The 49,329-nt window shown below is 70.1% G+C and carries 46 protein-coding genes; 14 read left to right on the forward strand and 32 right to left on the reverse strand.

Translation table 11 applies throughout. The features are described from left to right. Positions 1-116: 116 nt before the first annotated feature. The 11 genes from lgt to hisI form a co-directional block, all read right to left on the reverse strand. Positions 117-1,097 carry a prolipoprotein diacylglyceryl transferase gene (gene lgt, locus ACFVYE_RS01520; RefSeq protein ID WP_383976463.1) on the reverse strand — a complete coding sequence of 327 codons (981 nt, stop codon included), beginning with the start codon at positions 1,095-1,097 and terminating at the stop codon, positions 117-119. Between the two features lie 98 nt (positions 1,098-1,195). Next, positions 1,196-2,023, reverse strand: coding sequence for a DsbA family protein (locus tag ACFVYE_RS01525; protein WP_383976465.1), 828 nt, complete (start codon positions 2,021-2,023; stop codon positions 1,196-1,198). A gap of 75 nt (positions 2,024-2,098) precedes the next feature. After that, positions 2,099-2,911 (reverse strand): tryptophan synthase subunit alpha, encoded by an 813-nt coding sequence (gene trpA, locus ACFVYE_RS01530; protein WP_093895626.1) that lies wholly within the window; start codon positions 2,909-2,911, stop codon positions 2,099-2,101. Continuing rightward, positions 2,908-4,188 (reverse strand): tryptophan synthase subunit beta, encoded by a 1,281-nt coding sequence (trpB, locus tag ACFVYE_RS01535; protein ID WP_383976467.1) that lies wholly within the window; start codon positions 4,186-4,188, stop codon positions 2,908-2,910. Before trpB ends, trpA begins: the two co-directional genes overlap by 4 nt. A 135-nt stretch (positions 4,189-4,323) precedes the next feature. Beyond that, positions 4,324-4,485 carry a tryptophan biosynthesis modulator TrpM gene (trpM, locus tag ACFVYE_RS01540; RefSeq protein WP_383976485.1) on the reverse strand — a complete coding sequence of 54 codons (162 nt, stop codon included), beginning with the start codon at positions 4,483-4,485 and terminating at the stop codon, positions 4,324-4,326. 62 nt (positions 4,486-4,547) lie between these two features. Next, entirely contained in the window at positions 4,548-5,357 is an 810-nt protein-coding gene (trpC, locus tag ACFVYE_RS01545) for an indole-3-glycerol phosphate synthase TrpC (RefSeq protein WP_383976469.1), read from the reverse strand. A gap of 115 nt (positions 5,358-5,472) precedes the next feature. Further along, positions 5,473-6,012: a DUF2752 domain-containing protein gene (locus ACFVYE_RS01550; protein ID WP_389603551.1), complete on the reverse strand. Its 540-nt coding sequence runs from the start codon at positions 6,010-6,012 to the stop codon at positions 5,473-5,475. A 78-nt stretch (positions 6,013-6,090) separates the two neighbouring features. After that, a complete protein-coding gene (locus ACFVYE_RS01555; RefSeq protein WP_383976472.1) occupies positions 6,091-6,339 on the reverse strand; it encodes an HGxxPAAW family protein in 249 nt (82 codons plus the stop codon). A 127-nt stretch (positions 6,340-6,466) separates the two neighbouring features. Further along, entirely contained in the window at positions 6,467-7,126 is a 660-nt protein-coding gene (locus ACFVYE_RS01560) for a TIGR02234 family membrane protein (protein ID WP_383976474.1), read from the reverse strand. Positions 7,127-7,140: 14 nt separating this feature from the next. Next, positions 7,141-8,634, reverse strand: a complete 1,494-nt coding sequence (locus tag ACFVYE_RS01565; RefSeq protein WP_383976476.1) for an anthranilate synthase component I — start codon at positions 8,632-8,634, stop codon at positions 7,141-7,143. Positions 8,635-8,645: 11 nt separating this feature from the next. Beyond that, the gene (hisI, locus tag ACFVYE_RS01570; RefSeq protein ID WP_093894911.1) at positions 8,646-9,029 is read right to left on the reverse strand and encodes a phosphoribosyl-AMP cyclohydrolase; all 384 of its coding nucleotides are present in this window, start codon (positions 9,027-9,029) and stop codon (positions 8,646-8,648) included. A gap of 84 nt (positions 9,030-9,113) precedes the next feature. Here hisI and ACFVYE_RS01575 point away from each other — a divergent pair, with 84 nt between their 5' ends. After that, positions 9,114-9,746, forward strand: a complete 633-nt coding sequence (locus ACFVYE_RS01575; protein WP_383976479.1) for a TIGR03085 family metal-binding protein — start codon at positions 9,114-9,116, stop codon at positions 9,744-9,746. Positions 9,747-9,770: 24 nt separating this feature from the next. Here the strand turns inward: ACFVYE_RS01575 and ACFVYE_RS01580 are convergent, their stop codons facing one another. From ACFVYE_RS01580 to hisD, 10 genes are all read right to left on the reverse strand, one after another. Then, positions 9,771-11,009: an MFS transporter gene (locus ACFVYE_RS01580; RefSeq protein ID WP_389603555.1), complete on the reverse strand. Its 1,239-nt coding sequence runs from the start codon at positions 11,007-11,009 to the stop codon at positions 9,771-9,773. Positions 11,010-11,035: 26 nt separating this feature from the next. Next, positions 11,036-11,623: an ArsR/SmtB family transcription factor gene (locus ACFVYE_RS01585; RefSeq protein ID WP_383976483.1), complete on the reverse strand. Its 588-nt coding sequence runs from the start codon at positions 11,621-11,623 to the stop codon at positions 11,036-11,038. A gap of 168 nt (positions 11,624-11,791) precedes the next feature. Further along, positions 11,792-12,547: an imidazole glycerol phosphate synthase subunit HisF gene (gene hisF / locus ACFVYE_RS01590; RefSeq protein WP_383968619.1), complete on the reverse strand. Its 756-nt coding sequence runs from the start codon at positions 12,545-12,547 to the stop codon at positions 11,792-11,794. Further along, complete coding sequence (locus ACFVYE_RS01595) at positions 12,544-12,942, reverse strand: RidA family protein (RefSeq protein ID WP_093894915.1); 399 nt, start codon at positions 12,940-12,942, stop codon at positions 12,544-12,546. Before ACFVYE_RS01595 ends, hisF begins: the two co-directional genes overlap by 4 nt. After that, positions 12,939-13,664 (reverse strand): bifunctional 1-(5-phosphoribosyl)-5-((5-phosphoribosylamino)methylideneamino)imidazole-4-carboxamide isomerase/phosphoribosylanthranilate isomerase PriA, encoded by a 726-nt coding sequence (gene priA / locus ACFVYE_RS01600; RefSeq protein ID WP_093894916.1) that lies wholly within the window; start codon positions 13,662-13,664, stop codon positions 12,939-12,941. Before priA ends, ACFVYE_RS01595 begins: the two co-directional genes overlap by 4 nt. Further along, positions 13,664-14,320: an imidazole glycerol phosphate synthase subunit HisH gene (hisH, locus tag ACFVYE_RS01605; protein WP_383968695.1), complete on the reverse strand. Its 657-nt coding sequence runs from the start codon at positions 14,318-14,320 to the stop codon at positions 13,664-13,666. The genes priA and hisH overlap by 1 nt, the downstream gene beginning before the upstream one ends. Positions 14,321-14,351: 31 nt before the next feature. Next, the gene (locus ACFVYE_RS01610; RefSeq protein ID WP_176740053.1) at positions 14,352-14,519 is read right to left on the reverse strand and encodes a hypothetical protein; all 168 of its coding nucleotides are present in this window, start codon (positions 14,517-14,519) and stop codon (positions 14,352-14,354) included. After that, positions 14,516-15,118, reverse strand: a complete 603-nt coding sequence (hisB, locus tag ACFVYE_RS01615; protein WP_093894918.1) for an imidazoleglycerol-phosphate dehydratase HisB — start codon at positions 15,116-15,118, stop codon at positions 14,516-14,518. The genes ACFVYE_RS01610 and hisB overlap by 4 nt, the downstream gene beginning before the upstream one ends. After that, complete coding sequence (locus tag ACFVYE_RS01620) at positions 15,115-16,242, reverse strand: histidinol-phosphate transaminase (RefSeq protein ID WP_383968627.1); 1,128 nt, start codon at positions 16,240-16,242, stop codon at positions 15,115-15,117. Before ACFVYE_RS01620 ends, hisB begins: the two co-directional genes overlap by 4 nt. After that, positions 16,239-17,561: a histidinol dehydrogenase gene (gene hisD / locus ACFVYE_RS01625; protein ID WP_383968630.1), complete on the reverse strand. Its 1,323-nt coding sequence runs from the start codon at positions 17,559-17,561 to the stop codon at positions 16,239-16,241. The genes ACFVYE_RS01620 and hisD overlap by 4 nt, the downstream gene beginning before the upstream one ends. 138 nt (positions 17,562-17,699) lie before the next feature. On the opposite strand from hisD, the gene ACFVYE_RS01630 reads away from it, so the two are divergent. The 4 genes from ACFVYE_RS01630 (at position 17,700) to ybaK (ending at position 21,892) form a co-directional block, all read left to right on the forward strand. Beyond that, the gene (locus ACFVYE_RS01630) at positions 17,700-19,301 is read left to right on the forward strand and encodes an oxidoreductase (RefSeq protein WP_383968633.1); all 1,602 of its coding nucleotides are present in this window, start codon (positions 17,700-17,702) and stop codon (positions 19,299-19,301) included. Positions 19,302-19,569: 268 nt separating this feature from the next. Continuing rightward, positions 19,570-20,607, forward strand: a complete 1,038-nt coding sequence (locus ACFVYE_RS01635) for a hypothetical protein (RefSeq protein ID WP_383968636.1) — start codon at positions 19,570-19,572, stop codon at positions 20,605-20,607. 5 nt (positions 20,608-20,612) lie between these two features. Continuing rightward, positions 20,613-21,356 (forward strand): LON peptidase substrate-binding domain-containing protein, encoded by a 744-nt coding sequence (locus tag ACFVYE_RS01640; RefSeq protein WP_383968639.1) that lies wholly within the window; start codon positions 20,613-20,615, stop codon positions 21,354-21,356. A 32-nt stretch (positions 21,357-21,388) separates the two neighbouring features. Then, positions 21,389-21,892: a Cys-tRNA(Pro) deacylase gene (gene ybaK, locus ACFVYE_RS01645; RefSeq protein WP_383968642.1), complete on the forward strand. Its 504-nt coding sequence runs from the start codon at positions 21,389-21,391 to the stop codon at positions 21,890-21,892. Between the two features lie 142 nt (positions 21,893-22,034). Here the strand turns inward: ybaK and ACFVYE_RS01650 are convergent, their stop codons facing one another. From ACFVYE_RS01650 to ACFVYE_RS01665, 4 genes are all read right to left on the reverse strand, one after another. Beyond that, positions 22,035-22,772, reverse strand: a complete 738-nt coding sequence (locus ACFVYE_RS01650) for an ABC transporter permease (RefSeq protein WP_383968645.1) — start codon at positions 22,770-22,772, stop codon at positions 22,035-22,037. Between the two features lie 34 nt (positions 22,773-22,806). Next, the gene (locus ACFVYE_RS01655; protein ID WP_383968698.1) at positions 22,807-23,535 is read right to left on the reverse strand and encodes an ABC transporter permease; all 729 of its coding nucleotides are present in this window, start codon (positions 23,533-23,535) and stop codon (positions 22,807-22,809) included. A gap of 187 nt (positions 23,536-23,722) precedes the next feature. Continuing rightward, complete coding sequence (locus tag ACFVYE_RS01660; RefSeq protein ID WP_383968701.1) at positions 23,723-24,697, reverse strand: ABC transporter ATP-binding protein; 975 nt, start codon at positions 24,695-24,697, stop codon at positions 23,723-23,725. A 154-nt stretch (positions 24,698-24,851) separates the two neighbouring features. Next, positions 24,852-26,123 carry an NYN domain-containing protein gene (locus ACFVYE_RS01665; protein ID WP_383968648.1) on the reverse strand — a complete coding sequence of 424 codons (1,272 nt, stop codon included), beginning with the start codon at positions 26,121-26,123 and terminating at the stop codon, positions 24,852-24,854. A 224-nt stretch (positions 26,124-26,347) separates the two neighbouring features. Between ACFVYE_RS01665 and ACFVYE_RS01670 the strand changes: the two genes are divergently transcribed. Next, positions 26,348-26,530, forward strand: a complete 183-nt coding sequence (locus tag ACFVYE_RS01670; protein ID WP_383968652.1) for a hypothetical protein — start codon at positions 26,348-26,350, stop codon at positions 26,528-26,530. Between the two features lie 92 nt (positions 26,531-26,622). Here ACFVYE_RS01670 and dnaE read toward each other — a convergent pair whose 3' ends face one another. Beyond that, positions 26,623-30,162: a DNA polymerase III subunit alpha gene (dnaE, locus tag ACFVYE_RS01675; RefSeq protein WP_383968655.1), complete on the reverse strand. Its 3,540-nt coding sequence runs from the start codon at positions 30,160-30,162 to the stop codon at positions 26,623-26,625. 180 nt (positions 30,163-30,342) lie between these two features. Between dnaE and ACFVYE_RS01680 the strand changes: the two genes are divergently transcribed. The 5 genes from ACFVYE_RS01680 (at position 30,343) to ACFVYE_RS01700 (ending at position 36,365) form a co-directional block, all read left to right on the forward strand. Beyond that, a complete protein-coding gene (locus tag ACFVYE_RS01680) occupies positions 30,343-31,668 on the forward strand; it encodes a DUF2252 domain-containing protein (RefSeq protein ID WP_383968658.1) in 1,326 nt (441 codons plus the stop codon). Between the two features lie 65 nt (positions 31,669-31,733). Beyond that, entirely contained in the window at positions 31,734-32,456 is a 723-nt protein-coding gene (locus ACFVYE_RS01685; RefSeq protein WP_383968661.1) for a hypothetical protein, read from the forward strand. Between the two features lie 48 nt (positions 32,457-32,504). After that, entirely contained in the window at positions 32,505-33,323 is an 819-nt protein-coding gene (locus tag ACFVYE_RS01690) for a DsbA family protein (protein WP_383968664.1), read from the forward strand. 92 nt (positions 33,324-33,415) lie between these two features. Further along, positions 33,416-35,077: an alkaline phosphatase D family protein gene (locus ACFVYE_RS01695; protein ID WP_389603563.1), complete on the forward strand. Its 1,662-nt coding sequence runs from the start codon at positions 33,416-33,418 to the stop codon at positions 35,075-35,077. Positions 35,078-35,363: 286 nt separating this feature from the next. Then, positions 35,364-36,365: a zinc metalloprotease gene (locus tag ACFVYE_RS01700; RefSeq protein ID WP_389603565.1), complete on the forward strand. Its 1,002-nt coding sequence runs from the start codon at positions 35,364-35,366 to the stop codon at positions 36,363-36,365. A 51-nt stretch (positions 36,366-36,416) separates the two neighbouring features. Here the strand turns inward: ACFVYE_RS01700 and ACFVYE_RS01705 are convergent, their stop codons facing one another. Next, positions 36,417-36,986 (reverse strand): dienelactone hydrolase family protein, encoded by a 570-nt coding sequence (locus ACFVYE_RS01705; protein WP_383968673.1) that lies wholly within the window; start codon positions 36,984-36,986, stop codon positions 36,417-36,419. Between the two features lie 46 nt (positions 36,987-37,032). Here ACFVYE_RS01705 and ACFVYE_RS01710 point away from each other — a divergent pair, with 46 nt between their 5' ends. Further along, complete coding sequence (locus ACFVYE_RS01710; RefSeq protein WP_389603720.1) at positions 37,033-38,157, forward strand: mechanosensitive ion channel family protein; 1,125 nt, start codon at positions 37,033-37,035, stop codon at positions 38,155-38,157. An 18-nt stretch (positions 38,158-38,175) separates the two neighbouring features. On the opposite strand, the gene ACFVYE_RS01715 is transcribed toward ACFVYE_RS01710, so the two are convergent. Further along, positions 38,176-39,762, reverse strand: a complete 1,587-nt coding sequence (locus ACFVYE_RS01715) for a Na+/H+ antiporter (RefSeq protein ID WP_389603567.1) — start codon at positions 39,760-39,762, stop codon at positions 38,176-38,178. Between the two features lie 241 nt (positions 39,763-40,003). Between ACFVYE_RS01715 and ACFVYE_RS01720 the strand changes: the two genes are divergently transcribed. Continuing rightward, positions 40,004-42,316 carry a hypothetical protein gene (locus ACFVYE_RS01720; RefSeq protein WP_389603569.1) on the forward strand — a complete coding sequence of 771 codons (2,313 nt, stop codon included), beginning with the start codon at positions 40,004-40,006 and terminating at the stop codon, positions 42,314-42,316. Between the two features lie 67 nt (positions 42,317-42,383). Here the strand turns inward: ACFVYE_RS01720 and ACFVYE_RS01725 are convergent, their stop codons facing one another. From ACFVYE_RS01725 to ACFVYE_RS01740, 4 genes are read right to left on the reverse strand one after another with little or no spacing between them, the layout of a single operon-like run. Next, a complete protein-coding gene (locus ACFVYE_RS01725; RefSeq protein ID WP_383968682.1) occupies positions 42,384-42,860 on the reverse strand; it encodes a GNAT family N-acetyltransferase in 477 nt (158 codons plus the stop codon). Next, a complete protein-coding gene (locus tag ACFVYE_RS01730; protein WP_383968684.1) occupies positions 42,857-43,798 on the reverse strand; it encodes an RluA family pseudouridine synthase in 942 nt (313 codons plus the stop codon). The genes ACFVYE_RS01725 and ACFVYE_RS01730 overlap by 4 nt, the downstream gene beginning before the upstream one ends. 23 nt (positions 43,799-43,821) lie before the next feature. Continuing rightward, on the reverse strand, positions 43,822-44,412 hold the full coding sequence (gene lspA, locus ACFVYE_RS01735; RefSeq protein WP_383968687.1) for a signal peptidase II: 591 nt from the start codon (positions 44,410-44,412) through the stop codon (positions 43,822-43,824). Between the two features lie 58 nt (positions 44,413-44,470). After that, a complete protein-coding gene (locus tag ACFVYE_RS01740) occupies positions 44,471-45,316 on the reverse strand; it encodes a TraR/DksA family transcriptional regulator (RefSeq protein ID WP_383968690.1) in 846 nt (281 codons plus the stop codon). Between the two features lie 541 nt (positions 45,317-45,857). On the opposite strand from ACFVYE_RS01740, the gene ileS reads away from it, so the two are divergent. Then, the gene (gene ileS, locus ACFVYE_RS01745) at positions 45,858-49,007 is read left to right on the forward strand and encodes an isoleucine--tRNA ligase (RefSeq protein WP_389603572.1); all 3,150 of its coding nucleotides are present in this window, start codon (positions 45,858-45,860) and stop codon (positions 49,005-49,007) included. The last annotated feature ends 322 nt before the right edge of the window (positions 49,008-49,329 follow it).

Genomic DNA, 49,329 nt, shown 5'->3' on the forward strand with positions numbered 1-49,329 from the left:
CCCAGGCCCTTGCGGTGGTGGTGTTTAGCGAGGACACCCACCCGGCCGCCGGCCGGCTAAATGCGTGGGGGCCCCCACCCGGACGGTTCGGGGCCCCACCTGCAAGCGCACACGGCTCAGCCGTTCTTCGCCGCCTCCGCGGTGCCGTTCTTCTCCGGCGCCTCCGCGGCAATGTCCTCGGCGTGCCCGGCGCCACCGTCCGCGTCCGCATCGGGCGAGGCGGCACCGTCCGCGTCACCCGCGACGTCACCGCCCTCCGCGCCCTCGCCGCCTTCGGCATCCACCGCGTTCGGTTCCACGATCTCCTCGCGCCCCGGCCGTACCTTCGCCGAGATCACGATGTACGTCACCGCCAGCACGAACACGATCAACGCGGTCCACACATTCAGGCGCAGGCCCAGGATGTGGTGGGCCTCGTCGACCCGCATGTACTCGATCCAGCCCCGCCCCGCGCAGTACGCCGCGACGTACAGCGCGAACGCCCGCCCGTGTCCGAGCTTGAAGCGGCGGTCCGCCCAGATCACCAGCAGGGCGACGCCGATGCACCACAGCGACTCATACAGGAACGTCGGGTGGTACGTACCGGCGACCCGGTTGGGGCCCTCGCTGATCTTCAGCGCCCACGGCACGTCGGTCTGCTTGCCGTACAGCTCCTGGTTGAACCAGTTGCCCCAGCGGCCGATCGCCTGGGCGAAGGCGATACCGGGGGCGAGCGCGTCGGCCCAGGCGGGCAGTGGGATCCCGCGGCGGCGGCAGCCGATCCAGGCACCGACGGCGCCGAGCGCGATCGCACCCCAGATGCCGAGGCCGCCCTGCCAGATCTTGAAGGCGTCGACCCAGTTCTCACCGTCGCTGAAGTACAGCTGATAGTCGGTGATGACGTGGTAGAGCCGGCCGCCGACAAGGCCGAAGGGCACGGCCCAGACGGCGATGTCGGCAACGGTGCCGGATCTGCCGCCCCGGGCGATCCAGCGCTTGTTGCCGAACCAGACGGCGACGAAGACACCGATGATGATGCAGAACGCGTAGCCGCGGAGCGGGATCGGGCCGAGCTCGATCACGCCGGTCGACGGGCTGGGAATGTAGGCAAGGTCCATGGCAGGGTCGACGCTACCTTGCCGGGTGGGGCGTACGGCAACCCACCCGACAACGTCTGGGTAACGGGCAGTCATCTGTTCTCCCTGTCGGACACCGCTCAGGAGCCCGATGGTGCCGGGGTGACCTTGCCCGGCTTCTTGCCCTTGTTGGCCTCGGCGACCCACTTCTTCAGGTTGGCCGCGGTGATCGGTTCGTTCCCCTTCTTCGGGAAGATCGACTTGCCGTTGAGCAGCGCGGTCGGCGTGCCCTGGAATCCGCCCTTCAGGAACGCCGTATTGGACTTCTCGACCCAGCTGTCGTGCTTGCCGTCCTCCACACAGCTGCGGAAGGTGGCGGTGTCGAGCCCCGGGACCTTCCCGGAGAGCTCGATCAGCTTGTCGTTGTTGCCGAAGCCGTCCTGGGCCTCCGGCGGCTGGTTGCGGTAGAGGATGTCGTGGTAGGCGGAGAACTTGCCGGCGTTCTGCGCGCAGGCCGCGGCGTTGGCCGCCCGCAGCGAGCCGCTGCCGCCGAGATTGCCGTCGATGATCGTGGCGAGGTGGTACTCGACCTTGATCTGTCCGGTGCTCTCCAGCTGGTGGATGGTGTCCCGGAACGCGTTCTCGAACTGGGCGCAGACCGGGCAGCGGAAGTCTTCCCAGATGGTGAGCGTGGACGGGGCGTTGTCCGCGCCGACCTGGATGGCCAGGCCGTCCTTGCCGGTCGCACCGGACGGCGCGACGGCGGGGCCCGCCGTCTTGCTCTTGCTGCCGTTGTCGCCTGTGTTCGCGGCGATCACGCCGACGACGGCGGCCAGCGCCAGCACACCCACCAGGCCACCGCCGACGATCAGCATGCGCCTGCGGCGCTCGCGCGCCTTCTGACGCTCCCGCTGCTGGACGAGCCGGTCTCGCGCGGCCCTTTTTCCCTGTTCGTTCTTCTCGCTCACACCCGCAGCAACGACCCGGGGAGGCACGTGCGTGCCTCCCCGGGTCCAGGTCCACCCATTCGGATTACACCCGATTCAGCGCTTTCGAACGCCTTCGGCGAGTTCGCCCGCCAGGGAGCGGACCGCGGCCAGGCCCGCCTCCTCGTCGGGGGCGTCGAGCATGCCCTTGACGAAGGCCGAGCCGACGATCACCCCGTCGGCGAAGCCCGCGACCTCGGCGGCCTGTCGGGCGTTGGAGACGCCGAGTCCGACGCAGACCGGGAGGGACGTGGTGGCGCGGGTGCGCGCGACCAGGTCCTGGGCCTGCTCGCCGACGGACTCGCGGGTGCCCGTGACACCCATCAGCGAGGCCGCGTACACGAAGCCGGAGCCGACCGCGGTGATGGTGGCGAGACGCTCGTCCTTGCTGCTCGGCGCGACGACGAAGACGGTCGCGAGACCGTGCTTGTCAGCGTGTTCGCGCCACAGTTCGGACTCCTGGACCGGCAGGTCGGGCAGGATGCACCCGGCGCCGCCCGCCTCGGCGAGCTCGGCCGTGAAGCGCTCGACGCCGTACCGGTCGATCGGGTTCCAGTACGTCATGACGAGGATCGGGACACCGGTCGCCTCGTACGCCTCGCGGACCGTACGCATCACGTCGGCGATCTTCACACCGCCGCGCAGGGCGATGTCGTCGGCGGTCTGGATGACCGGGCCGTCGAGCACCGGGTCGCTGTGCGGCAGCCCCACCTCGACGATGTCCGCACCGCCCGCCACGACCGCCTTCACGGCGGCGATCGCGCCGTCGACGGTCGGGAAGCCGGCCGGGAGGTACGCAATGAGCGCGGCCCTGTTCTCCGCCTTCGCCTGTGCGAGGGACGAACTCAACAACTCCACATTGCCGCTCACTTGGTGACCTCCTCTTCCCCGTCGGCCACGTCGGCCTCGACGACCCCGTCGGTCGCGTCGTACAGCCCGAAGTAGCGGGCTGCCGTGTCCATGTCCTTGTCGCCGCGGCCGGACAGATTGACCACGAGCAGTCCGTCCTTGCCGAGCTCCTTCCCGACCTCCAGGGCTCCGGCCAGCGCGTGGGCGCTCTCGATGGCCGGAATGATCCCTTCGGTACGGGAGAGGAGGCGCAGCGACTGCATGGCGGCGTCGTCGGTGACCGCGCGGTACTCGCCGCGGCCGATGTCCTTGAGGTACGCGTGCTCCGGGCCGATGCCCGGGTAGTCGAGGCCGGCCGAGATGGAGTACGGCTCGGTGATCTGGCCCTCGTCGTCCTGGAGGACGTAACTGCGCGAGCCGTGCAGGATGCCGGGCTCGCCCGCGGTCAGGGTCGCCGCGTGCTCGCCGGTCTCCACACCGTGTCCGGCGGGCTCGCAGCCGATCAGCCGGACGTGCGCGTCCGGGATGAAGGCGTGGAAGAGCCCGATGGCGTTGGAGCCGCCGCCGACACAGGCGATGGCGGCGTCCGGCAGTCGGCCGGTCCGCTCCAGGATCTGGCGGCGGGCCTCGACGCCGATGACACGGTGGAAGTCGCGGACCATGACGGGGAAGGGGTGCGGTCCGGCGACGGTGCCGAAGAGGTAGTGCGTGTGGTCCACATTGGCGACCCAGTCGCGGAACGCCTCGTTGATGGCGTCCTTCAGGGTCCTGGAGCCCGACCTCACCGCGATGACCTCGGCGCCGAGCATCCGCATCCGCGCCACGTTCAGCGCCTGCCGCTCGGTGTCGATCTCACCCATGTAAATGGTGCATTCGAGGCCGAAGAGCGCGCAGGCGGTCGCGGTGGCGACGCCGTGCTGGCCGGCGCCGGTCTCGGCGATGACCCGGGTCTTGCCCATGCGCTTGGTGAGCAGCGCCTGCCCCAGCACGTTGTTGATCTTGTGCGAGCCGGTGTGGTTCAGGTCCTCGCGCTTGAGGAAGATCCGGGCGCCGCCCGCGTGCTCGGCGAAGCGCGGGACCTCGGTCAGCGCGCTGGGGCGGCCGGTGTAGTTGATCATGAGCTCGTTGAGCTCGGCGGCGAAGGCCGGGTCGGCCTTCGCCTTGTCGTACTCGACGGCGACCTCGTCCACGGCGGCGACGAGCGCCTCCGGGATGAACTTGCCGCCGAACGCACCGAAGTACCCCTCGGCGCTGGGGATCAGACCCTCCGGGTCCGGGATGAAGAAGTCAGATGACATCCGACGTGCTCCTCGACATTGCAATGGGTGGGTTCACCGTATGCGCCGTGAGCGGAGCGCCGCCGTGACCGGGAGCGGTCGGGCGGTGCGGTCGTGCGTACGACAGGAGTGGTGCGGTACGTCGGCCGGGGCTCGCTACAGCGCGGACCCCGTGCGCCATCGCATGCCGTTGACCTGGCCGGGCTCGTCGCCGATCACATACCGCACACGCCGGCCGTGCACGCGCCGGGCGGGGGCGCGGCAGCCGCGGGGGCGGCAGCCGCGCGCCAGCGCCGCGTGCGGGATCCGGGCCGTCATTCCGGCGGGGCGCAGGCCCGGCCGGATACGGGGCGCGGAACGGTCGGCGGACACGGTTGCGGTCAGCTCCGTCCGTGCCGGAGCGCCGGGTGGGCGCCGGCGGCGACCAGGTCGGCGACGGCGGCCCGCGGGTCGCGGCCGGTGACCAGGGATTCGCCCACGAGCACCGCGTCGGCGCCCGCGTTGGCGTACGCGATCAGGTCGTGCGGGCCGCGGACGCCGGACTCGGCGACCTTGACGATGTGGTCCGGGATCTCGGGGGCGACGCGCTCGAAGGTGGAGCGGTCGACCTTGAGGTCCTTCAGGTTGCGCGCGTTGACACCGATGATCTTCGCTCCGGCGTCCACGGCTCGTTCCGCCTCCTCCTCGTCGTGCGCCTCGACCAGCGGCGTCAGGCCGATGGACTCGGCGCGCTCGATCAGGGAGACCAGGGCCTCCTGGTCGAGGGCGGCGACGATCAGCAGAGCGAGGTCGGCGCCGTAGGCGCGGGCCTCCCAGAGCTGGTACGAGGTGACGATGAAGTCCTTGCGCAGGACCGGGATGTCGACCTTGGCGCGGACGGCCTCCAGGTCGGCGAGGGAACCGCCGAAGCGGCGCTCCTCGGTGAGGACCGAGATGACGGACGCGCCGCCCGCCTCGTAGTCCGCGGCGAGCGCGGCCGGGTCGGCGATTGCGGCAAGTGCCCCCTTGGAGGGGCTTGAGCGCTTGACCTCGCAGATGACGGTCACACCTTCGCCGCGCAGGGCGGCGACTCCGTCCTTGGCCGCAGGAGCGCGCGCCGCGCGTTCCTTCAGCTCGTCGAGGCTGACACGCGCCTGCCGCTCTGCGAGGTCGGCGCGTACGCCATCGATGATCTCGTCGAGCACACTCACGCGAGCGGCCCCCTTCCGGGACGGTGATGAGGGAACAGGATCAGCCATGTCAATGCTATCCGCAGGAGGCCGAAGGGCCCGAATCCAGTCGCCGAATGTCCCACTACCTGGGCATTCAGGGCGCCAGCACCGATCCGAACGGCAGATTCCGGACGACCGAGAAGATCAGCAGCACGGCCCCGATCCCCCACCAGACGACGGGCTTCGCGGCGATGCTCATGGGCCTGCCCCGCCAGGCGCGGGCCATCCAGACCACCCAGAGGACGGCGAAGATCCCATAGCCGACGACGGCGAGCGCATTGGAGCCGAGGGCAGCGGCGATGTCGCCGTGCGCGACGGCGTGCGCACTGCGCAGCCCACCGCAGCCCGGGCAGTACAGGCCGGTGAACCGGAGCAGTGGGCAGACCGGGTAGTGGCCCGGCTGATTGGGGTCGACGGCACCGACGTAGCCGAACGCCCCGATGACGGCGGCCATGACTCCTGCCGGGGTGGCGAGCCGCCGGACACGCGAGACGGGGACGGGGGCCGGAGGGAGGACCGGCGGGGACGGCTGCTGGTCGGACATCAGCGGATGTCCGGACATCGGCGGGTGGCAGGGGGCGGGCCGGGAGCCCGGCGCCGACGGTGCGGCGGCTGGAGTAGGCGATGCGTCCACCCGGTGATTGTCCCCGCTGATGCGGAAAGGCGCAGCCCGGGCCGGGCTGCGCCTCGCATTCGTACGGTGGTGCGTGCGTCAGGAGATCTGGGCCTGCGCGGCACGAGCCCTGGCCTGGGCCATCTCCGCCGACTCCTTCGGCATGCCGAGGCCCGCGGCCTTCATCGCGAGGCCGACGATCCCGCCGAGGAAGATGACGGCGATACCGGCCCAGAAGCCGATCGGGTTGGCCGCGACCATGAAGACGCCTGCGACGCAGAAGCCGATGAAGGAGATGATGACACCGGTCCAGGCGGCCGGGGTGTGTCCGTGGCTGCTGCCCGCCATGAGTTGCTCCTTGTTGGTGATGCGCTGTTGGTATCGCTGTACGCAAAGCTGGTGCCGCTGTCGGTGCCGCTGTGCAGAAAGCTCAGCTTCATTGTCCCGTACGTGCGGGTACGCCGTGAGCTGGGGGTCATGCCTCGCGCGTCGGGTCCTCGCCGCGGTCCAGGGCCTTCCACAGGTCCTCGGGCCGGTCCGGGTCCGGGGCGGTGCGGGCGGCCTTGCGGGGGCGGGGGGTGCCGTCCCGTTCGTACCGTCCCGACATGGTGGGCCAGAGCTTGCCGTAGCGCAGGGCGAGCAGCCCGGCGAGCAGGATCAGCAGGCCGCCGGCTGCGGTGACGTAGGGCCACGCGGTGTGGCTGAGGGCCTCGATGGTCGCCGAGGCGTCGCCGGTGGTCTGCGCGGCCTTCTCGTCGAGCGCCGAGCTGTCGGAGGCGCCGAGGTAGGCGCTCAGTCCGGCACCGAGGCCGCTGAGGGCGAGGAGCCCGGCGACGATCAGCCGCGCGCCGCTGCGGACGGCGAAGACGGCGACGAGGGCGGCCAGGCCGACTATGGCGAGGGCCGCCGGAAGACCGGTGACGTCCTGGCCGTCGGCGGTCAGCGGCAGGGAGCCGCCACCGACGGCCGCCCGGCCCTCGGCCCACGTCTGGCCGGAGGCGAGCAGGACGACGGTGGCGCCGGCCGCCCCGAGGAGCAGGCCGGCGGCCAGGCTGCGGCGGCTTCCCGCGACGTCGGACGCGGTGGCGGCTCGGGCACGGGGCTGGGGTACGGAGACAGCACTCACGTACTCCACTATCCCTTACCGCCTCATGCTCCGTGGAGCCGGTTGGCCGTATGCACCGCGCGGAGCACCGCGGCGGCCTTGTTGCGGCACTCGGTGTCCTCGGCGACCGGGTCGGAGTCGGCGACGACACCTGCTCCGGCCTGGACATACGCGGTGCCGTCGCGGAGCAGGGCGGTCCGGATCGCGATGGCGGTGTCGGAGTCCCCGGCGAAGTCGAGGTAGCCGACGCAGCCTCCGTACAGTCCGCGGCGGGTCGGTTCGAGCTCCTCGATGATCTGCATCGCGCGGGGCTTGGGAGCGCCGGAGAGGGTGCCCGCGGGGAAGCACGCGGTGAGGACGTCGAAGGCGGTGCGGCCCTCGGCGACGCGGCCGGTGACGGTGGAGACGATGTGCATCACGTGCGAGTACCGCTCGATCGACATGAAGTCGACGACCTCGACGCTGCCGGGTTCGCAGACCCGCCCCAGGTCGTTGCGGCCGAGGTCGACGAGCATCAGATGCTCGGCGCGTTCCTTCGGGTCGGCGAGGAGTTCGTCGGCGAGCGCCTGGTCCTCCTGCGGGGTGGCGCCGCGGTGCCTGGTACCGGCGATCGGGTGGACCATGGCGCGTCCGTCCTCGACCTTGACGAGGGCTTCCGGGCTGGAGCCCGCGACGTCGAAGCCGTCGAAGCGGAAGAGGTACATGTACGGCGACGGGTTGGTGGCGCGCAGCACCCGGTAGACGTCCAACGCGCTTGCCGTGCACGGGGTTTCGAAGCGCTGGGAGGGGACGACCTGGAAGGCCTCGCCGGCCCTGATGCGCTCCTTCACGTCCTCGACGGCGTCCTGGTACGCCTTGCCGCCCCACAGCGCGGTGTACGGGGGGAGCTCGGACGGCGGAAGGGCGGCGGGGGCGTTCTCGACGGGGCGCGAGAGGTCCTGCTCCATGGCGTCGAGACGGGCGACGGCGTCCGCGTACGCCTCGTCGACGCCGGTCGCGAGGTCGTTGTGGTTGATCGCGTTGGCGATCAGGAGGACGCTGCCGTCCCAGTGGTCGAGTACCGCCAGGTCCGAGGTGAGCAGCATGGTCAGCTCGGGAACGTGGAGGTCGTCCTCGACGCTGTCGCCGATCTTCTCCAGGCGGCGCACGATGTCGTAACCCAGGTAGCCGACCATGCCGCCGGTGAACGGGGGCAGCCCGTCGTCGACGACCAGGTCGTGCGGGGTGTGCAGGGTCTCGATGGTGGCGCGCAGGGCCTCCAGCGGGTCGCCGTCGCCGGGGACACCGACGGGCGGGGTGCCCAGCCAGTGGGCCTGTCCGTCGCGTGCGGTGAGGGTGGCGGCGCTGCGTACCCCGATGAAGGAGTAGCGCGACCAGGTGCGGCCGTTCTCCGCGGATTCGAGGAGGAAGGTGCCGGTGCGCTCGCCCGCGAGTTTGCGGTAGAGCCCGACCGGGGTGTCGCCGTCCGCGAGGAGCCGGCGGCTGACAGGGATGACGCGCCGGTCGACGGCCAGCTTGCGGAAGGTATCGAGATCCATGACGGCTGACCCTACTGAGCGAGCGGGAGGACGTCTGCGTCGAAGCAGGTGCGGTCGCCGGTGTGGCAGGCGGCACCCGTCTGGTCGACCTTGACGAGGACGGTGTCGGCGTCGCAGTCGAGGGCGACGGACTTGACCTGCTGGATGTGGCCCGAGGTGTCGCCCTTGACCCAGTACTCCTGACGGCTGCGGGACCAGTAGGTGCAGCGGCCGGTGGTGAGGGTGCGGTGCAGGGCCTCGTCGTCCATCCAGCCGAGCATCAGCACCTCACCGGTGTCGTACTGCTGGGCGATGGCCGGGACGAGGCCGTCGGCACCGCGCTTGAGGCGGGCGGCGATGGCCGGGTCGAGGTTGCCGGACGGCGGCGGAGTGCTGGGCGTGGGCGCGCTGGTCATGCGCCCATTGTGCCGTGGCCGCGGGGTCGGTTCTGTGCGGCGTCCACTGGGCGGACCGCCTGCGGCGGTCGTACGCTGGCGAACATGTCGACCCATGCGAAGCGCGAACGACTTCTGCTCGCCGACCTGTTGGAGGCGGCGGGACCGGAAGCCCCGACCCTGTGCCACGGCTGGACGACCCGGGACCTGGCCGCCCATGTGGTGGTCCGCGAGCGCCGGCCGGACGCGGCGGGCGGGGTGGTGCTGGGCGTTCTGAAGAACCGCCTCGAACGGGTGCAGGCGGAGTACGCGGCGAAGCCGTACGAGGAGCTGATCCAGCTGATCCGTACCGGACCGCCGAGGATGTCCCCGTTCGGTCTGAAGCAGATCGACGAGGCCGCCAACACCGTCGAGTTCTACGTCCACGCCGAGGACGTGCGCCGGGCCCAGCCGGACTGGTCCCGGCGGGAGCTGGACCCGGTCTTCGCCGATGTGCTGTGGTCGCGCGCCGAGAAGACGGCCCGGCTGCTGGGCCGCAAATCCCCGGTGGGGCTGGTGCTGCGCCGCCCGGACGGCCAGACGGCGGTGGCGCACAAGGGCACCCCGGTGGTGACGGTCACCGGCGAGCCGGGCGACCTGTTGCTCTTCGTGTTCGGCCGGCAGGACGCGGCGACGGTGGACCTCGATGGCGACAAGGAGGCGGTGGCCCGGCTGCACACGGCAGAGCTGGGGATGTAGGACCGACCGGCAGCGGGGGCGGCGTCAGCGCGGGAGTTCCGCGCGGCGCAGCCGGGTGAAGGCCAGACCGGCCGTCGCCCCCGCCGCGCACACCGCAGCACTGGTGACGAAGACCGGGCCTGTTCCCCAGGTGGCGACGGCGGCTCCCGTGACCGGGTAGCTGAGCGGTGCGATCGCATGGGTGAAGAACGTCGAGACCGAGGTGACCCGGCCCAGATAGGCGGGGTCGGTGACGGTCTGGGTCAGGGCGCCGCACAGGGAGCCGCCGAGTCCGGCGAAGAGCCCGATGCAGACGGCGACGGCGATGGCGAGGCCCACCGAGGGGACGTGGGCCAGGGCCGCTATGGCGACTGCGCCGATCAGCACGGTCAGGCACATCACGAGCCCGGCCCGTGGAACCCGGCCGCGCACGGCGAGCAGCAGGGCCGACGCGCCGGCGCCGATGCCGAACGCGGCAACGATCCAGCCCATGCCGGACGCCCCCCAGCCGCGCTCACGGACGAGCAGGATCAGTCCGAGGTTGAGCGGCCCCGCGAAGCCCAGTTCGCTGAGGGCGACGGTGAGCATCAGCGGTCCGAGCACCGGGTGACGGCGGATATGACGCAGCCCGTCGGTCAGATCGTGCCAGGCGGTGCCGGAGGGTTCGGCGGTCTCCTGGGCGGCTAACGGTCTGATCCGCAGGGACAGGAGCAGCGGCAGCGATACGGCGAAGAGCACCCCGGCCGCGGCGAACGCGAGCCTCGGGCCGCCGACGGCCACCGCGACGCCACCGAGCGGGGCGCCGACGACATTGGCGGCGCGGGAGGCGAGTCCGCGCAGCCCCTGGACGCGGGCCAGCTGTCCGGCGGCGGTGATCCGGGGCGGCAGGGCGCCGACAGCGGGCAGGAAGAGGGCGTCGACCACGCCGAAGACGAGCGCGACGACGATCAGCATCCACACGGCGGGCGAGGTGAGCAGCAGCGTGCCCGCCAGGCCCAGCACGACCAGGCAGCGGGCGGTGTCGCTGCCGATGACGACGCGGCGCGGACCGATCCGGTCGGCGAGCACTCCCCCGCCGAGCATCAGCAGGGCCCTGGGTATGGAGCCGACGGCGAGGACGAGTCCGGTCTGGGAGGCGCTGCCGGTGCGGGCGGCGGCCCAGGCGAGCGCCATGTAGTAGACGCTGTCGCCGATCATCGACGCGGCGTAGGCGCCGAGCCAGCGCAGGACGTTGCCGTCGCGGTGGGCGGGGCGTTCGGGAGCTTTCGTGGCCGTGACGGTCATGAGGGTCGTCCTCTCGGGGCGCCGGTTCAGATGCGGAACGGGAATCCGTACAGGTGCATGGCGACGTTCTCGCGCCCCTCCGTGTCGCCCGCCTCGTCGCGGGCACGGCCGAGCTCCTCGTACCGGTCGATCAGCTCGTGCACCTCGCGGCTGAGCGCGGTGAGCTCCTCGGCGGTGAGCCGGGCCAGGTACTCGGAGCCGGAGGAGGCGCTGCGCCACTCCGGCGGCCAGCTCTGGGCCGAGTCGATGTAGCGGCGGTACAGCTCGACGTGCTGGTCGAACGAGAGCCGGCCGACAGCGGCATGCGTAGCGACCTTCTCGGGCGCGTCGCTGAAGTCCTCTTCGTGAAAGCTCAACCCCTTCGAGGCGGGCTGCCACCAGCGCTCGCGGCCGTCCTTGCCCTGCTGCTCGGCCTCCTCGATCAGACCGTGGTCGGCGAGCTTGCGCAGGTGGTAACTGACCAGCGAGACCTGCTCGTCGACCTGCTCGGCGAGCTGGGAGGCGGTGGCCTTACGGGTGATGTAGAGCGCCCGGTAGAGCTTCATCCGCAGCGGGTGCCCGAACGCCTTCAGGGTCTCCAGATCCGAGATCCGGCGCGATTCATTGCTTGCCATGCCCCCACCGTAGACAGGAAAGAAAACTTGCGCAATCTTTGTTGCGCAATAAAAGTTGCGGAATATCGAAGCACTCCCGCTGCCGCGACGGAGACGGGACGGTCCTCAGAACGCCGATCGCCGGACGAGCCAAGAATCGGCTCGTCCGGCGATCGATGAGTGCCGCGGTCAGCGGACCGGGTGTCCGGCCTCCCTGAGCGCGCCCTTGACCTCGGAGATCCGCAGGTCGCCGAAGTGGAAGACGGACGCGGCGAGCACCGCGTCCGCGCCCGCCGCAATGGCCGGCGCGAAGTCCGCGAGCCGGCCCGCGCCGCCGGAAGCGATGACGGGGACGGTCACGTGCTCCCGTACCGCCGCGATCATCTCGGTGTCGTAGCCGTCCTTGGTGCCGTCCGCGTCCATCGAGTTGAGCAGGATCTCGCCCGCGCCCAGCTCGGCGGCCCGGTGCGCCCATTCGACGGCGTCCATGCCGGTGCCCTTGCGGCCGCCGTGCGTGGTGACCTCGAAGGTGCCCGCGGGCGTGCGCCGGGCGTCCACGGAGAGCACCAGGACCTGGCGGCCGAAGCGCTCGGCGATCTCCCGGATGAGATCCGGGCGGGCGATGGCCGCGGTGTTGACGCCGACCTTGTCCGCACCGGCCCGCAGCAGCTTGTCGACATCGTCGGCGGTGCGGACGCCGCCGCCGACCGTGAGCGGGATGAAGACCTGCTCGGCGGTGCGGCGCACCACGTCGTAGGTGGTCTCCCGGTCGCCGCTGGACGCGGTGATGTCCAGGAAGGTCAGCTCGTCGGCACCCTCGGCGTCGTACAGCTTCGCCATCTCGACCGGGTCGCCCGCGTCGCGCAGATTCTGGAAGTTGACGCCCTTGACGACCCGGCCGTTGTCGACGTCCAGGCACGGAATGACGCGTACCGCGAGGGTCATCGCGCACCTGCCCGGTATGCCTCGACCTCGACCTCGACGACCAGGCTCGGGTCCACGAAACCGGACACGATGATCATCGACGCGGCGGGGCGGACGTCGTCGAAGAGCTCCTTGTGGGCGCGGCCGACCTCGTCCACGTCCCGGGCGTGCGTGATGTACATCCGGGTGCGGACGACGTCCTCGCGGCCCAGACCGAGCTGCTTCAGGGCGTCGAAGGCGACCTTGAAGGAGGTGACGGTCTGCTCGTACGGGCCGCCCGCGGAGATCTGCCCGTTCTCCACCGACGTGCAACCGGCTACCAGGACGAGGCCGTTCGGCAGCTCGACCGCGCGGGAGTAGCCGAACTTGTCCTCCCAGGGGGCTCCTGAGGAGATGCGGTTGACGGAGTCGGTCATCCGGAGACCACCTGCAGTGCTTCTTCGAGGGTGAACGCCTTCGCGTACAGTGCCTTGCCGACGATCGCGCCCTCGACGCCGTCCGGGACGAGCGAGGAAATGGCCCGCAGGTCGTCCAGCGAGGAGACACCGCCGGAGGCGACGACGGGCTTGTCCGTGGCGGCGCAGACGTTCTTCAGGAGCTCCAGGTTGGGGCCCTGGAGCGTACCGTCCTTGGCGATGTCGGTGACGACGTAGCGGGCGCAGCCCTCGGAGTCGAGACGGGCGAGCGTCTCGTAGAGGTCGCCGCCGTCGCGGGTCCAGCCGCGGCCGCGCAGTGTCGTGCCTCGGACGTCGAGGCCGACGGCGATCTTGTCACCGTGTTCGGCGATGACCTTGGCGACCCACTGAGGGGTCTCCAGGGCGGCGGTGCCGAGGTTGACCCGGGTGCAGCCGGTGGCGAGGGCCGCGGCGAGCGAGGCGTCGTCGCGGATGCCGCCGGAGAGCTCGACCTTGATGTCCATGGAGCGGGCGACCTCGGCGATCTGCGCCCGGTTGTCACCGGTGCCGAACGCGGCGTCCAGGTCGACCAGATGCAGCCATTCGGCGCCCGCCTGCTGCCAGGCGAGGGCGGCCTGCAGAGGGTCACCGTAGGAGGTCTCGGAGCCGGACTCGCCGTGGACGAGGCGGACGGCCTGGCCGTCGCGGACGTCGACGGCAGGGAGGAGTTCAAGCTTCGGCATTACAGCGTCTCAATCCAGTTGGTCAGCAGCTGGGCGCCGGCATCGCCGGACTTCTCGGGGTGGAACTGGGTGGCCCACAGGGCGCCGTTCTCCACGGCCGCGACGAACGGCTCGCCATGGGTGGCCCAGGTGACCCGGGGCGCGCGGATCTTGGCGTTGGTGACCTCCAGGCTCCAGTCGTGCACGGCGTAGGAGTGCACGAAGTAGAACCGGGCCTCGGGGTCGAGACCTGCGAAGAGCTGGGAGTCCTCGGGGGACCGCACGGTGTTCCAGCCCATGTGCGGGACGATCGGGGCCTTCAGCGGGGCGACGGTGCCGGGCCATTCGTCCAGCCCCTCCGTCTCCACACCGTGCTCGATGCCGCGCTCGAAGAGGATCTGCATACCGACGCAGATGCCCATGACGGGGCGGCCGCCGGAGAGCCTGCGGCCGATGATCCATTCACCGCGGGCCTTCTTCAGCCCCTCCATGCAGGCGGAGAACGCACCGACGCCGGGCACCAGCAGCCCGTCGGCGTTCATCGCCTTCTCGTAGTCGCGGGTGATCTCGACATCCGCGCCGACATGGGCGAGGGCCCGCTCGGCGGACCGGACATTGCCGAAGCCGTAGTCGAAGACGACGACCTTCTTCTTGCCGCTCTTCTGCTTGTCGCTCACAAGCTTCTTCTCGTCGCTCACAAGTCGTACCTCAGTCCCAGAGTCCCTGGATCCGCATGACGCCTGCGACCAGGCACATCACGGATGCGAGCCCGAGCAGAACTATGACTCCCTTGGGCATCTTCTGCTTCGAGAAGGAGTAGACCCCGCCGGCCAGGAACAGGCCGACCAGGATCAGGATGGTGTTGAGGCCGGTCACAGCGCGCCCTTCGTGGAGGGAAGAATTCCGGCAGCGCGCGGATCGTGCTCACTGGCGTAGCGCAGGGCCCGGGCGAGCGCCTTGAACTGGCACTCCACGATGTGGTGGGCATTGCGCCCGTACGGCACGTGGACGTGCAGGGCGATCTGCGCCTGGGCGACGAAGGACTCCAGTATGTGCCGGGTCATCGTCGTGTCGTACTCGCCGATCATGGGCGCCATGTTCTCGGGCTCGGTGTGCACGAGGTACGGGCGTCCGGACAGGTCGACGGTGACCTGGGCCAGCGACTCGTCCAGCGGGACGGTGCAGTTGCCGAAACGGTAGATGCCGACCTTGTCACCGAGGGCCTGCTTGAACGCGGCACCCAGGGCGAGGGCGGTGTCCTCGATGGTGTGGTGCGAGTCGATGTGCAGGTCGCCGTCGGTCTTGACCGTGAGGTCGAAGAGTCCGTGCCGGCCGAGCTGGTCGAGCATGTGGTCGTAGAAGCCGACCCCGGTCGACACCTCGACCTTGCCGGTGCCGTCGAGGTTGATCTCGACGAGTACCGAGGTTTCCTTGGTGGTGCGTTCGACTCTTCCTACGCGGGCCGCGCGAGTCATGCGTCGTGCTCCTTCTTGAGTTCGCGTACCGCATCGAGGAACGCGTCGTTCTCTGCCGGGGTGCCCGCGGAGACCCGCAGCCATCCCGGTACGCCGTTGTCCCGGACCAGGACGCCCCGGTCGAGGATCTGCTGCCAGGCGGTGTGGCTGTCGGCGAAGCGGCCGAACTGGACGAAGTTGGCGTCCGAGTCGGTGACGTCGTAGCCGAGAGCGCGCAGCCGGGTGACGATCCGGTCGCGCTCGCTCTTGAGCTGCGCGACGTATCCGAGCAGCGTATCCGTGTGCTCCAGGGCGGCGAGCGCGGTGGCCTGGGTGACGGAGGACAGGTGGTACGGCAGTCGCACCAGCTGGACCGCGTCGACGACGGCCGGGTCGGCGGCGAGGTAGCCGAGGCGCAGTCCGGCGGCGCCGAACGCCTTCGACATGGTGCGCGAGAGCACCATGTTCGGCCGGCCCTCGATCAGCGGGAGCAGCGAGGCATGGTGGCTGAACTCGCCGTACGCCTCGTCGACGACGACCATCGACGGCTTGGCCGCCTGGGCCGCCTCGTACAGCGCGAGTACGGTCTCGGCGTCGACGGCGGTGCCGGTGGGGTTGTTGGGCGAGGTGATGAAGACGACGTCGGGCCGGTGCTCGGCGATGGTCTTCCGGGCGGCCTCGATGTCGATGGTGAAGTCCTCGTTGCGCGGTCCGGAGATCCAGCCGGTGCCGGTGGAGCGGGCGATGAGGGCGTGCATGGAGTACGAGGGCTCGAAGCCGATCGCGGTGCGCCCCGGACCGCCGAAGGTCTGCAGCAATTGCTGGAGCACTTCGTTGGAGCCGTTGGCCGCCCAGACGTTGGCGAGGCCGACCTCGTGCCCGGCGGTGCGGCTGAGATAGCGGGCCAGCTCCGTACGGAGCTCGACGGCATCCCGGTCGGGGTAGCGGTTGAGGTTGCGGGCGGCCTCGCGGACGCGCTCGGCGATCCGGTCGACGAGCGCCTCGGGCAGCGGGTACGGGTTCTCGTTGGTGTTCAGCCGCACGGGTACGTCGAGCTGCGGCGCCCCGTACGGGGACTTGCCGCGCAGTTCGTCGCGGATCGGGAGCTCGTCCCAGGCGTTGCGGGTGGTGTTGCTGTGCGTCACTGCTGCGGAACCTTCCAGCCGAACCTGGCCTTGAGCGCGGCGCCGTGGGCGGGGAGGTCCTCCGCCTCGGCGAGGGTCACGACATGGTGCGTGACCTCGGCGAGCGCGTCGCGCGTGTAGTCGACGATGTGGATGCCGCGCAGGAAGGACTGCACGGACAGGCCCGAGGAGTGGCAGGCGCAGCCGCCGGTCGGCAGGACGTGGTTGGAGCCGGCGCAGTAGTCGCCGAGCGAGACCGGGGCCCACGGGCCGACGAAGATCGCCCCGGCGTTGCGGACCCGGCCGGCGAGCGCGGCGGCGTCGGCGGTCTGGATCTCCAGGTGCTCGGCGGCGTACGCGTCGACGACCTTGAGGCCGTCCTCCAGGTCGTTGACCAGGACGATCGCGGACTGGCGGCCGGCCAGTGCGGGCTCGATCCGGTCGGTGATGTGCTTCGTCGCGGCGACCTGCGGCTTCAGCTCGGCCTCGGTGGCTGCGGCCAGTTCCTCGGAGTCGGTGACGAGGACGGCGGCGGCCATCGGGTCGTGTTCGGCCTGGCTGATCAGGTCGGCGGCGACGTGCACCGGGTCGGCGGTGGAGTCGGCGAGGATCGCGATCTCGGTGGGTCCGGCCTCGGCGTCGATGCCGATGCGGCCCTTGAGGAGGCGCTTGGCGGCGGCGACATAGATGTTGCCGGGGCCGGTGACGAGGTTCACCGGAAGACATTCGGCCGTTCCGTACGCGAACATCGCGATGGCCTGGGCACCGCCGGCCGCGTACACCTCGTCGACGCCGAGCAGGGCGCAGGCGGCGAGGATCGTCGGGTGCGGCAGACCGTCGAAGTCCTTCTGCGGCGGGGATGCCACGGCGACGCCCTCGACCCCCGCCTCCTGGGCCGGTACGACGTTCATGACGACGGAGGACGGGTAGACGGAGCGCCCGCCCGGCACGTACAGACCGACGCGCTCGACGGGCACCCACTTCTCGGTGACCGTGCCGCCGGGGACGACCTGAGTGGTGTGCGTGGTGCGGCGCTGCTCGCGGTGGACGAGGCGGGCGCGGCGGATCGACTCCTCGAGGGCGGCCCGTACGGCGGGGTCGAGCCGCTCCAGAGCCTCGGCGATCGCCGCGGCCGGAACGCGGATCGAGTCGATCCGTACGCCGTCGAATTTCTCCCCCCACTCGATCACTGCCGCCGAGCCACGATGGCGTACGTCCTCGCAGATGGGCCGCACCGTCTCCAGGGCGGCTTCCACGTCGAACTCGGCACGGGGCAGCAGGTCGCGCAGGGCTCCACCCTCAGGGAGGGCGTTGCCGCGCAGATCGATTCGAGAGATCACACCGCAATTCTCGCAGACCGCCTCCGGCGTCCGGTCGCCCGTATCACTGGCTGATACATGTCCCGGCTGTCACTGCTGACCAATAGCGTTCACGTCGTCACACAGAGGGAAGAACAGCTCCGAGCGGAAGGGGCACCCGTGACCGAACCGCACGACGGCGATTTTCCGGACGGTCTCAGCGCGGCCGAACTGGGCATGTGGCAGGCCTTCCGGAACGGCAGTACCTACGATCTGCGCGCCCGCGACCCGGCGCGGGACGATCCGTTCGCGCCGCGCACCTGGGGACCGGAGCGCAGTGTGGACGGGCGCGTCGTCGCCCGGCTGCTGCTGTCCGGGCCGCCGCCACGGCCCGGCCGGGTCGCCGCGCTGAAGCTCCGGGGTGTACGGATCACCGGGACGCTGGATCTCGCGGGCGGGCGCGTCGCGCCGTATGTCGAGCTGACCGGCTGCCGCTTCGAGAGCGAGGTGGTGCTGCCCGAATGCCATTTCACGACGTTGCGGATGGTCGGCTGCGCGATGCCGCGGCTGGAGGCGGCCCGGCTGCGCACCGAGGGCGATCTGCATCTGCCCCGCTGCCGCATCAAGCGCGGGATCCGGCTCACCGACGCACAGATCGGCACCGATCTGCTGATCAACCAGATCGAGATCGGCCCCGACCGCAATGGGCGAGCCCTGGCCGGTGACGGGCTGGCGGTCGCCCAGGACCTGCAGGCGGAGATGGTCGAGGCGCGCGGCGAGCTGAGCCTGCGCGGGGCGAAGGTCGGCGGTTCGCTGAGTCTGCGCGGCAGCCGGCTGCGGGGCAGGGAGGGGCGGCGCGCACTGAACGCCCCTCAGCTGACCGTGGAGCGGACGCTGTACATGAGCGAGGCGTGGGTGAGCATCGACACCGGGAACCAGGGCACCACTCCCCCGTACGGCATCGTCATGGCGCCGACCCCGGCGCGCGGTACGCGTTCGCAGATCTTCGAGTGCCGCGGCGGGGTGCGCCTGGACGACGGACGGTTCGGCGACGCGGTCGATCTGCACAAGGCACGGTTCGTACTGGCCAGGCACGAGGAGCTGTCGCTGCGCCGGATCGTCACCCCGGAGCTGCGTTTCAACGCGGAACGGCCGGAGGAGGGCCGGGTCGTGCTGAACGGCGCGAAGGTCGTCACGCTGATCGATGTGTCGACCAGCTGGCCGGGGCCCGGCGGTCTGGCGATGGGCGGTTTCGTGTACGAGAACCTCGTCCCGTACGGGCACTTCCCGCTCTCCCGGCGCCTGGAGTGGGTGGCGGCGGCGACCCCGGAGTACGTACCGGAGCCGTACGAACGCCTCGCCACGGTGCTGCGCAACTGCGGGGAGGACGCGGACGCCCGCGAGGTGCTGCTGGCCAAGCAGCGGCGGCGCCGCGAGACGCTGCCCCCCGCCGCGAAGCTCTGGGGCTTCCTGCAGGACTGGACGGTGGCGTACGGCTACCGGCCGGGGCGGGCCGCGGTGTGGATGGCGGTGCTCTGGGCGGCGGGTGCGCTGGCCTTCTCCCAGCACGTCCCGGCGGCGATCAAACAGGATGAGCATCCGCAGTGGAATCCGGCGCTGTACGCGCTCGATCTGCTGGTGCCGGTCATCAATCTCGGCCAGGACGGCTACTGGCGGATGGAGGGCGTCTGGCAGTGGGCGGCGGCCGTGCTCGTCCTGCTGGGTTGGATACTGGCCACTACGGTCGCGGCGGGCGCCTCACGGCTGCTGCGCCGGGGCTGACCGGAATCCGGCCACGGCCGGCCGGACGACCGACCGTCCGACCGGCCGAAGCCCTTCTGCGCAGTGGCCGTCGTGGTGACCGGAGGCCGTGGTCGAACGATCTGCCGAGCCACGGCCGAAGTGTCGAAGACCGATGGCCGGATCAGTGGAAACAAGCCAGATTCCCCGCTTTCCTTTACCTTTTATTGACCCGGCTCGATACAACCCATCCACTCGGCACCAAAGCTTCACAGCACCCCCCTGGCGCCGTCCCGACCAGCGCTTTTCAATGGTCTGCACCATGTCATTCCTTCGCGCTCTGCTCCGTACCGCGCGCACGATCCGGCACTCCCCCCAAGGGCCCGCCGGACTGCCCGCGGACGACGCGGTGCTGCTCGACGCCCCCGACGAACGGCTCTCGCCGGCGCTTGTCGCCGCCGCCCTCGGGGAGTACGAACCGGCCGCGAAACTCCTCGCCACCACCCGGGACGGCGCCGAGTGGGAGAACCGGGACCGCTACCTCGGCCGGCTCGTCACGTTCGCCCGCAACCGCGACGGATGGCTGACCGACTGGCTCGCCGCCGCACCGCACGACCCGGACGCGCTGCTCGTCAAGGCCGAGCTGGCGGTCCGCCGGGCCTGGGAGTCGCCCGTCCGGGCAGAACAGCTGCGCGAGGTGGGACCGCTGATCACCGCGGCGGCCGAGAGCGACCCCCGCGACCCGGTGCCGTGGCGGCTCGCGCTCGACCATGCGCGCGGCACCCATGCCACGCACACCATGTTCGAGGCGCTGTGGGAGCAGGCGATCCAGCGCTCGTCGCACCACTACGGCTGCCATGTCGCGGCGCTGCGGTACCTCTCCGCCGCCTGGTACGGCTCGCACCGCGAGTGCTTCGACTTCGCCGAGCGGGCCGCCGAGGACTCACTGCCCAGCTCGCTGGTGCAGGCGCTGCCGCTGCGGGCCGCCTTCGCCCTGCTGATCGAGGGGCCGGATGTACGGACCACCTCGGTGCAGGAGGAACGGATCGACGCGGCAGCGGATCTGGCGATCACGCTGTCCGCCTCGTTCGCGCCCGGCGATCCCTGGCCCGCAGGGGTCCGCAACCTGCTGGCATTCGTGCTGGTCGCGCGGGGCCGCTGGGGCGAGGCGCTGGAACAGTTCCGGCAGATCGGACTCCATGCGACGTCGTTCCCGTGGTCGTCGGTCTCCGACGATCCGCTCGGCCGGTTCCTCGACACGAGGGACGAGGCGCGGCTCCGGGTGGCCTGCGCGACGCCCTTGCCGGGCCGGGCCGACCGCGGTCGGCCCCGCGGCCATTACGCTTGACCGTTGTGACCACCGCTCGCCTGCCTCTGTTCCCGCTGAACGCGGTGCTGTTTCCCGGCCTCGTGCTGCCGCTGAACGTCTTCGAAGAGCGTTATCGCGCCATGATGCGCGAGCTGCTGAAGACCGACGACGACGAACCCCGCCGCTTCGCGGTGGTCGCGATCCGCGACGGCCGCGAGGTCGCCCCGACGGCCGCCGGAATGCCGGAGGCGGTGAGCACCCCCGCCGAGCGCGGTCCCGCGGACGGTTTCGGCCCCGACCCGATCCAGACCTTCCACCGGGTCGGCTGCATCGCCGACGCGGCGAAGATCCGGGAACGGCCGGACGGCAGCTTCGAGGTCCTCGCGACCGGCACCACCCGGGTCAAGCTGCTCTCCGTCGACGCGAGCGGCCCCTATCTGACGGCCGAACTCGAAGAGCTGGACGAGGAACCCGGCGAGGAGGCCGGCGCACTCGCGGAGGGCGTCCTGCGGGCCTTCCGCAACTACCAGAAGCGACTGGCCGGGGCGAGCGAACGCTCCCTGACGACGGGTGCGGACCTGCCCGACGACCCCTCCGTCGTCTCCTACCTCGTCGCGGCGGCGGCCGTATTCGACATCCCGTGCAAGCAGCGGCTGCTCCAGGCACCCGACACCGCGACCCGGCTGCGCGAGGAACTGACGCTGCTGCGCTCCGAGACCGCCGTCATCCGGCATCTGCCGTCCCTGCCCGCGGTGGACCTGACGCGTGCCCCGACCCACCCCAACTGACTGACGACCGACCGACCCGAGGACCCTCCCCCGTGGCGAAGAAGCCGAAGAAGCAGCAGCAGTCCGGCGGCACCCCGGCAACGGTCGCACTGACCGCGGCGGGCACGGCGTTCACCGTCCGCTCCTACGACCACGACCCGGCTTCGGCCTCCTACGGCGAGGAGGCGGCCGAGGCGCTGGGCGTCTCCCCCGACCGGGTCTTCAAGACCCTGGTCGCGGACGTCGACGGCACACTCACCGTGGCGGTCGTCCCGGTGGCCGGCTCCCTGGACCTCAAGGCCCTGGCCTCCGCGGTGGGCGGCAAACGAGCCGCGATGGCCGACCCGGCAGCCGCAGAACGCACCACCGGCTACGTACGGGGCGGCATCTCCCCCCTGGGCCAGCGGAAGCGGCTGCGTACCGTGCTGGACGCGTCGGCGCAGTCCCACGAAACAATCTGCGTCTCGGCGGGCCGCCGCGGCCTGGAGGTCGAACTCTCCCCCGCGGATCTGGCGTCCCTCACGGGGGCGGTGTTCGCGGAGATCGGCCGGGGGTAGCCGCCCTGGGCACTTCTCGACCCCGCGATTGAGGGCGCTTTCGGCCCGTCCGGCGTTCGAGGACCGGGGTCCGGGGCGGAGTCCCGGTTCGGGAAGGGGCGGGCAGGGGAAAAGCCCCGCGGCCGCCCACCCCGCACCCCGCCTAGGACTCAGCCGGCGGCACAGGCGGCACATCCCCGCCCGCGGGCGACGGCCCCGCTCCCGGCACAGGCCCACCCGCGGCCCACCCGGGAAACACACCCCACTCCGGCTCCGGATCCCGCGGCCCGAACAACGCCGTCAACCCGAGATGAACCGCCATCGCCCCCAGCGGCCACGCCAGCAACGCCCCCTTCGCCCGCAGCTTGAGCGGCGCATCGAAGATCACACCCTTGCCGACCGCCCGCGCGTGCGCGACCACGTCCTGGTTCGGCCCGAGCGACACCCCCAGCCACCAGGCCAGCAGCGAACCGAGCAGCCCGCCCAGCGCGAGCCCCACCACCAGGGCGATACCGCCACGCCGCTGGAACAAGAAGACCAGCGCCGCGGAGAGAGCACCGAAGGCCAGTGCCAGCAGCACGAACGTACCGTCTGCGCCGATCGCCTCCTCGCCCTCGCTGTCGCTGAGGTAGACGGCCGTGCCGTCGGAGATCAGCGGAACCCGCGGGGCCAGCCACAGCCAGAGGAGTCCGAGCCCGATGCCCGCAGCGGTCACGAGAACGGTGACGACAGCGGCCCGCAGCAGAACCGACCGGAGATCCCGCTCCTTCTGCGACTCCAGCGGACTGCCGGAGTGGGAGCCGCCCGGGCCACTGGGACCGCCCGGCCCACCCCATTGCGGCGGGGTCTGCCAGGGGTCGTTGGACGAGGGCTGGTGAGGCGGCGTCAGAGGTGCGGTCACCCTGCCATCGTGCCAGGCGTCCCTGTGCCGCGCCTCACCGGACCGCTGCCCTGCGGTACGCCCAGGTGGCCGCAGCCAGCGAGAGGACGCCGACGACGGCGCAGACCGCGAGATCCAGTGCGACGACCGCCCAGTCGGGGTGGGCGTCGAAGGACCGGGAGAGCGCCTCGACACCGTACGTGGAGGGCAGCAGATCGCGGGCCCAGCCGATCGGCCCGGGCAGCCGGTCGGCCGGCAGGACGCCGAGCAGCAGCGCCGCCGACATACCCAGCTGCCCGAGCAGCGTGGCCAGCTCCTGCCGGGGCGCGAGCAGCCCCATCGCGGCACCGAGCCCGGAGAGCGCCGCCCCGGAGAGCGGGATGACGGCAACGAGCACCCACAGATGCGTCAGCGGCAGTCCGAACAGCACGCTCCCCGCCACGGCCGTGACGATCGTGCCGGGCACGGTGAAGGAGGCGTACGCCCCGGCCGCACCGAGCACCACCGCGGCGGGCGGTACCGGCAGGGTGGCGTAGTGGTCGAGTCCGCCACCGGCCCGCAGCTGCCCGAAGTACTGGGCGAGCAGGTTGAGCGCGACGAAGGCCACCACGAGGACACTGGATCCGGCGACGACGGCGCGCGCCTCGGAGCCGCCGTCGACGACCCCGCGCATCAGCACCATGATCCCGACGGACTGGAAGGTCGCGACGAAGAGCAGCGGGATACGGGCGACCCTGGCCCTGGACAGCTGGGCACGGTAGACGGCCGCGAGCGAGGGGAACAGCCGGGCCCGTGGCGCGAGCGGCGCGGGAGCTGCCCCCTCCTGGCCGTCGCGGCCGGCACGGCCGTCATCGGCGGTCCGGACGGGTCCGGTCACCGCCCGCGCGGGAACGATGCTCGTCACCTGGCGCTGCTCCTGTTCGCTCCCTGCCCGGCCGCGCATGCGCATCCGGTCCCCCCGCCCGCAGCGGTCATGACTTCACCAGCCCCTTGGTCGCGTCCCCGCCGAGCGCGAGATAGACGTCCTCCAGGCTGGGCGTCGCCAGCGTGAAGTCGTCGAGTGCGGCAAAGGCCGCGCCGCCGGTCACGGCGGCAACTGCCGCCCGTGCCTCGTCGGGACCGAGCCTCAGCACCCAGCGCCGCCCGGACTCCTGGGCCGAGCCACGCAGCGCGGCGACTTCGGGCACGTCCAGGGGCGCCCGTTCGCGCCACACCAGCTCGACCCGGACCTCGCCGGCGACACGTTCCTTGAGCCCGGTCGGCGTGTCACAGGCGATGACCTTGCCGCGCTCGATCACGGCGACCCGGTCGAGAACCGTCTCGGCCTCGATGACGTTGTGGGTGACGAGCAGCACCGTCGTGCCGCGTTCGGCCCGGCGCCGGTCGACGGCGGCCCAGACGGCGCGCCGCGCGACGGGGTCCATGCCGGTCGTCGGCTCGTCCAGCACCAGCACCGGCCGCTCGCCGACCAGCGCGGCAGCGAAGCAGGCGAGCCGCCGCTGTCCGCCGGAGAGCTTCTTCAGGGGGCGTCCCGCGATCTCGGTGAGGCCGAGTTCTTCGAGTACGTCGTCGCGCTCGGCGCGGGCGTCCCGAACCGCGAGGCCGCGCAGCCGTCCGGTGGTCTCGGCGGCGAGCGAGACGGTCAGCTCATCGAGGGCGGTGGACTCCTGCCCGAGGTAACCGATCAGCCGGGATGCCCGCTCGGGATGGCGTACGAGATCGTGGCCCAGCATGGTGACGCTGCCGGAGTCGGGCCTCATCAGCCCGGTGAGCTGCCGCACCAGGGTGGACTTTCCGGCGCCGTTGGGGCCGAGCAGACCGAAGGTCTCGCCACGCCGCACATCCAGGCTGATCCCGTCGGTGGCGCGCACCTCGGGTGTGGCGGGTGCACCGCGGCGGCCGCGGGCAGCGGGATAGGTCTTGACCAGATCACGCACCGCGCACACGGTCCCGGTCGCCGTCTGCGCCTGTGCTGTGCCCGTACTCACGAGGTACGAGAGTACGGGGTCGGATGCCCCGTATTGCGCCCGGGGCCATGCCGGTCGGACGTCGACGCCGCGATCGCGGGCCGGGTTGCCCGCCCGCGTGACCGTTGTGCCGTCAGTCGCCGGACGGGCTCGTCCGCTCCACCGCCGGGGCGTGTTCCGCCGCGGCCCGTACATCGATCTCCCGCCAGAATCCGGCCCGGATCGCGTAGCGGTCGTGCTCGTCGATCTGGTCGTCCTTGTGGGCGAGCAGGCCGAACCGTGCCGCGTACCGCAGCAGTTCGCCGTCGATGCGGTGCGGGATGCGCGGATACATGGTCGACAGCTTCTGCAGATGGGCGGTCTCCGGCAGCCGCTCCATCCAGCGCCGGGCGAAGACCTGGCCCACCTCGAAGGGGTCGCCGCCCACGGTGGTGATGTCCTCCTCCCGGTCCGCCCAGCGCTGCTCGGCACTGGTGAGCTGGGCCAGCGTCGGGAGGGACGCGGTTTCGGCGGGCTCGCCCAGCGGTCCGCCGCGCTCCATCCAGCCCTTGTCGGAGGACCAGCGCAGTGTGGCGTTGGCGGGCGAAGGCTGGGTGGGCTGGGCGCCGGGGCCGCGCAGGCTGCCCGCCAGGTCCTTGGGCGTGGGGACGCCCCTTCCACCGTGGCCGGGCCGGTCGGCGGTGGAGCTCTCCTCGGGCGGCGGCACCTCACCGTTGCGGGTGGCCGCAGCCTGGGCCTCCGATGCCCGCTCGGCGGAGGCTGCGAGGGCCGCCTCGGGCAGCGGTGCGGAGAGGATCGCAGCGATCTCCGGTCGGGGGGCGGGCGGCGGGGCGCAGATGCCGCCGGTCTCCTTGGCCCGTACGGCCTGGGTGATCCAGGCCCGGTCGAGCACCCTTCGTTCGTCGGCCTCGGCGACCAGGTCCTCGGACTGGTTGTAGTCGCCGTCGGCGGCCTGGACCGCCCACAGATGGACGGCGACGCCGTGTTCCTTGGCGGACATCAGGCCGGGCAGCAGATCGCCGTCACCGGTCACCAGCACCACGTCGGAGCAGGCCCGGTTCCTGGCCAGTTCGGTGAGCTCGGCGTGCATCGCGGCGTCGACGCCCTTCTGCGCCCAGCGCCCGTCACTGCGGGTGAGAGCACCGAGCCGGACGGTCACCCGGGGCATCACACGAAGTCTGCGGTGCTCGGGCTGCGGTACGCGGTCGGGGGCGCCGTCGAACCAGTAGATCCGCAGCAGTGGCTGCTGTGTATCGGCCTGTGCCAGCTCGCGCAAGCCCCGGATGAGGGCCGCGTGGTCGACGGTGATGCGGGAACGGGCGGGCTCCCCGGCCAGCAGACTCGCGGCTGCACCCAGCAAGTAGCCGGCGTCCACCAGGACGACGCAACGGTCCACGCGTTCCACCCTCTTCCAGAAGTTCGGGTGTGGTCTTTGCCAAGGGTTTCCTTCGAGTCTGCCCGACCGCGCAGGGGTTGACGGCCGGAACTCGATCATCGGCGTGGCGGATCCGGAAAACGGCGCATGATACCCCCTTACTACGCACGGTAATGATCCAACATGCACGCTTTACCCCGCTATGTGAATCTGAACGCGGTCCTGGCCCCGAGAGTCCCCGTAGGAGGAACACCATGGCCAAGAACAAGAACCGCAAGCAGAGCAGCCAGCAGAACCGCGCGACGTCCCGTCCGGAGCGCGGTGCGGAAGAGCCCAAGTCGACTGGGTACGAGTCGCAGATACAGCCTCAGTCGCAAGCCCAGGGCAGCCCCGCCGATGTTGCCCGTAAGCACCAGCGGCGCTTCGGCCACAACTGACCGGGCAGATCTCCGGTCCGCAGGCCGGGTGGCCGGGAGGGGCGCTCCCGCTTTCGCGGGGCGCCCCTCTTGTGCGTAGACCGTGAACCGGCTCAGCCGGCCAGGCAGGACGGTCCGAGCAGCACCTTCAGGTCACCGAAGAGCGCCGGGTCGGGCTTCACCCGGTGCCGGTCGAGCCGGAGCACCGTGGTCTTGCGGGGGCCCTGGAGCTTGATCCGCACCTCGGTGTCGCCCCGGTGGTTGCTGAGGACCTCGCCGAGGCGGCTGACCATCGGCGGGGTGATCTTGACCGTGGGGATGGTCAGGACCACGGGGGCGTTGGTGCCGGCCGACGAGATGTCGGGGACCTGCATCTCCATGGCGACGAGCCGGGGCACGTCCTCCCGCTTGTCGAGACGTCCCTTGACGAAGACGACGGTGTCCTCGACGAGCTGGGTGGAGACCAGCTGGTAGGTGGCGGGGAAGAACATGCACTCGATGGATCCGGCCAGGTCCTCGACGGTGGCGATGGCCCAGGCGTTGCCCTGCTTGGTCATCTTGCGCTGGAGGCCGGAGATGATGCCTCCGACGGTGACGATGGCACCGTCGGAATGCTCCCCGCCGGTCAGCTGGGAGATCGAGGAGTCGGCCTTGTCGGACAGCACGTGTTCCAGACCGAAGAGCGGGTGGTCGGAGACGTACAGGCCGAGCATCTCGCGCTCCTGGGCCAGCAGGTAGGACTTCTCCCACTCGATGTCGGAGAACTCCACGTCGAGCCCGAAGCCCGGCTCGTCGCTCTCCTCCTCGCCCATGCCGCCGAAGAGGTCGAACTGGCCCTCGGCCTCCTTGCGCTTGACCTGCACCACGTTGTCGATCATCGGCTCGTGGTGGGCGACCAGGCCCTTGCGGGTGTGGCCCATCTCGTCGAAGGCGCCGGCCTTGATCAGCGATTCGACGGTGCGCTTGTTGCAGACGACCGCCTCGACCTTGTCCAGGAAGTCGGGGAAGCTGCCGTACTTCCCCTTCGCCTTGCGGCACCGGATGATCGAGTCGACGACGTTCTGACCCACGTTCCGGACGGCCGTGAGGCCGAAGAGGATCACGTCGTCGCCCTGCGCGGCGAAGTTCGACAGCGACTCGTTCACATTGGGCGGCAGCACCTTGATGCCCATACGACGGCACTCGTTGAGATAGACCGCCGACTTGTCCTTGTCGTCCTTGACCGAGGTCAGCAGCGCCGCCATGTACTCGGCGGGGTAGTTCGCCTTGAGATACGCGGTCCAGTAGGTGACCAGGCCGTACGCGGAGGAGTGTGCCTTGTTGAACGCGTATCCGGCGAACGGGACCAGAACATCCCACAGCGCCTTGATCGCCGCGTCGGAGAAGCCCTTCTTCTTGGCGCCGGCCTCGAAGAGAACGAAGTTCTTCTCCAGCTCGTCGGCCTTCTTCTTGCCCATGACGCGGCGCAGGATGTCGGCCTCGCCGAGCGAGTAGCCGGCGACGATCTGGGCGGCCTTCTGCACCTGCTCCTGATACACGATCAGGCCGTAGGTCAGGCCGAGGACCTCCTTGAGCGGTTCCTCCAGCTCCGGGTGGATCGGGGTGATCTCCTGGCGGCCGTTCTTGCGCTCGGCGTAGTTCGTGTGCGAGTTCATGCCCATCGGGCCCGGCCGGTACAGGGCCGAGACGGCGGAAATGTCCTCGAAGTTGTCGGGCTGCATCTGGCGCAGCAGGGAGCGCATCGGACCGCCGTCGAACTGGAACACGCCGAGCGTGTCGCCGCGGCAGAGCATTTCGTACGTCTTCGGGTCGTCCAGCGGGAGGCCGAGCAGGTCCAGCTTGACGCCCTTGTTGCTCTCCACCATCTTGACGGCGTCGTCCATGATGGTCAGGTTCCTGAGGCCCAGGAAGTCCATCTTGAGCAGGCCGAGCGACTCGCACTGCGGGTAGTCCCACTGCGTGATGGTGACCCCGTCGGTGTGCCGCACCCAGATCGGGGCGTGGTCGACGATGGGCTCGCTGGACATGATGACGCCTGCGGCGTGCACGCCCATCTGCCGGACCAGGCCCTCGACGCCCTTCGCGGTGTCGATCACCTTCTTCACGTCCGGCTCGTTCTCGTACATCCCCCGGATCTCGCCCGCCTCGCTGTAGCGCGGGTGCTTGGGGTCGGTGATGCCGTTGAGGTCGATGCCCTTGCCGAGGACGTCGGCGGGCATGGCCTTGGTGAGCCGGTCGCCCATCGCGTACGGGTAGCCGAGGACGCGGGCGGAGTCCTTGATGGCGTTCTTCGCCTTGATCTTGCCGTACGTGCCGATCATGGCGACCTTGTCGGCGCCGTACTTCTCCGTCACGTACCTGATCACTTCGACGCGCCGACGCTCGTCGAAGTCGATGTCGACATCGGGCATGGAGACACGCTCGGGGTTGAGGAACCGCTCGAAGATCAGTCCGTGCTCGATCGGGTCGAGGTCGGTGATGCCCATCGCGTACGCCACGATCGAGCCGGCCGCGGAACCACGGCCGGGGCCGACCGCGATGCCGTTGTTCTTCGCCCACATGATGAAGTCCGCGACGACCAGGAAGTACCCCGGGAACCCCATCTGGATGATGATGTCCATCTCGTACTCGGCCTGCTTCTGCCGGTCGTCGGGGACACCGCCCGGGTAGCGGCGGTTCATGCCGACCCGGACCTCTTCCTGGAACCAGGTGATCTCGGTGTAGCCGTCCGGGATGTCGAACTTCGGCATCAGGTCGCGCTTCTCGAACATGCCGGCGGTGTCGATCTGCTGCGCGACCAGCAGGGTGTTGGCGCAGCCCTCCTGCCAGGCGTCGGAGGAGTCGACGGCGTACATCTCGTCGGTCGTCTTGAGGTAGTAGCCGGTGCCGTCGAAGCGGAAGCGGTCCGGGTCGGAGAGGTTCTTGCCGGTCTGGATGCAGAGCAGGGCGTCGTGGGCGGTGGCCTCGTGCGCGTAGGTGTAGTGCGAGTCGTTGGTCACCAGCGGCGGGATGTTCAGCTTCTTGCCGATTTCGAGGAGCCCGTCACGGACCCGGCGCTCGATCTCGATGCCGTGGTCCATCAGCTCCAGGAAGTACTTGCCCTCGCCGAAGATGTCCTTGTAGTCGGAGGCCGCCTGGACCGCCTCGTCGAACTGGCCGAGCCGCAGTCGCGTCTGCACCTCGCCCGAGGGGCAGCCGGTGGAGGCGATCAGGCCCTCGGACCACTGGGCGATGGTCTCCTTGTCCATACGGGGCCACTTTTGCAGCCAGCCCTCGGCGTACGCGTCCGAGGAGAGCCGGAAGAGGTTGTGCAGCCCCGTCGCGTTCGACGCCCAGATCGTCTTGTGGGTGTAACCGCCCGAACCCGAGACGTCGTCGCGCTTCTGGTGCGGCTGACCCCACTGGATCTTCCGCTTGTGCTTGCGTGACTCCGGAGCGACATACGCCTCGATCCCGATGATCGGCGTCACGCCCGCCTTCTGCGCCGAGTGGAAGAAGTCGTAGGCACCGTGCAGGTTGCCGTGGTCCGTCATCGCGATGTGCGACATGCCCATTTCATTGCAGGCAGCGAACATGTCCTTGAGCCGCGCGGCACCGTCCAGCAACGAGTACTGGGTGTGGACGTGAAGGTGCGTGAAAGGCGGCTTGGTCACGGCGCTGTGCCTCCGGGAAACGGACGATGACGGGCTGGGGGGACAGCGTGGAAGTCTACGTCTTCGAGGTGACGGACGACGGGCACTCCGGGATACGGTCACGCGTTGGAAGGGCGAGTACACCCGTCCCTTTTGTCATGTACGTCGTCACGCACATCAGGTACCAGGAGGCACCCAGAGATGTCGGAAGCGCAGACCGGCGCAGCGCAGCGCGGGGAGCAGATTCTTGAGGTCTTCGACACCGCGTTCGGGGAGCTGCTGGCCGCCGATCCGGCTGCCTTCCGGGTCAAATTCCGCAAGATGGCGGGCTCGGCGTTCGCCTTCTACCGGGGTACGGCATGCCTGTTCTACAACGACCTGGAGCGGGAGCGGCACGGCGGCCCGTACCTCGACGAGCGGACCGGCCGGGTGTGGATCCACGGCGATCTGCACGCGGAGAACTTCGGCACGTACATGGACGCCAACGGCCGGCTGATCTTCAATGTGAACGACTTCGACGAGGCGTACGTCGGCCCGTTCACCTGGGACCTCAAGCGGTTCGCCGCCTCCGTTGCGCTGATCGGGTACGCGAAGGCGCTGGGCGACGACCAGATCACCGAGCTGGTCCGGGTCTACGCGGCGGCCTACCGTGAGCGGATCCACGCACTGGCGACGGGCGCGAAGAACGACGAGGTACCGCCCTTCACGCTGGACACGGCACAGGGCCCGCTGCTGGACGCGCTGCGCGACGCCCGGTCGCTGACCCGGTTCTCGCTGCTGGACTCGATGACGGAGATCCGGGACTTCGAGCGCCGGTTCGCGGCGGGCGGCGGCTCGATCGACCTGGACGCGGCGACGCGCTACAAGGTGCTGGCCGCCTTCGACGGCTATCTGGAGACGCTGCCGGAGTCGAGCCTGACCCGCCCCGACTCGTACCGGGTGAAGGATGTCGTCGGCCGTCGTGGCATCGGTATCGGTTCGGCCGGGCTGCCCTCGTACAACATCCTTCTGGAGGGCAACAGCGACGCCCTGGAGAACGATGTGGTGATCTATCTCAAGCAGGCGCAGACCCCCGCGGTCTCCCGGCACATCACCGACGCGGCCGTGCGCGAGTACTTCCAGCACGAGGGCCACCGCACGGTCATCTCGCAGCGCGCCCTGCAGGCGCACGCCGACCCGTGGCTCGGCTGGACCGAGCTGGACGGGGCCGGACAGCTGGTCGCCGAGGTGTCTCCGTACGCGGTCGATCTGGACTGGTCCGACATCGACGAGCCGGAGGAGATCGCCGCGGTCGTGGCCGACCTCGGCCGGGCGACGGCGACGATGCACTCCGCGGCGGACGACGAGAGCGGCCACTCGCTGGTGCCGTTCTCCACCGAGCGGGCGATCGACGCGGCGATCGCGGCGGACGAGGAGAGCTTCGCCGACCTGCTGGTGGACTTCGCCCACAGCTACGGCGCCCGGGCCCGTGCCGACCACCAGATCTTTGTGGATCTTTTCCGCAACGGCCGCATCCCGGGGCTGTAGGGCTCCGCACGCGACCGGGCCCCTTCAGGGGTCGCTTACAGGTTCGCATGCGACACTCCTCGGCGATGGACATATCCGGGACGCAGCTCAGAGTCGTTCGCGCGGCGCTTTTCACAGCGCTCGTCGTGACGCTCTCCGCTGCGTCCCATGTGCTGCTCTCCCAGGTCGCGCTGCCGCTGACCGTCGTCGCCCTGCTGGCCGGCGTGGTCTTCGCCGTGGCGTACGCGCTGGCCGGCCGGGAGCGCGGCTTCGGGGCGATCGCCGGACTGCTGGTCCCGCTGGAACTGGCCGCCGACACCGTGTTCACCACCGGCCAGCACCTCTGTTACGGCGCGGCAGGCGGCCCGATCGCGGGGCCGCTGCGTTCGGTCGGCGTCGATGTGCTGTGCGGCGGCGGTGACATCGGTGCCCACGCACCCCGGGTCGGTGACGTCGGCACCCCGCTCACCTCGGTGACCGGCGGCGGACACACGGCAGCCGCGCTGCTGGCCTCCCCGGGTCCGGCGGTGCCGTGGCTGCTGCTCGCCGCCCATGTGACGGTCGGTCTGCTCGCCGCGGCCTGGCTGCGGCGCGGCGAGTCCGCGCTCGTCGGCCTGCTGGGAGCGGTCGCCGCCCTGGCTTTCTGTCCGCTGCTGATCGCGGTCGCCGTGGTGGGTACGGCCCGCCGCTCCGTACGCCGCAGGGTGCGCCCCGCCGGATGCGGCCCGCACCTGCTCGTACACGCCCGTCTGCTCGTGCACTCCGTGGGACGGAGGGGACCGCCGCGCTCGGCCTGCGCCATCGTCTGAGCACGTACATCCCTGAAGACGTATCACCCACACCATGGAGAAAAGAACATGAGCAACCGCAACAGCCAGGCCAACAAGGCGGCGGCCCGTGAGCGTCTGCGCGCCGAGCGCGAGCGCCAGGCCAAGAAGGACAAGGCCCGCAGGCAGATCGTCGTCGGTGTCTCGGTCGTCGGCGTGCTGGCGGTCGTGGGCGCCGCGACCTGGGGTGTCATGCAGCTGAACAAGCCGTCCCGCTGGGAGGCGGCCGCGGACGCGAAGAACGTGACCGCGCCCAAGAACACCTCGGGCGACAACGGCACGACCGTCGTCATCGGCAAGTCGACCGCCAAGAAGACCCTGGAGCTGTACGAGGACTCGCGCTGCCCGGTCTGCGCCTCGTTCGAGCAGGCCGTCGGCGAGACGGTGCACAAGGACGTCGACGCCGGGAAGTACAAGATCAAGTACATCGGTGCCACGTTCATCGACAACGCCAGCAACGGCGAAGGCTCGAAGAAGGCGCTGAGCGCGCTCGGCGCCGCGCTCGATGTCAGCCCGGACGCCTTCCTCGACTACAAGTACGCGCTCTACTCCGCGAAGTACCACCCGGAGGAGACCGACGACAAGTTCAAGGACGACGCGTACCTGATCAAGGTCGCCGACACGGTCGACGCCCTGAAGGGCAACAAGGCGTTCCAGGAGGACGTCAAGGACGGTACGTACGACAACTGGGCGATGAAGATGTCCGCGGCGTTCGAGAAGAGCGGTGTGCAGGGCACTCCGACGCTGAAGATGGACGGCAAGACGCTCACCGGCACGGACGGCAGCAAGAACGCGCCGATGACGGTGGCCGACTTCAACACCGCGATCACCGCCGCTCTGAAGGGCTAGCGGCAAACTCCCGGCAGCGGCTCTCCGACGGGCAGGCGAACTTCCTTCGTTCGCCTGCCCGTTCGCTTTACCGGTCAGTAGGGTTCTCCTCCGTGACCAGTCGACACCTTCCTTCGCCGATATCCGCCCCCAGCCGCCGCACGGTCGTCAAGGCCGCTGCCGCCACCGCCGTCGCCGCCCCCGTGCTGGGCGCCGCCACCACCGCGCGTGCCGCGGACGGGCCCGCCTTCCTGCACGGCGTCGCCTCCGGCGACCCCCTCCCCGACGGCATACTCCTGTGGACCCGCGTCACCCCGGCCCCCGACGCCGTGCCCGGCTCAGGCCGTGGCGCCGATACGGCGGTGCGCTGGGAGGTCGCCGAGGACAAGGAGTTCGCACGCGTCGTGGCCCGGGGAACAACTGTCGCGAAGGCCGCCTCCGACCACACCGTCAAGGCCGATGTGCGGGGGCTGAGCCCGGCCACCGCCTACTGGTTCCGCTTCTCGGCGGGCGACGGCACGGGCACCTTCTCGCCGGCGGGCCGCACCCGCACCGCGCCGGCGGCCGGAGCCGCCACGCCCGGTGTGCGCTTCGGGGTGGTGTCGTGCGCCAACTGGGAGTCCGGGTTCTTCTCCCCCTACCGGCATCTCGCCGCCCGCGCCGATCTCGACGCGGTGCTGCATCTCGGCGACTACATCTACGAGTACGCGTCGGGCAGTTACCCGGACGCCAAGTACGTCGTACGGCCGCACGAGCCGAAGCACGAGATCCTGACCCTCGCCGACTACCGCACCCGGCACGGCAACTACAAGACGGACACCGACCTCCAGACCCTGCACGCCGCCCACCCGGTGATCGCGATCTGGGACGACCACGAGTTCGCCAACGACGCCTGGTCGGGCGGGGCCGAGAACCACACGCCGGGCACGGAGGGCGCCTGGGCCGACCGGGCGGCCGGCGCCAAGCAGGCGTACTTCGAGTGGATGCCGGTCCGCGCCTCCACCGAGGGCACCGTCTACCGGCGGCTGCGCTTCGGCAACCTGGCCGATCTCCACCTCCTCGATCTGCGCACCTTCCGCTCCCAGCAGTCGGCGATCGGCAATGGTTCGGTCGACGACCCGGATCGCACGATCACCGGCCGGGCGCAGCTGGACTGGCTGAAGTCGGGCCTGGCCGGCTCGGACGCCACCTGGAAGCTGGTCGGTACGTCGGTGATGATCTCGCCGGTCGCGTTCGGTTCCGTACCCGCGCATCTGCTGGAGCCGCTGGCCGAGTTGCTGGGGCTGCCCACGGAGGGCCTTGCCGTCAACGTCGACCAGTGGGACGGCTACACCGACGACCGCAAGGAGCTGATCGCGCATCTGCGGGACCGGTCGATCACCAACACGGTCTTCCTGACCGGCGACATCCACATGGCATGGGCCAATGACGTACCGGTGAAGGCGGCGACGTATCCGCTCTCGGCGTCGGCCGCCACCGAGTTCGTGGTGACGTCGGTGACCTCGGACAATCTCGACGACATCCTGCATGTCGCGCCGGGGACCGTCTCGGTGGTCGCGAGCGCGGCGGTCAAGGCCGCCAACCGTCATGTGAAGTGGGTGGACACGGACTCGCACGGCTACGGCGTCCTCGATGTGACCGCCGAGCGCTCACAGATGGACTACTACGTGGTCTCCGACAAGACGAAGCGGGACGCGACCTCCGCCTGGACGCGTTCGTACCGGACGCTCAGTGGGACGCAGAAGGTCGAGCGCGCGGACCGCCCGGTGCGTTGAGGGTCTATTTTCAGCCACTGCGGTCCATGTTGACGGCGCATTACATCGCTACGGCGGGTGGCGTGTCTCCCGACTCCAATGGGGACACACCACCCGCCGGGGTAACGCGGGACGTTACGTCCGCGTCTCAAACTCTGGAACACGCAGAATTATTTCTTCCCGTTTCCCCGGTTTGCCCCATGATTGATTGGGCTTGATCGATTCTCCTCAAGATCTGACATGCGCACGTAATCTCCCGGCGGCGGGTGAGGAAATCCCTCCCCCCACACATCCGCGAGGAGTCCCTGTGCGCACTCTTGCCCGTATATCGCCGCGTATACGTAACCGTGCGATCGGCACCGCCGTCCTGGCCGGAACCCTGGCCCTGGCACCGCTCTCCGCTTCCACCGGCTCCGCCGCCGCAAAGGCGTCCCCCTCCTCCGCGTCCGCCGCATCCGCCGAGAAGTGCGCGAGCGAGGCGAGCACCGGCGCCACCGCGCGCGAGGCCCGCCCCTCGGGCACCAACCACGCTGCCGACCCCAATGAACTCACCACGTCCCAGGCCAAGGCCATGGACACGCAGCTCAAGGAGAGACTCGCGGCCCGCCGGGTCAGCGGCTCCACGCTCGCTGCCGGAGCGACCGTCCCGGTCTACTTCCACGTCATCCACTCCGGCACCACCGGCAAGCTCACCGCGGGCGACATCAGCAGCCAGATGAACGTGCTGAACGCGGCCTACAGCGGCCAGGGCACCGGAAACACCGACTCCGGCTTCCAGTTCTCGCTGGCCGGCACCGACTACACGGACAACGCCTCCTGGTACAACCTCTCCTCGGGCTCCGCCGCCGAGAAGTCGATGAAGTCGACGCTGCGCAAGGGCGGCAAGAACGCGCTCAACATCTACACCGCCAACCTCGGCGGCGGCCTGCTCGGCTGGGCCACCTTCCCCAGCTCGTACGCCTCCAGCCCGAGCATGGACGGCGTCGTCATCCTCGACGCCTCGCTGCCCGGCGGCTCCGCCACCAACTACGACGAGGGCGACACCGCCACCCACGAGGTCGGCCACTGGATGGGGCTCTACCACACCTTCCAGGGCGGCTGTAACGGCAACGGCGACTACGTCTCCGACACGCCCGCCGAGAAGAGCGCCGCGTTCGAGTGCCCGACCGGGCGCGACACCTGCACCAACAAGACAGGGGTCGACCCGATCCACAACTTCATGGACTACACGTACGACTCCTGCATGTACCAGTTCACCCCTGGTCAGGTGCAGCGGATGAGCGACAGCTGGACCGCCTACCGGGGCTGATCCGCCCAGTCCGTGCGAAGGGCCCAGCGCTGTGCGGGGCCCTTCGCACGGTCACAGCGTGGCGAGGAAGCCGAGCGCGACCTTCCAGGCCAGCTCGGCCGAGGCCGCGTCGTGGTCCGGCAGTTCGGGGTCCGTGAAGAGATGACCCGCGCCCGGATAGCGGTAGACCTCGACATCGGCACCGGTCCGCTGCATCTGCAGATACCAGGAGTTCAGCCAGTCGTGCGTCTCGAACGGGTCCGGGTCCGCGACATGCAGCTGGACGGGCAGCTCGTCCACCGTGGCGTTCTCGGCGATGTCCGAGGTGCCGTGGAACAGCAGCAGACCGCGCGCCTTCTCGTCGCCGAGCGCCAGGGTCTGCGCGGTGGACGCCCCGAAGGAGAATCCCGCGTACACCAGACCCCGGTCGGAGTAGGGCGCGGCGGCCAGTACTGCCCTCCTGAGCAGCTCGTCCTTGCCCACCTCTTCCTTGAAGGCCATGCCTTCCTCGACGGTTTCGAAGGTGTGCCCCTCGAAGAGATCGGGCACCTGCACCTCGTGCCCGGCGGCGCGCAACCGGTCGGCGGCCGCGTGCACCGCGGGGCGCAGACCGTACGTCGAGTGGAAAAGCATGATGTTCATGAGGCCAATGGTGCCAGCTACGGTCGGGAGCATGGAGAACGACAGGATGGAGATCGTGCTGCGTCCGCTGATCGTCGTCGGCGGCTCGGTCGTGATCACGCTGCTGGTCGGCTGGCTGGTCGATCTGCTGCTCAGACGGGCCGACCGCCTGCACCACGAGACGCCGTTGTGGGGTCTGCTGCGGCGCTGCCGGATCCCGCTGCAGCTGACCCTGTGCACTGCGCTGCTGCGGGGCACGTACACCCACACCCGGCTCGGACTCGTCCAGGACCACGAGGCCGGGATCGGCCAGGTCCTGACTCTGGTGCTGATCGGGACGTCGGCCTGGCTGGTGGTGCGGATCGCGGCAGCCGTCGTCGACTCCGTCTACGCCCGGTACGCGGCGAGCACCCGCGATCCGGCACGGGTGCGGAGGGTCCGTACGCAGGTGACGCTGATCCAGCGGGTGGTCACCGCGATCGTGGCGACCGTCGCCGTCGGCGCGATGCTGCTGACGTTCCCGGCGATGCGGACGTTCGGCACCTCGATGCTGGCCTCGGCCGGTGTGCTCGGCATCGTCGCGGGCATCGCGGCCCAGTCGACGCTCGGCAATCTCTTCGCGGGGCTGCAGATCGCCTTCGGCGACATGGTGCGGATCGGCGACACGGTGGTGGTGGACGGCGAGTGGGGCACGATCGAGGAGATCACGCTGACCTTCCTCGCGGTACGGACCTGGGACGAGCGGCGGATCACGATGCCGGTCTCGTACTTCACCAGCAAACCGTTCGAGAACTGGTCGCGCGGCGGCGCCCAGATGACCGGCTCGGTCTTCTTCCATCTCGACCACTCGGCCCCGGTCGCGGCAATGCGTGACCAGCTGCGGGACATCCTGGGCGAGTGCGCCGCCTGGGACGGCCGTAACTGGTCCCTGGCGGTCACGGACACCACGCCGTCGACGATCCAGGTCCGCGCGGTGGTCACGGCCAAGGACGCGGACGACATCTGGACGGTGCGCTGTGCCGTGCGGGAGCAGCTCATCGGCTGGCTGCGCGACCACCATCCCTACGCACTGCCGAGGATCGCGACGGCGCCCGCGACGCTTCCGCCGGGCGACGAGTGGCCCAACTCTCCCCACCCTACGGACGAGAAACCGACGGGCTGGGACAAGTCCCCCCGCACGGGACGCGGCTGACCGGGCGCGGGCGCCACGTCACCGCAGGCTGCGTACGTCCAGCTGCCGCAGCACCCGGTCGACGACCTCCGGGTTCGTGCCCGCCTCGTTGCGGGCCGAGAGCACCTCGTGGCGGGCGGCCGACATCATTTCGCGCTGGACGCGGTTGACCGCCTTGAAGCGTTCGGCGCGCTTCGCGTACGCCTCGCGGCGCTCGTCGTCGACCATGTCGGGGCTGATCCGCGCCCCCACGTCGTACGCCAGCCGCTGCAGCCGCTCCGCGACCTCGTCCGGGAACTCCTCGACCTCCCGGATCTCCTTGAGCCGCTGCTTCGCGGCCTTCGCGGCACGGATCGCGAGGTCCTTCTCCAGCGCCTCCTCGACGTCCGTGTCCGCCCGGACCCGTAGCTTGCGGACCAGCCACGGCAGGGTGAGTCCCTGGACGACGAGCGTGGCCATGATCACGGCGAAGGCGATGAAGACGATCTCGTCACGGCCCGGGAACGGCTTCCCGTCGTCCGTCTTCAGCGGAATCGCGAGCGCCAGGGCGACCGAGGCCACTCCCCGCATCCCGGACCACCACATGACAACGGTCTCCCGCCAGCTGGTGGGGATCTCCTCGCTGACGTCGCGCCGGGTGTGCAGCCGCTTGGCGAGCCAGGTCGCGGGCAGCAGATACAGCAGCCGTACGCCGACGACGACCGCGACGACGGCCAGACCCCAGCCGAGCATCTGGAGCTCGCGCCCGTCTGCCGTCCCGAAGACGTTGTGCAGTTCGAGGCCGATCAGCCCGAAGGCGACCCCGGTGACGAGGGTGTCGACGATCTCCCAGAACGTACGGCCGGTGAGCCGCCCGAGTACGTCGTCGGCGTCGGCGGTGTGCTCGGCGAGGAAGAGCGCGGTGGTGAGGACGGCGAGGACACCCGACCCCATCAGCTCCTCCGCGAGGACATAGCTCACGAACGGCACCAGCAGGGTGAGGCCGACCTGGAGCGTGGCATCGCCGAGCAGGCCCATGAGTTTGATGGTGATCCAGCCGAGCGCCACACCCACCGCCACGGCGACGACCGCGGAGAGGATCAGCAGCCCGAACGCCTCCGGCAGCGAGAACGTGCCGCTCACCGCGGCGGCGATCGCCACGTGGTACAGCACGATCGCGGTCACATCGTTGAACAGCCCCTCGCCCTCCAGGATGGAGACGAGTCTGCGCGGCAGCCCGACCGAGCCCGCGACGGCCGTCGCGGCGACCGGGTCGGGCGGGGCGACGAGCGCGCCGAGCGCCACGGCGGCGGCGATGGGCAGTCCGGGAACGATCGCGTTGGCGACTGCGGCGACGGCGGCCGTCGTGATGAAGACCAGTGCCACGGCCAGCAGAAAGATCGGTCGTTTATTGGCGGCGAACTGCCGCCAGGAGGTGCGCTGCACGGAGGCGTAGAGCAGCGGCGGCAGCAGCGCGGGAAGAATGATCTCGGGCGGGATGTCCACATTCGGCACGAAGCTGAGGAACGCCATACCGACTCCGGCGAGCGTCATCAGCACCGGTGCGGGCAGTCCGAGACGCTCCCCCAGTGGCACCGTGACCACAGCTCCGAGCAACAGCAGGAGGAGCAGTGCCATTTGGTCCACGAGGTGCCTTCCGGAATGCGGCGAGCCGACCTCTTTGATCGGTCGATCTGGACTTCAAGCCTGCCACGCAAGGCCCGCAATCCAGACAACACCCCCTCCATATCGCCTCTCTGACCGATCATTCCTCCGATGTCTATGCCGTCAGCCCCCTTCCGCTACCTCCCCGGGGCGGGCAGTATGCGGCGTGCGTCATTCAGGGACAAGAACCCTCACCACATACATGACTGACAGGAGAAATCACGTGACCGCGTTCTCCCGAAGGCATTTCGTCGGCGCCGCCGCCGGCACATCCGCGCTCTGGCTCGCCGGCTCCCGTACCGCATGGGCCGCAGCCGCGCCCGCACCGACGGGCCATCCGGACGCCGGCATATACGAGAAGACCGTCCGCGACGCCGCCATGACCTGGCGGACGCTCCCCACCGGCTGGCAGCAGGCCCCCTTCCTCGCCAACGGCTACCTCGGCGCCCAGCTGTACGCGGGAAAGACCGCCAACACCCTGAAGCTGATGCTCAGTCACAGCCAGGTGCAGGACCAGCGCGGCCAGTGGCGCGGTGGCATCGGCTTCTCCCGGCTTCCCATCGGGTACTTCACCCTGACCCTCGCCGGGGAGATCACCGCCGTCGACTGGACCCTGGATCTGTACGACGCCGAGCTGCGCGGCACCGTCACCACCACGCGCGGCTCCCTGGAGTTCTCCGCCCTCGTGCAGAACGACACCAGCGCCCTGCTGATCTCCACCGGACCCACCCCCGGCGAGGAGTCCGCCGCCTGGTCCTTCCAGTGGCTGCCCGCCGCCACCACCCGCAGCAGCGGCAAGCCCGAGGACTACACGGCCAACCCGGACCCACGGGTCGGCGACGGCTTCGTCGAGCAGCCGCTGCTCGCGGGCGGCGGCTGGACCACCGCCTGGCGCGAGCAGCGCGAGGGCACCGGCCGGCTGCTCGCCGCACACCTCGTCCACCGCTTCCCCGGCCAGGTGTCGCAGGCCACGACCGCCGCGCTGAGGGCCGTGGACCGCACCCTCGCCACCGACCCCGACCGGTTGGTGGACCGCCACCGCACCTGGTGGCACGCGTACTACCGGCGCAGCTTCCTCTCCGTACCGGACAAGCGGCTGCAGAGCTTCTATCTCACCCAGCTCTACAAGCTCGCCGCCTCGACCAGGGCCGAGGGTCCGACGATCTCCGAATGGGGCCCGTGGTTCCCCGAGGTCGGCAACAACTGGACCGCGGTCTGGTGGAACCTCAACGTCCAGATCGGCATGGCACCCATCCACGGCTCCAACCACCCAGAACTCGACTCGGTGACGGGCGCCTTCCGCCGCTTCGAGCACAACCTCCCGACCTCCGTCCCCGTCGACTACCGCGACGGCGAGAGCTACGCGCTGGGCCACCCCTCCGACTGGCAGCTGCGCGCAGGCGATACGTACGACGTCGGCGCCCCGGGCTCGGACCACGTCTCCGACAACTTCGGCAATCTCACCTGGGCCCTGCACAACGTCTGGCAGTCCTACCGGCACTCGATGGACCTGTCCGTCCTGCGCGATGTGGTGTATCCGATCCTCGCGAAGGCCATCAACTTCTACGCGCACTTCCTGCACGAGGGCCCGGACGGCAGGCTGCATCTGCTGGAGACCCGCTCCCCCGAGTACGCCAACGCCGAGGACTGCACCTACGACCTCTCGCTCGTCCGCTGGGGTGTGCGCACCCTGATCGCGTCGGCGAAGCTGCTGCGCAACAACGATCCGCGGCTGAAACGCTGGCAGGACATCGACCAAAGGCTCACCCCGTACGCCGAGGACCCGGCGGCCGGCGTCATGATCGGCAAGGACGTCCCGCTCGCCGACTCGCACCGGCACCATTCGCATCTGCTCTGGCTCTACCCGCTGCGCGAACGGAACTGGGACCTGGCCGGGGACCGCGATGTGATGCAGCGCTCCATGGACCACTGGGTCTCCATGCAGCAGCTGTGGCACGGCTACAGCTACGCCACCGCCTCGTCCATGTACTCGGTGATGGACGAGCCGGAGAAGGCCCTCGACTTCCTGACCTTCTTCACCGATCTGAAGGTGGTCGCGGACTGCCAGATGACCGTCAACACGATGTACCGGGAGGGCAAGAACCTCGCCCTGGAGAGCCCGCTGTCCGCCGCCCAGTCGATGCTCGACATGGTGGTGCAGGGCCACGAGGGGGTGGTGAAGGTCTTCCCGTCCGTCTCGGACCGCTGGGCGGACGCGTCGATCGCGTCACTGCGCACCCAGGGCGCCTTCCTGGTGGACGCCGACCGCTCCGGCGGTGCCACGCGCTGGGTACGGGTGCACAGCGAGGCGGGCGCCCCGCTGACCCTGGACCACTCCATCGCGGGTCGGATCGACGTACGGGACGCGCACGGGCGCCCGCTGCACTGGCGGGAGACCGGACCGGGCCGGATCACGGTCGCCCTGCCGCGCGGTGGCACGGCGACGGTCACTCCGCATGGCGCGCGCCACCCCGGGAGGGGACCGCGCGATGTGCCGTCGAACGGGGCATGGACGCGCTGGGGCCTGCCGGACTGACCCGGGCGGATGCGGGGGTGCCGCTCGCTCCGTACGGCCGGGGCGGCACCCGGCACTCGTTCGCCTGCTACAGAGCGCGGCGCATCGCCCGGTGGGCGATGCCGGCGTCCGGGAATTCGGGGCCGTACGCCACATACCCGAGCCGCTCGTAGAAGCCGAGTGCATGGGTCTGGGCGTGCAGATCGACGGCGGCCAGACCGAGCTCACGGGCCGCGTCCTCAATGGCCCGGACCAGCGCCACGCCGACGCCGAGACCGCGCGCCTCCTTGGTCACCGCCAGCCTGCCGAGCGAGCCCACGGTGAGGTCGCCGCCGGTCTTGGCCACGGCGACCGGACCGTGCAGCAGCCGCCCGGTACCGAGCGCGGAGCCGTCCGCCGCGACGGCGATCACATGCACCGCGTCAGCGTCGTAGGCGTCGTACTCGATCTCCTCGGGCACGTTCTGCTCACCGACGAAGACGTCCTTGCGGACCTGGAAACAGGCGGCGCGGTCCTGCTCGTCGACGACGGTACGGGTGGTGTACGGGGCGGACGTGCCGGTCATTCGCTCTCCGCCTCGATCTTGTCCAGAGCCTGCTGGAGGTCGTCCGGGTAGGTGCTGGAGAACTCCACCCAGCTGCCGTCGGACGGGTGCTCGAAGCCGAGCCGGACGGCGTGCAGCCACTGCCTCGTCAGACCGAGGCGCTTGGCCATCGTCGGGTCGGCGCCGTAGGTGAGGTCACCGACGCACGGGTGGCGGTGGGCCGACATGTGCACCCGGATCTGGTGCGTACGGCCCGTCTCCAGCTTGATGTCCAGGAGGCTGGCGGCGCGGTAGGCCTCGATGAGGTCGTAGTGCGTCACGGAGGGCTTGCCCTCGGCCGTGACGGCCCACTTGTAGTCGAGGTTGGGATGGCGCCCGATGGGGGCGTCGATCGTGCCGCTCATCGGGTCCGGGTGGCCCTGCACCAGCGCGTGGTACTTCTTCTCGACGACCCGGTCGCGGAACTGGGCCTTCAGCAGGGTGTAGGCCCGCTCGGACTTGGCGACGACCATCAGGCCGGAGGTACCGACGTCGAGACGGTGGACGATGCCCTGGCGCTCGGCGGCGCCGGACGTCGAGATCCGGTACCCGGCCGCGGCGAGACCGCCGATGACGGTCGTGCCGGTCCAGCCGGGGCTCGGGTGGGCGGCGACCCCCACCGGCTTCACGATCACGACGATGTCGTCGTCGTCGTGCACGATCTCCATGCCCTCGACGGGCTCGGCGACGATCTGCACCGGAGCGGGTGCCTGCGGCATCTCCACTTCCAGCCAGGCGCCGCCCCGTACCCGCTCGGACTTCCCGACCACCGCGCCGTCCACCTGCACCTTCCCGGCAGCGGCCAGGTCGGCGGCCCTGGTGCGGGAGAAACCGAACATCCGGGAAATGGCGGCGTCGACACGCTCGCCCTCCAGGCCGTCGGGTACGGGCAGGGTGCGGACCTCGGGATACGTACTCACCTGTCGAGTATGCCTTGCGCCCGCTAGTCCTTGTGCACGGTCCCGTCGGGGTCCAGGCCCTTGAAGGAAAGGATCACGATCAGGATGCCGCCGCAGACGATCGCGGAGTCGGCGAGATTGAAGACGGCGAAGTGCGCGGGAGCGATGAAGTCCACCACCGCGCCCTGGAAGGTGCCGGGAGCCCGGAAGATGCGGTCGGTGAGGTTGCCGAGCGCACCGCCGAGCAGCAGGCCGAGTGCGATGGCCCACGGCAGGCTGTAGAGCTTGCGGGCGAGGCGGGCGATCACGACGATGACGGTCGCCGCGATGAAGGTGAAGATGATCGTGAAGGCCTCACCGATGCCGAACGCGGCGCCCGCGTTGCGGATCGCGTCGAGCTTCAGCCAGTCGCCGAGGATCTCGACCGGCGGGTGGTGCTCCAGCTTCGCGACCACGATCATCTTGCTGATCAGGTCGAGCAGATAGGCGAAGACGGCCACTGCGAAGAGCACCATGATCTTCCGCTTGCCCCTGCTCGGGACCGTCTCCTCGACCCGGCTCTCGGCCTCGTCCCCTTCGGTCCCCTCAGCATCGGGGATGTCCGGCGTACCGATGATGCGCTCCGCCTCTGCCACGTGAGTCCCTCAACCTAGGTTCCTGACTGAGGACGAGGGTACGACACACGGCCACGGATCAACCGCGGCGCTCCTGCTTCTGTTTGTCCTCGACACAGAGCGTGGCCCGTGGGAACGCCTGCATCCGCGCCTTGCCGATCGGATTGCCGCAGACCTCGCACAGTCCGTACGTCCCGGCGTCGAGCCGGGCCAGGGCCCGCTCGGTCTGGTCCAGCATCTCCTGGGCGTTGGCGGCGAGCGACATCTCGTGCTCGCGAGTGATGTTCTTGGTGCCGGTGTCCGCCTCGTCGTCACCCGCCCCGTCACCGGAGTCGCGCATCAGCCCGGCGAGTGCGGCACTCGCGGCCTCCAGCTCACTGCGCAGCCGCATGATCTCGCTGCTCAGCACGGCCCGTGCCTCTTCGACCTCTTCCGGCGTCCAGGGGTCCTCACCCGGCCGGACCGCCAGCTCGCCGGGGCCTGTCGTGGCGACTCCACGGGCCGGGGGCACGGGCGCCGCACCCTTGCCGGCCGTGCGGGTCCGGGCCGCGCTCTTCTTGGCTACCACCGTGTGGGCTCCCGTCTGCTCGGCGGCCTCGGCCGCCACCGTGGCCGCCGCAGCGGCCTTCTTCGAAGCCTTCTTGACCGCGCTCTTCTTCGCAGGTGCCTTCTTGGCCTGCGCCGCGTGCTCGGCGGGCGCCGCCCGCTTCCGGGCCGCGGTCTTCTTCGCCGCGGTCTTCTTCGCAGCCGCCTTCTTCACGGCCGCCACCGTCGGGCCGGCCTCGGGAACGGGCTCCGCATCCGCCGTCTCCACACCCGCCTGCGAACCGCCCTCCGAACCCGCCTCTCCGCTCGTCCTTCCGGCCGCCGCGCCCGTGGATCTCGCTGACGCCGACTTCTTTGCGGCGGTCTTCTTCGCCACCATGGCCGCGGCCCCTTCACATATTGTGATCTTGCACGCGAATCGTGCTGGGACGATAAATCGACCCCAGCCCCGCGGCAACGGGGCACGCCGCCGAATCGCCCCTCCCCGTGTCCGGATACCGACGCGCCTGAATCCGTTGTGCCCAGCTCCCCGCCGGGTAATCCGCCTCCCGGCCCCCGCCCCGGACTCCGTACGTCCGCGTCTGCCCATTCGGGTCATGCCCCGCCCCACGGGTTAAACCGGTCGGCCGTCGCCCGTACGGGCCCGTACACTGGCCTCAGCGAGAGGCGTGGATGGGACGAGTAGCGTCGTACGCAGCCAGGAGCGACCCGGGGACGGTGTGAGCCCGGGGGCGAGCGCGTCGTGAAGATCACCCGGAGCCGTCGGAAGAAAGCCGCAAGGCGAGTAGAACCGGCATCGCGACCCCAATGAGGGGGCCACGGGTACACACCCGGGGCCAAGGAGGGTGGTACCGCGGGAGTCGATGAGGCTCTCGTCCCTCCGACGGAAGTGGAAAACGTCCGCCGGAGGAAGTCCGCCCATGACATCGCCGCAGTACCGCCAGGTACCCGCCCAGGTCGACCTGCCCGCGCTGGAGCACGCCGTGCTCGATTTCTGGCGCGAGAGCAAGGTTTTCGCCAAGAGCCTCGAACAGTCCGAGGGCCGCCCCGAGTGGGTCTTCTACGAGGGCCCGCCCACCGCCAACGGCATGCCCGGTGCCCACCACATCGAGGCCCGCGTCTTCAAGGACGTCTTCCCCCGCTTCCGCACCATGCAGGGCTACCACGTGGGCCGCAAGGCCGGCTGGGACTGCCACGGACTGCCGGTCGAGCTCGCGGTCGAGAAGGAGCTGGGCTTCAACGGCAAGAAGGACATCGAGGCGTACGGCATCGCCGAGTTCAACGCCAGGTGCCGCGAGTCCGTGACCCGCCACACCGACGCGTTCACCGAGCTCACGACCCGGATGGGCTACTGGGTCGACCTCGACGACGCCTACCGCACGATGGACCCCGAGTACGTCGAGTCGGTGTGGTGGTCGCTGAAGGAGATCTTCAACAAGGGCCTGCTGGTCCAGGACCACCGCGTCGCCCCCTGGTGCCCCCGCTGCGGCACCGGCCTCTCGGACCACGAGCTGGCGCAGGGTTACGAGACCGTGGTCGACCCGTCGGTCTTCGTACGCTTCCCCCTCACCTCCGGCCCACTGGCCGGCGATGCCTCGCTCCTCGTCTGGACGACCACCCCCTGGACCCTGGTCTCCAACACCGCCGTCGCCGCGCACCCCGACGTCACCTACGTCGTCGCGACCAACGGCGAGGAGAAGCTCGTCGTCGCGCAGCCGCTCGTCGAGAAGTCGCTGGGCGAGGGCTGGGAGACCACCGGCCAGACCTTCACCGGCCGCGAGATGGAGCGCTGGACGTACGAGCGCCCGTTCACCCTCGTCGACTTCCCGGCGGAGGCCCATTACGTGGTCAACGCCGAGTACGTGACGACCGAGGACGGTACGGGTCTGGTCCACCAGTCCCCGGCCTTCGGCGCCGACGACCTCGTCGTCTGCCGCGCCTACGGCCTCCCGGTCGTGAACCCGGTCCGCCCCGACGGCACCTTCGAGGAGAACCTGCCGTTGGTCGGCGGCGTCTTCTTCAAGAAGGCCGACGAGGCACTCACCGAGGACCTGGCCGCCCGCGGCAAGCTCTTCCGGCACGTCCCCTACGAGCACAGCTACCCGCACTGCTGGCGCTGCCACACCGCGCTGCTCTACTACGCGCAGCCGTCCTGGTACATCCGTACGACCGCCGTCAAGGACCGGCTGCTCGAGGAGAACGAGAAGACCAACTGGTTCCCCGACTCGGTCAAGAACGGCCGTTTCGGTGACTGGCTGAACAACAACGTCGACTGGGCGCTGTCCCGTAACCGCTACTGGGGCACCCCGCTGCCGATCTGGCGCTGCGAAGACAGCCACCTCACCTGCGTCGGCTCGCGCGCCGAGCTCAGCGAGCTCACCGGCACCGACCTCTCCGGTCTTGACCCGCACCGCCCGTTCATCGACGAGATCACGTTCACCTGCTCGCACGAGAACTGCCAGCTGGAGGCGTACCGCGTCCCGGAGGTCATCGACGCCTGGTACGACTCGGGCTCGATGCCGTTCGCGCAGTGGGGCTACCCGTACAAGAACAAGGAGATCTTCGAGAGCCGCTACCCGGCGCAGTTCATCTCGGAGGCCATCGACCAGACCCGCGGCTGGTTCTACACGCTGATGGCGGTCGGCACGCTGGTGTTCGACAAGTCCTCCTACGAGAACGTGGTCTGCCTGGGCCACATCCTCGCCGAGGACGGGCGCAAGATGTCCAAGCACCTCGGGAACATCCTTCAGCCGATCCCCCTCATGGATCAGCACGGCGCTGACGCGGTGCGCTGGTTCATGGCGGCGGGCGGCTCCCCGTGGGCAGCGCGCCGCGTCGGCCACAACACGATCCAGGAGGTCGTCCGCAAGACCCTCCTGACGTACTGGAACACGGTCGCCTTCCAGGCCCTGTACGCCCGTACGTCCAACTGGGCGCCGTCCGCGGCCGACCCGGCCCCCGCGGACCGCACGGTCCTGGACCGCTGGCTGCTGAGCGAGCTGAACGCGCTGGTGGACCAGGTCACGCAGGCTCTGGAGGGTTACGACACCCAGCGCGCCGGCAAGCTCCTGTCCGCGTTCGTCGACGATCTGTCCAACTGGTACGTACGCCGCTCGCGCCGCCGCTTCTGGCAGGGCGACAAGGCGGCCCTGCGCACCCTGCACGAGGTCATCGAGACGGTGACCCGGCTGATGGCCCCGCTCACCCCGTTCATCACCGAGCGGGTCTGGCAGGACCTGGTGGCTCCGGTCACCCCGGACGCCCCCGAGTCGGTCCACCTGTCCGCCTGGCCGAAGGCGGACCTCGCGGTCATCGACCCGACGCTCTCCACCCAGATGGCGCTGGTGCGCCGCCTGGTCGAGCTGGGCCGGGCCACGCGCGCAGAGTCGGGCGTCAAGACCCGCCAGCCGCTGTCCAGGGCCCTGGTCGCGGCGGCGGGCTTCGAGTCCCTCTCCCCCGAGCTGCACTCCCAGATCACGGAGGAGCTGAACGTCTCCTCGCTGGCCTCCCTCTCCCAAGTCGGCGGTTCACTGGTCGACACCACTGCGAAGGCGAACTTCCGGGCGCTGGGCAAGCGGTTCGGCAAGGGCGTCCAGGCGGTCGCGAAGGCCGTCGCGAACGCCGACGCTGCAGCCCTCTCGCTGGCCCTGCGCGAGGGCACGGCATCGGTCGAGGTGGACGGCGAGACGGTCACCCTCTCCCCCGATGAGGTGATCATCACCGAGACGCCGCGCGAGGGCTGGTCGGTGGCGTCCGACTCGGGTGCGACGGTCGCCCTGGACCTGGAGATCACCCCGGAACTGCGACGCGCGGGCCTCGCCCGTGACGCGATCCGCCTCATCCAGGAGGCCCGCAAGAACAGCGGCCTGGACGTCGCTGACCGCATCGCCGTCCGCTGGACGTCCGCCTCCCCCGCCACGGTGGAGGCCCTGACCGAGCACGCGGCCCTGATCGCGGACGAGGTCCTGGCCCTGGACTACGCCCAGGGCGAGGCGGACACGGCATACGGCACCCCGTTCGAGGACGAGGGCCTGTCCCTGACGTTCCGCCTCCGCAAGACGGAGCAGTAGCCCAAGCCCATCGGAGGCCCGCCCGGAACAAGTGCTCCGGGCGGGCCTCCGGCGTTTCCCCCCGCCCCCTCAAGCAGTCGCCGGAGGGGCTTGATCGTGCCGGGTACGACGTGAGATTCAGCCTCGCCGGCCTCTGAGTCACGGAGTCTGAGGCCGGGCCCCGGTTCGAGAAGGCGCGGGTCGGGGAACACCCCCGCCCACGGCAAAAGGGCCGGGGGGCCGGGGGGGCCCCCCGGGCCCCCCCCCCCCCCCGGGGTGGGTTTAAAAAAAAAAACGCCCCCCGCCATCGAAAAAAAGAGTTGTGGGGGGGGGGGGGGGGTTT

Source organism: Streptomyces sp. NPDC058239, assembly GCF_042882185.1.
Taxonomy (GTDB): Bacteria; Actinomycetota; Actinomycetes; order Streptomycetales; family Streptomycetaceae; genus Streptomyces.

Coding starts and splice junctions, on each gene's coding strand:
- lgt (WP_383976463.1), bottom strand. CDS start 1,097: ATGGACCTTGCCTACATTCCCAGCCCGTCGACCGGCGTGATCGAGCTC.
- trpB (WP_383976467.1), bottom strand. CDS start 4,188: ATGTCATCTGACTTCTTCATCCCGGACCCGGAGGGTCTGATCCCCAGC.
- trpM (WP_383976485.1), bottom strand. CDS start 4,485: ATGACGGCCCGGATCCCGCACGCGGCGCTGGCGCGCGGCTGCCGCCCC.
- ACFVYE_RS01555 (WP_383976472.1), bottom strand. CDS start 6,339: ATGGCGGGCAGCAGCCACGGACACACCCCGGCCGCCTGGACCGGTGTC.
- ACFVYE_RS01565 (WP_383976476.1), bottom strand. CDS start 8,634: ATGGATCTCGATACCTTCCGCAAGCTGGCCGTCGACCGGCGCGTCATC.
- hisI (WP_093894911.1), bottom strand. CDS start 9,029: ATGACCAGCGCGCCCACGCCCAGCACTCCGCCGCCGTCCGGCAACCTC.
- ACFVYE_RS01575 (WP_383976479.1), top strand. CDS start 9,114: ATGTCGACCCATGCGAAGCGCGAACGACTTCTGCTCGCCGACCTGTTG.
- ACFVYE_RS01580 (WP_389603555.1), bottom strand. CDS start 11,009: ATGACCGTCACGGCCACGAAAGCTCCCGAACGCCCCGCCCACCGCGAC.
- ACFVYE_RS01585 (WP_383976483.1), bottom strand. CDS start 11,623: ATGGCAAGCAATGAATCGCGCCGGATCTCGGATCTGGAGACCCTGAAG.
- hisF (WP_383968619.1), bottom strand. CDS start 12,547: ATGACCCTCGCGGTACGCGTCATTCCGTGCCTGGACGTCGACAACGGC.
- ACFVYE_RS01595 (WP_093894915.1), bottom strand. CDS start 12,942: ATGACCGACTCCGTCAACCGCATCTCCTCAGGAGCCCCCTGGGAGGAC.
- priA (WP_093894916.1), bottom strand. CDS start 13,664: ATGCCGAAGCTTGAACTCCTCCCTGCCGTCGACGTCCGCGACGGCCAG.
- hisB (WP_093894918.1), bottom strand. CDS start 15,118: ATGACTCGCGCGGCCCGCGTAGGAAGAGTCGAACGCACCACCAAGGAA.
- ACFVYE_RS01635 (WP_383968636.1), top strand. CDS start 19,570: ATGGTCTGCACCATGTCATTCCTTCGCGCTCTGCTCCGTACCGCGCGC.
- ACFVYE_RS01670 (WP_383968652.1), top strand. CDS start 26,348: ATGGCCAAGAACAAGAACCGCAAGCAGAGCAGCCAGCAGAACCGCGCG.
- ACFVYE_RS01680 (WP_383968658.1), top strand. CDS start 30,343: ATGTCGGAAGCGCAGACCGGCGCAGCGCAGCGCGGGGAGCAGATTCTT.
- ACFVYE_RS01685 (WP_383968661.1), top strand. CDS start 31,734: ATGGACATATCCGGGACGCAGCTCAGAGTCGTTCGCGCGGCGCTTTTC.
- ACFVYE_RS01690 (WP_383968664.1), top strand. CDS start 32,505: ATGAGCAACCGCAACAGCCAGGCCAACAAGGCGGCGGCCCGTGAGCGT.
- ACFVYE_RS01705 (WP_383968673.1), bottom strand. CDS start 36,986: ATGAACATCATGCTTTTCCACTCGACGTACGGTCTGCGCCCCGCGGTG.
- ACFVYE_RS01710 (WP_389603720.1), top strand. CDS start 37,033: ATGGAGATCGTGCTGCGTCCGCTGATCGTCGTCGGCGGCTCGGTCGTG.
- ACFVYE_RS01725 (WP_383968682.1), bottom strand. CDS start 42,860: ATGACCGGCACGTCCGCCCCGTACACCACCCGTACCGTCGTCGACGAG.
- ACFVYE_RS01740 (WP_383968690.1), bottom strand. CDS start 45,316: ATGGTGGCGAAGAAGACCGCCGCAAAGAAGTCGGCGTCAGCGAGATCC.
- ileS (WP_389603572.1), top strand. CDS start 45,858: ATGACATCGCCGCAGTACCGCCAGGTACCCGCCCAGGTCGACCTGCCC.